This is a genomic window from Geovibrio thiophilus (assembly GCF_004087915.1).
GTDB classification, from domain to species: Bacteria; Chrysiogenota; Deferribacteres; order Deferribacterales; family Geovibrionaceae; genus Geovibrio; species Geovibrio thiophilus.
In genome coordinates, this window is record NZ_CP035108.1 from 2,703,306 (window position 1) to 2,760,976 (window position 57,671).

Genomic DNA, 57,671 nt, shown 5'->3' on the forward strand with positions numbered 1-57,671 from the left:
ACCTGTTATCCCTGTTACCAACGCAGTCTTCATTGATTTCCTCTTACTTCGTTTTCATTTCTTTGTTTCGTGCTGTTCATAATGAAATTAATGACCAAAACCCCAAAAACCATAAATATGAAGCTGCCTATAAAAGCAATTATACATATTCTTAAGCGGTGCGGTCCGACTTTATCTAAAGGATCCGGCAATGAAGGTTCGGATATAATGCTGAAACCGTAATACTCATCCGCATTTGCAAGGACTTTACTCTGAATAAGATTTGCAACCAATTCACTGAGCTTGGTTTTCAGTGCGAGATCAGCGGCTCGGTCAATTTCAAGCTTGTAGTTTTCTATGCGCATATCCAGATTCTCTAACTGTTTTGAACGAAGTACATTGCTTACATCCCGAAGCATAAGTGTAAGAATCTCTTTTGCCAGTTCGGGGCTGCTGTTATTGTATGAAAATGTTATATATTGCGTAGACTTATCCTCAACAAGCTTCAAATCCTCATGAATTAATTTGAATAAGCTGAATTTCTCATTTTTCCTGAACTCAGAAGTATCTGCAACTGACATTTCCTCCAGCAGTTTCGGCAATAACTCGTTTCTTTTGATAAAATCTGCGAGAAATGCTTTGTCGTTGAGAATAACATTCATATCCGCAAAGACAGAACCGCCGGAGTTGATATTTATTCCTGCAAATCCGGCTAAAGTTCCAAGTCCTCCAAGGCTGTTTTGTGTTGAAGTCTGCGCTGTCGGTTTGAGCACTGTTTTAGACTCATAAACATTGTTAAGAGAAAGAGAGTAAATCACTGTCGCTGCGGAAATCAAAAAGACAAATCCTATTATGTATAACTTACGCTTCCATATTACTGCCGCAAGTTCCAGCAGGTTTATCTCATCCTCATATATCTGTCTGTTATACTTATCCATTATTTCTCCTGTTTTTTGATCTGATAATAGTCCCTGTACCAGTCGATGAATCTGCCTATGCCAGTCACCACATCAACAGAAGGCTTGTAGCCCAAATCGGCAGTAAGGTCGCTGACATCTGCATAGGTCGCATGAACATCACCCGCCTGAAGCGGCATCATGTTCTTCTCCGCCTTCCTGCCTAGTTTGCTTTCCAGAGCTTCAATGAAATCCATCAGACGCACAGGTGAGGAATTGCCAATGTTGTATATTTTATATGGCGCTTTCGATGAGCCCGGATCAGGGGTTTTGGCGCTCCACAAATTATTTTCCCGGGCAGGGTTATCTATTACACGTACTACACCATCGATAATATCATCGACATAAGTAAAATCACGCTTCATTTCACCGTAATTGAATACATTTATCGGTCTGCCTTCCAGAATCGCTTTGGTAAAAATAAAAAGTGCCATATCAGGTCTTCCCCACGGACCGTAGACAGTAAAAAATCTAAGCCCTGTAGTCGGCAGATTAAAAATATGGCTGTAGGTGTGAGCCATAAGCTCATTCGATTTCTTGCTGGCGGCATAAAGGCTTACTGGATGGTCAACATTATGGGAAGTGCAGAAAGGCTGTGTTTCATTAAGTCCGTAAACCGAAGAGCTGCTGGCGTAAGAAAGTGCCTTTACACCATGGTGACGGCAGCATTCAAGAATATTTATAAAGCCGACTATATTAGCACTAATATAAGCATCGGGATTTTTGAGGGAATAGCGGACGCCCGCCTGAGCGGCGAGGTGGCAGACATTGTCAAATTTTTCTTCACTGAAAAGCTCTTCCAGTTCATCCCTATCTTCAAGATTTAGGCGAATGAACCTGTAGTTCGGGTATTTTTCCGACTGAATAAGCCTGTTCCATGAAGCGGAATCGTCATTTATTTTTATTCCTGTCTCGGCAAGTCTGTCGAATTTAAGCCTGACATCGTAATAGTCGTTTATGCTGTCGAGCCCGACAACTTCATCACCTCTTTCCAGAAGCTTTCTGACAAGATGAAAACCGATAAAACCGGCGGTACCGGTAACCAGTATTTTGTTTCTGACCATTGCTCACTGCCCCTGAACAGCTATTTTGTGCTCTTAACCGAAAAGCTGAATCTAACCAGCTTTATATATGAAATATGGTAGCATATTATAAAGACAATGATGAAAAGTACAAGCACAGGTGAAGACTTGTAGAACATCACAGTAAGAAGCTGGTACGTAATATAAATAAGAAGGAGAATACCTGAGGCGACCGAGTTTGAAAACTTTGTTCTTTTATAAAGAAGTGAATGCAGGTGGAGCCTGTCTGCACTGAGAGCGTCACCTTTTCTTATTACTTTACGTCTGAAGATAGAAAAGATCACTTCCCATATAGGGAAAATGAGTACTGCCAAAGGAAACCAGACGGACACATTTTCGTTTCTGTTCACAAGCAGTATAGAAAACAGTCCGAGAACAAAGCCCAGAAAATAGGCTCCGCCGTCTCCCAGAAATATTTTACCCCACGGATATACCCATATGAAAAAGCCGCATACGGCAAACGTCATTATTATTATCAGCCTGCCGAGCTGATAATCACCAACACTGTAGGCAACTGTAAAAAGAGCAAACAAAGCCACGATAGACGCACCGGACGCCAAGCCGTGGAGACCGTCAATAATATTTATGGAGTTTGTCACGCCTACAAGCGAGAACAATGTAAAAGCCATAGCGAAATAATACGGTAACTTAATAAAATCTATTTGAGTGATAAGCACATCAAGAGCCATAACAGCAATAACAGCTCCTGCTGTCATGAAAAGAAGCCGGATCTTAGGGGAGACCGCGCCGGATAAATCCTCAAAAAGACCTATAAAGAACACAGGCAGTGATGCCAAAAGAATCATTCGACCCAGCGGATCAACAAGCATAAATAAAGCCGCAGACATAATGCTGATACCGCCTACACGGGGTGTTGCGGTTAAATGAAATCGCTGAGGCTTGCAGCTGTTTTCACAGTCCATCATTATTTTACATTTTTTCGCAATCAGTATTATTACAAAATTTATGAATAGTGAAACGGCAAGGACAGCAAGATAGCTCATAGTATTTCCCAAATTACACCCTTCGGACAGCGACAGACAGGTTTATAAATGTTAATTCAAAACGGGAAGAAGCAGTGCTGTGTATAAGAAATTTTATTCTATTCTTATCAAACAACTTTGTTGACATTTAGCTTCCTCATGACTTTTATCCGTATATACAACTATTTTTTAATCCACGAAAGTAATAATTACCAATTTGTTTCTTTTGATCTCAAAAATATCACTGAGTTCTTTCAGAGAGTAGGTTCACAACAATAATTAAAAATTTGCGACAATCATTTAATCAAAAGATATATTTTAAATCAAATCCCGCAATATAGTTTTCGGTCGAACTGCCTGAAAAATCATAATAAAAAGTTCTTTCATCCAGATCCTTTTTATCCTGCGTGATGTATCGGGCAAAGACATTCAGCTCGTAGCTGCTGCCGAGGAATACTTCAGCACCTGCGGAATACTGCTGTTCCTTCTGTTTCAGCGCGCTGTCCCTTGTGCCTTTTTTGACATAAGACGCTTTAATATAAGGATGCACCGTTTCATTAAGCTCAGTGTATATCTCAAGATAGTAGCCTTCGTTATCCCTGCCAATCTGATGACCTATTATATAATCCTCAACGCTGTAGCCTTCGGGTGCGTAATTGTGGTGCAGGTAAGTTTGTCTGGAGATTCTTGCTGTCTCAAACCTTATATCGGTTTTACCTGTGGTAAGGAGCAAGCCGTATATATATGACTCGCCGAGGAGCTTAAAATCCTTCCCCTTGTCCTCAGTCTGCCACGGAGCGATTATGTCGTTCCAGTTATATTCAACGTAAAGCTTGCCGCCCTTAAATAATCCGCTCTTCTTGAGAAACGGAAGATACACTGACATCTCAGCTCCCAGAAACTGATCAGTGTCGTGCTCAGAACCGCTGTTTTCGTCTTCAGCGGTCAGAATATCCCAGTAATCGGACAAACCGTAGGATGGCATCTCGCTGCCGCCGTAAAAGCTTGTGCGGGACACAGCCAATTCAAGCCAATCCGTGGGTTTGAGGGAAAATCTGATCCCCAGCAGTTGAGGATCTTTATTCTTTCTGTCATCGTCATCAAACCAAAAATTAAAGATGTAATAGCGGAATCTGCCGAGAAAGCCCCAGTTATAGGGGATTTCCGTTTTAATCATCGCAAATGCCTGCGGGCGGATGTTGTCGCTTATTATCAACTGACCGAAATATCCCGGACCTATCTGAAGGTTATCCACGGCACCGATATAGGCGTTGTGTTTTCCCGCAAACTTGAGCTTGGCTCTTTCTACTTCTATTTCGGTTTCATCCGAGTTTCTGTAGATGCCCAGAGTATAATCAACGGCAAGAAAACGTGTCATATAAAGACCGCCGCTGAGGCTTGCCCTGTTGAAGAAGTCATCTCCGGCGTCTTCGCCGAAGTCCCCCGTGATCTGCATATCTTCATCGGATACATATCTGTTTTTCAGGTTTATCTCCCTGAGGGGAACAGCGTCAAAGCCCTCACCGTAAAGATCTTTCTGCCCGTAATATTTCCCTGCCTTCCGAGCGAATTCCTCAGTGTCTGCGTCAGAGCCGAAAAGTTCCTGCACTTCCCTGCTGTTGCCGAAAAGCACTTCTGCCTCACGCACTGCGACGGGCTTAAAGTTATCCGTATAGTATATGCTTGGATTGATAGCCATGCTTCTCTCCGCCAAACGGTAAAAGTATCTGTTGGTGAGCGGTATATCCGAAGTTGCGTACCTTCCGGCACCGTATGACGGGAGTGCGGTAAATATAACTGCTGCCAGCAGAAGCAAGGCTGTCTTTTTCATGTTCACTCCCTAAAACATCAGTTTTGTAACAGCAAATGTTGTCGCTATCTGGTAGAGAATCTGAGTTACGTCTTTTATGTCTCTCATATAGCTCGGGAATTTGAGCCTTCTGGGGACAACCACAACATCGCCGGCGTTCAGCTTCACATCATATATATCCTTCCACCAGAAGTTGCTTTTCACGTATTGGTTGGACACCACGCTTCCGTTAGCTCTTACAACGTACACATTGTTTTTATCGGCGATTTCCGTCATGCCGCCGGAACGGTTGAGCAGGTCGGACACTGTGCTTCTGCTCTTGTCATAGGCAAAGCTTGTAGCCTGAAAGACTTCTCCGACGACAGTAACAGTCGATTTTTTATTGGGTATATATATTTCATCACCGCTTTCCAGTTCAAAGTCATAACTGCTTTTCGCAAGCTCGGCAACGTTTTCAGCGTCTATGACAACTCTGCCCTGCGGCTCAAGTTCATCAAGTTTTTTTACTGTGTTTTCAAGATTTTTCGTAAGACTTTCATTCGCTGCGACATCCTGCGCTGAGAGTGATGAGGCAATCTCCTGCGAAGACATGGCGGTTATCATGCTTTCAAGCCTCATTTTCATAGATTTGAGGTTTTCAGCCTCGATCTCTTTTACAGACTGCCGTATGAATTTTATTCCGCTAAAGTGGGCGTAATCTGTTGTTCCGCCTGCTCTTCTTATTATGTTTGACAGCTTTTCGCCCTTGGCGATTGCATATTCTCCGGGGAAAAGAACTTCGCCGGATACTTTGACAAGCATGCTTTCCCTGAAACCAGTGACCTCTTTTACATATACCTGATCATAGGGCTGGAGCCTGACATTGTACTTATCCTTCATTACCTCATTGAGGTTAACGTCAATTACGCTGTATTTGGTCACTCCGTCAACTATATCCATGCGGACAATTTCAGCGGAATCGTAGTAGGCATTGTCTTTAAGGTTGCCTGCGGAGATTATAAGGTCTTTTATGTTCATTTCAGTTGCGTATATATATTTGCCCGGAACATTCACCGCGCCGTTTATACTGATCGTTTTTTTCGGATTAAATTCAAATACCGAGTGTACAAACAGCTTGTCTCCGTCTCTAAGTATCAGGTTGCTTTCAGTATTTCCGTTCATCGCATCGGCAAGGGAGATTCTGGTCAGAGTGTAATTAAAGCTCTCGTCCTTAATGCGGAAAAGGTGCGCTATGTCTCTGTAGGCTTCCTTTTTGAGTCCGCCTGCTTTTCTGACAAGGTCGCTGACCGTGAGGTTCTCACTCAGAAGGAACGAACCGGAGTTGTTCACCTCACCGTCCACTTCCACGTAGCCCTTGGGAGAATCGGCGTATTTAGAGTGAACAACTACATTGTCGTCCGCATTGAGCTCAAGCTTTCTGGCTGTCTCGGCATCAATGAATCTTGTATAAAATTTACCGCCTATCTTGCGGACAACTTCGATATTTTCCATTGAGGCATCAACGGCAAACCCGCCCGCCTTCATAATAGCGTCCATAACATTCGCGATCTCAGGCATTTTATATTTGCCCGCCGCGTTGACCTCACCGCTGACGTTTACAAAATGCTGCGCCTTAACCTGCTCAGCGGTAAGAATGTTGATTACGTCCATGGGCTGAACTTCAACATTGTTGGTGTGGTTCTGCGGATTCCTGAGTACATCGCCTAGGTTGAAGCCTATTACCTGTTTTGTCTTCCCTTCACCCGTGTAGCGCTCTATGTAGCCGTATTCAAGGGCTGTATTGCGTTTAAGCATGTCTTTATTGCTGAGAATGTCGGACAGCCTCATCCCTTTTTCTATTGAATACATTCCGGTGAAATAGACATTTCCTTTCAGCTCGACTGAATTGGAATCGGGAATGTCGGATTCCATTACGAATACCTTGTCGCCGTCCCTCAGCTTGGCATTCCTGAGATTCGTTCCGTAAATATAAGATTTAGTGACAACCTTGCCGTCATCGGCAAAGCTTCTGAGAAAAATATTTTTCTTGTAGCCGCTCGCCTCTATTCCTCCGGCAAAGCGAATCAGGTCTGACAGCGTCTCGCCGCTTTTCAGGTCGTATATCGCAGGGGTTCTTACTTTTCCTTCCAAGGTAACACGCATACTTGTGCGCGGAACAAAAACCGTATCGCCGGGGCTGAGGAGGAAATCGCCCGAACTGTCGCCGTGTATGATGAGGTTGTAAAAATCTATATTTCCGACAGTATTTCCGCCGTTTTTAATCTGAACGTTTCTTATGTTAGCTCTTTCAGTGAGACCGCCAGCCATTACAATGGCGCTTGAAATGTTATTAAAGCTGCTGACAGTGTAGTAGCCCGGGCGTGTGACCTCACCAAGCACGAGAACCCTGATGCTGCGGACATTCTCCACGAGCACCTCGGCTGACACACCCTCCATGCTTTCGAGAATGCCTTTTATTATGTACTGAACCTCTTCAAAGCGCTTTCCTGATACCTGCACTCGGCCTGTTTCCTGTGAAATAACGGAACCGTCTGCATTGACAGGGAGGCTGAGGGTTTTCGTTATTCGCCCCCAGATATAAACCTGAAGTCTGTCGCCGGGTCCGAGAATGTATTCGGAAAAGTTAATAGCGTTCTGATCAGGGATAAAGTTTTCTGTGCTGTTGAATATATTGTGACCGAAAATTTCAAGCGGTTTGACCTCTTCGGTTATATTGTCCTGTGGTTCCTCATATCTGCCTTCAAGAATCACGGTGTCATTATCCTGAAGCTGATATTGGGACATACGGTAGGTGTTTTTCGGGGTGTATGTGAAGTCTGCTACCTCGGCACCCCTGCGGTACACGGATATTTTCTGGAGCTTCTCAAGCTCAAGGGGACCGCCGGCTTCCGCTACTGAGTCGAGGATGTTAAATCCTTTATCTACCTTGTATTTGTTAGGATATTTAACAAAACCGAAAACGCCTATGGTTTTTGTTTCATTGTCGCTCATATACCTGAGCTGCTTTTTAACAAAGGGGTCAGGAATCGGAGGCTTAGGCGGAAACATTCCTGTCGCATTGTCCTGCAGCGGAAAAACAGTTCCGTTGTCATATCTTTGAAGATTCCGCAGGTGCGGATAGCGCCTGTAGTCTTCTTCTGTAAGGTTATCAAGATTTTTCGGAAGCTGATTATTTTCGATAAGATTATTTTTATCGGAAGCGTTTGTTCTGCCTGTCCTGTTGTCACTCTGAGTTTTTTGGGAATTAAGCTGCTCCTGATATTTTTCAAGCAGGCTGGGATTATTGCGCATGATTTCAAGGGTCTCCGGGCTGACATCAGCTAAATCCAGAGCATAAACCTTTGCAAAACAAACAAAAGCTAAACAAATAAGAACAAATGATTTTATAATTCTGGCAGACATGATCCCTCCGGAAATGAGCAATACCTAATTTTTAGCCCATAAACTACCTTAATACAACTGAAAATGGTGATAAACAGCGATGCGGAAAAGATTTGTCAAATTGCGGAAGAGATCCTCCATCCTGCGGGTTCAGGTTGAAGGTCTGAAGGGTAATTACGAGGAGTGCAGCGACGAAGCGGTCTCACAAGAGACTGCCGTGCTTCCTGCGGAAGCTCGCAGTGACGTAAAAACAGAGTCACTCTGAGCGGAGGCGAAGAGTCTCAAAATAAAAGCAAAATTCAGACCGGACTGCACCTTGAGATTCTTCACTTCTTTCAGGATGAGCATAAAAAAGCCCGCCGGAAAAAATCCGGCGGGCTCGGGTATTTTAGTAAGCTTTTCTTAGTTCAGGTAGATTAGAAACCTACGCTGAGCATGTGAGAAGCATAGTAGATGGGGTCTGCATCGTACTGATCAGCGCCTGCACCGATTTCGTTAACCTGAAGGTAAGCTGCCTTAACTGTGTAGTTAAGAGCCTTGTTGATCTGGTATGAAACATACGCATCAAGTTCATACAGGTTGATGTCAGCATAGTTAGGCTGGTTGTCATCATCGTAGTTAGAGAATGCGTAAGCGAAAGCTGCACCGAGTGTAAGAGCATCAGTGTGAGCGTAGTCAGCATAGAGTTTGAAGGTAGTGAAACCGCCAAGGTCATCGCCGCCTGTTACGCCGCCGAGTTCGTCAACTATGAAAGTAGTGTCGAAATCGTCAGCGTAGTTGAAAGCTTCGCCAGTGTCTTTATCAACTGAACCGTAAAGGAAGATAAGACCAGCAGTTGTTTTACCAAGGTTAGCGAAACCATTAACATATGCACCGAAAAGGTCATAGTCTTCATCGCCTTGTTTATCTGTAGAAACGTTTCTGTAAGCAAGCTCAGACTCAAATCCGAACATGCCGAGGTCGCCGTTAAACATAACGTCAAGACCAGTAGTCTGAACGCCGTCAGTGTCGTTGTCCATTATTGCAGCAGAGTTGTCACCGTATGTAAGGTTAGCACCGTAAGTGAAAGCGCCTGCTTTGCCTACATAGTCAATGCCGTATCCGTCGTTGTCATCTTTTTCAGAATCTTCGACATCATAGCTACCATTCTCAGCATTTTTAGTTGTCTGGAAAGTAAGTTTACCCATAGCAACAGGAACAGCAAGTTTAACTCTGTAGTTACCTTCTACGTTGTTGCCGAAAGCTGTACCCCAGCCGCCTGTAGCCATGAGACCAGCGGAAAGGAGACCTGCTTTACCGAAGTCGTGCTCAAGGAAGGCTCTCTGGATAGTGAAGCCAGCTTCGCCCTCACCGGTTGTTTTGGCTTTCATTTCGGGATCGCCCCAAGTACCATCGTGGAAATCGCCTCTTACTGTGAAGGCTGTGCCTTTGTCAACGATGAATTTAGCCTGAACATTACCGTCCTGCTCCCACCATGAATTCTCACCGAGTGAGTCTTCGTTGATACCGCCGTTTTCAACGTAGATACCCTTTACTTCCATGTAGCCGCTGAGTTTAACATCGGCTGCGAATGCTGTTGCGGCAAAAGCCACAACCATGAGAACTACTAAAAGTTTTCTCATCCTTTTTCCTCCTGTAGGTTTTTACTGTTTAAAAGGTTACCCTTTTTACTTCCACACCATTAACTCAAACTCAAATACTGTTAAAAACTAGCACAGCATTTGAGTAATGTCAACACTAACAAGAACTACCACATACGCTGTTTGTAAGTCAACGTTTTTTTGGTCAGAACACGTTTACAGGGGAGTTTAGCCCAAACTTAAGTCTCCCACAATTCAAATTAATGTGAAGTTGCAGTGTCTATTGTTGAACACAGTGTTAAACCGCTTTGATACACTTCGGCAGGGATATTTGATTCTTTAGAGAAAATATTTACAGAAGATCCTTCACTGCCACGGCTCCACGGATGGAGCCTCGCCGTGACTCTGCAAAGTATCACTCCGAGCAACAGCGGGGAGTATTGAACAAACCCTCCCCGCCCCTCCTTTTATTAAAGGAGGGGGTTTTAGCCTTATTACCAAAAACTTCCCCCTTTAACAAAGGGGGACTGAGGGGGATTTATTAAAAATTGCTACTTTGTTTCGATATACTCTATCTGGCTGGTAGCTTTGCGGAAAACTCCGCCAGCGATGTTTCGGAGCATGAAGAGATATGTTCTTCCGTATTCCTCATACATGTAATAATCCACAATAACGGGCTCTTTCAGGTCTGATTCCCATACTTTTGACATGGTTCTGCCTTCCCAGCCGTAGACCGCGAAAGCGGAGCCCTTGTATGAAAAGGTGTTCGGCAGCATGTTGGACATAGATTGGTTTTTTATAAGATACAGCCGTCCGTCGGTATTTACAAAGATGCGTCCTTTAAGATGCTGCCTCTGCTCCATAACCTCAAAAGCGTCTATATCCTTGATCTTCTGATTGACCTTTCTGTTTTCCTGCTCTTCCTGAAGATTGATGAACTTCGGGGTCTGACTGAACTGCTCAACGCTTTGAAAAACCTCTTCACCGTCCTTCTCCACAACAACCTTATAATCATCATTAATATATACAGGGTTGACACTGCCGTCCCTGTTGACATCAGCATAACCGAAGCCGAAAAGCTTTTTATTCGCCGAATCAGGGATTGACTCGCCCCTCACGTAGCTGCCTTTATACTCAAGCTTCTGAATCTGTCCGACAAATGTTCCGTCGGTAGCGAGTCTCTGCGTGAGGACAACCTTTTTACCTTTGTCGTAGCTCACCCTTGAGAAGAAAGGAAGCTTCTCCGCCTTGAGCGCAAACTTTGCGCCGTCATATTCATAGACATTTGTTTTAGCGAACTTGTCATACTCAAGCCATGATACCAGAACTTCCTCTATGCCGTTGCCGTCCAGATCCGCACTGTCCACTGACACTATAAACCTTATGCCCTCGGGCTTAAGCTCCGCTTTTTTCTCGAATGCCTTTCCGGTAAATTTGTAGAAGTCAACCTGAGCCTTGCTTGAAACAGCGGTGTAGATCTCTTCCTTGTCGATCATATGACCGACAGTCATAGTATCGTATTCAGCCTCAAGAATATCACTCTGGAAAGAATCTCTTGTGAGCTTTCCGGTGTCCTCAGCCTCAATATCAGCGTAGTATGCGCTTGCGATCAGGGTTCCGGTTTTTGTGTCTCTGGCTTCCAGAGAGATGCCGCCCTTATCGTCCTGAGTAAAATTAAGCGCAATGACCGCCGAGTCTTTGAGGATAACGTTGGGAACCTTTGCAACATCCTCCTTCAGCAGAAGTTCTATGCGGGTAGGCACATTAACGGCTTTAAACGCCACCTCAACCGGAGGGTTGAGAACGATTGCGTCGCCCACTCGGGGTTCAGCCTTTTTATCAGAAAGCTCAAGCTCGGAATAACCCTCGAATACATTTTTTACAACCGCATCGCCGATCAGGACTTTTTTTCTGCCCAGCACCTGCTTGGTTATGGGGTGTATTATCTCCTCGCTCTCTTTGTAAACCTTCAGCACAAGCCCCGGATAAACGTTTGACGCTGAGCCGAGATCCGAATAGATCACGCTTCCGTCAACGCTGACCACATACCCGCCCATTCTGCTGAAAAGCGAATTTACATCTGAGGCGACCTTCTCAAACCTTGCCTGAGCGGCTAAAGGTAAGAGAATAAGAATAAGTACCAGTAATTTTTTCATGTGTAATCCTATAAAACGTATTTGCTGAGATCCCTGTCTTCCACGATTCCCCTGAGGTGGCTCTCAACATATGTGTCGTCTATTATTATATTTTTTTCTTCCGTATCCGGCGCTTCGTAGGATATTTCCTCCAGAAGCTTTTCAAGTATGGTGTGGAGCCTTCTGGCGCCTATGTTTTCCAGAGTGCGGTTAACCTCTGTGGCTATTTCCGCTATTTTCATAATACCGGAATCGGCAAACTCAACATTTACCCCGTCCGCTCTGAGAAGCGCTTCGTACTGCCTTGTGAGAGCGTTTTCAGGCTCTTTCAGTATGCGGATGAAGTCCTCCGTCTCCAGAGAATCCATCTCGACCCTTATGGGAAAACGCCCCTGAAGCTCGGGGATCAGATCAGAGGGCTTTGCCATGTGAAAAGCGCCCGCAGCTATGAAAAGCACGTGTGACGTGTTCACCATGCCGTGCTTGGTGTTAACCGTGGAGCCCTCGACAATGGGCAGAAGATCCCTCTGCACCCCCTCACGGGATACATCCCCGCCCTTGTGGGCGGCTCCCTCACGGGCACAGATCTTGTCTATCTCGTCAAGGAAGATGATACCCGTCTGCTCCACACGGCGCAGGGCGTCCTTCTTAACGTCTTCCATATCGATAAGCCTCGCCGCCTCTTCCATTTCGATGACGGTTCTGGCTTCCTTTATCTTCATCTTTCTTTTCTTCTTTCTGTTAGGAAACATGTTTTTCATCATGTCGCCTATGTTCATCCCAAGCTCGTCCATACCCATATTGGTAAGCACTTCCACCTGCGGACCCTGTTCTTCCACATCCGCCTCTATCTCACGCTCTTCCAGCTCTCCTGAGGCAAGCATCCTGCGGAATTTCTCACGGGTGGATGAATCGGAATTTTCCTCGGAGAAGCCGGGCTTCTTCGGCAGAAGAATATCCAGAAGCCTTTCCTCTGCGTTGCGCTTGGCTTTTTCAAGCACGGAATCTTTCTTCTCTGTCTTGACCATGGCGATTGCTATCTCAACAAGATCTCTCACCATGCTCTCAACATCACGCCCCACATAGCCCACTTCGGTAAACTTACTCGCCTCTATCTTCATGAACGGAGCTCCGGCAAGCTTGGCAAGCCTTCTGGCGACCTCTGTCTTGCCCACTCCCGTGGGTCCGATAAGGATTATGTTTTTTGGCGAGATCTCTTCCTGAAGATTTTCGGAAAGCTGGAGCCTGCGCCATCTGTTGCGCAGGGCGACGGCGACCGCTTTTTTGGCGTTTTTCTGCCCGACTACATATTTATCAAGCTCTTCCACAATCTGTTTCGGCGTAAGCGCACCCTGCTCCGCCATCAGACGCTGATCGGTTTTCATATCTATAGTTCCTCGATTATAATGTTCCTGTTGGTATAAATGCAGATGTCCCCTGCTATCTCCAATGCCTTCCTGACTATTTCGGCGGCGGAAAGTTCCGTGTTTTCGCTGAGCGCAATGGCCGCGGACTGGGCAAAGGCACCGCCGGAGCCTATGGCGGCAACGCCCTTATCCGGTTCGACCACATCCCCGTTGCCCGTGATTATGTACACGGCGTCACCGCCCGCCACAACCATCATCGCCTCAAGCCTGCGGAGGTATCTGTCCGTGCGCCAGTCCTTGGCGAGTTCCACGGCAGAACGGAGCAGCTGACCGCCGAACGCCTCCAGCTTCGCCTCGAAACGCTCCATGAGAGTGAAGGCGTCAGCAGTGGAGCCTGCGAAGCCGCACAGCACTTTATCGTTATAAACTCTTCTTACCTTCTTTGCATTGTGTTTCATCACGGTGCTGCCGAAAGTGACCTGACCGTCCGCGCCTATTGCGGTTTTGCCGTTTTTTCTCACGGCGATGACCGTTGTTCCTCTGATTTCCATAATTCATTCCCTGCTGTGTATCAGCTGTTCCTGAGATTTTTGACAAGCCTTTATAAGTTACAAAAAACAGCATCGTATGACAAGCCGTTATATTATGAAAGCTGAAATCCGCTTACGTTCAGAACGTTTCCCAAATATGCGGTTTACTTTAAACATGAAAAAAAGTATATTCAGTGGTTTTAGGATATGCGGTACAAATGCGCTTTTTTACGGTCGGATGATGAAAAATAGACTTTTCCCCTTTGCATTGTGGCTGTTCGGTAAATTCATGACGCTGTACGGAAGCACATTCCGTTACCGTGTAACCGGCAGGGAAAAAATTGATGAGCTTTTTAAAAGCGGAAAAAGCGTCGTGTTCTTCACATGGCACAATCAGATTTTCCCCATCCTCCACTTTCACAGAGGCGTAAACCTAGCCATAATCATATCCAGCAGCAAGGACGGAGACATAATGGCGCATGTGGCTGAATCCTTCGGCTACAGAGCTGTCAGAGGTTCGTCCAGCCGCAACGGCTCAAAGGCGCTCCTTGAGATAAAGAAGCTGATGAACGGCACATGGCACGCCGCCATAGCAGTGGACGGACCCAAGGGACCCAAATATAAAATGAAGCCGGGCGCACTGTTCCTCGCGAAAAACACCCACGGCGTGATGATGCCGGTTATCTTTGACTGCAAAAAATTCAAACGCTTCGCAAGCTGGGACGGGTTCATTCTCCCTTACCCTTTTGCGAAAATAGATGTTCACTACTGTGATCCTGTTTTTGTTTCCGAAGACACGGAACCTGAAACCATGAAAAGTGAGACAGAGCAAATAGAGAAATCCACTATGGAGCAGACGCTTGTTTATTCTCCGAATATTGTATAACCTGCTTATAATTATAATTATCCCCTTCGCTGTTCCCCTCGGTTTCCTCTTTGCCCTGAAGAAAAAGGAGGACGCCGACTATTTTCAGCGCTTCGGCTTCATAACCTTTCCCGAGCCTCCCGCAAAAACAGTCTGGTTTCACTGCGCCAGCGTCGGGGAAGTGCGCAGTCTCAAGCAGCTTATAAACGCCTTCCGCAGACGGTATCCCGATGCGGAATTTATAATAAGCACCACCACAGCAACGGGAAAAGCCATTGCGGAGAAAGAGCTTAAGCCTTATTTCGCTTTTCTGCTCCCCATAGAAAACCCCATCGCTATTCCCTATATTCTGTACTGCATGAATGTCAGGGCAACAGTAATAATAGACACCGAGCTCTGGCCGAATTTTATCACAAGCACATCAAAACATGCGCCGCTTTTCCTTGTGAACGCCCGTATTTCAGATCGAAGCCTCGGCGGGTACATGAGAATACGCCGGATAATTTCACCGCTTCTGCACAAATTCGAGCATATCTTCACCAAAAGCGATGAGGATACAGCCAGATTTGCCGCCATTAAGGGTGACTCGGCTAATATATCCACCCTCGGCAATATTAAATTCAGCGAATTTGAGGGAGAACCGGATCTCTCTGTTATAAAACCAATCACGGACAAACCATTCATAGTCGCAGCCAGCACACACAAAGGCGAAGAAACGGCAGTGATAAACGCGTTTCTTGCAAGCGGCTTTGACGGAAGACTTGTCATAGCGCCCAGACACCTCCACCGGACGGAGGAGTGTCTGTCTCTTCTTAAAAGCGCCGGACTCAACCCATGCGCTCTCACAGGGTTTGATCCCTGCTGTTCCGCAGTTGTGGCTGATGTTTTCGGACAGCTTGAAGCGCTTTACAGAACAGCGGACAGAATCTTTATCGGCGGCTCAATAACAAATATCGGCGGGCATAATATTTTTGAGGCTCTGCGCTTCGGACGCCATGTTGCAGTGGGACCGAACATGCAGAATTTCAGAGAAATTTATGAACTTGCGGCTGAATACAGGCTCGTAACAACAGCTGCAAATGAACACGAGCTTGCCGAATTCTTCTCCTCACCCGAACCTGAAGGTAATTTTGAAGGTTTCAGAGCGGAAGTACAGGCATCCGCAGACGAAAGACTGGGCAGGTTTCTGGAGGCAATGAAAGTTGCACTTATTGATTAAGTTTTTTTACCTCCTTCTGGGCGGAAGGAGCCTCGGTTTTCTCAGACGCACAGGGAGTTTTCTCGGTTTCGTTTTCTGGTATCTGCTCCCCGCCAGACGGAAGATAGCTATAAAAAACGCAGAGATAGTAGGTGCGCCCGACCCCGTAAAATGCGCCCGTGAATCGTTCCGCCATACCTTCATGAGCTATATGGAGGCATTCTACATCGGCAGGGTGGACGAAAAGTTTCTGGAAAAATACATCAAAATAATCTGCCGCTGCGAAAAACCTGATCCGATTACAGGAGAAATCATAGTTTCCGCACACTTCGGATGCTGGGAGCTTGCGGCGCCTTCCCTCGCTGTTATCAGTCCTCTGAGAATCGGTCTGCTGGCGAGAAAAATAAAAGATCCGAAAATTGATGAATTTGTGAAAGGACGCAGAGACTTCTCCGATAAACTCATTTATCTGCATCACAGGGACTGTGCGGAGGAGATCAGCAGGCTTATAGCCTCAAACGCCCACATAGCGGCGCTTCTGGATCACGCATCCACTGAAAAGGATTCGATTTTTATTCCGTTTTTCGGCATCAAAACCACATTCAATAAGGGGCTGCCGCTCATAGCCGTCCGCAGAAACATTCCTATCCGCCCTGCCTTCATGAAAAGAACGGACGAAGGAGCGGAAATGATTTTTCTTGAACAGATTCTGCCGGACCCTAACCTTAAGCCCAAGGATCGGATAAACGACGTCGCCATTAAAATTAATAAAGCGTTTGAAGAGATAATTTCCAAAAACCCGGAGCAGTGGTATCTGCTTCATAAGCGCTTCAAAAAAACAGAGGATGAAAATGGAAAAGTTTCCCGCCGTTTTTATTGACCGTGACGGCACAATGAATATCGAAGCAGGCTATATTGATCATCCCGACAACTTTAATCTTTATCCGTTTGTCCCCCACGCCGTTCGCCTTCTCAATACGCACGGCTTTATTGTCGTCGTCCTCACAAATCAGGCCGGAGTCGGAAGAGGCTATTTCGGAGAGGATAATGTGGAACTGCTTCATTCAAAAATGCGTTCGGAGCTTTCAAAGGGCGGGGCAAAGCTTGACGCTGTATATTACTGCCCTCACCACACATCATCCAAAGACCCGAAATACGCCATAGACTGCGACTGCCGCAAGCCCCGCACAGGCATGGCGGACAGAGCGCTCAGCGAACTGCCCATTGATACGGACAGGATGTTCATCATCGGTGATAAGATGAGCGACATTAAGCTCGGCAAAAAGCTCGGCTGCCGCACATATCTGGTGAAAACCGGTTACGGGCTGAGAGAGGCGGAGAAAAATCCCGAGAGTGCGGACATTATAACCGACAGCCTACTCACCGCGGTTTTGGACATTCTGCAAATCAGTCGGCAAGCACAGCCGGATCAAACCCCAGCCTGAACGCTCCCCAATGCTTCCCGTTGATCATAACGGGAAGAGAGAGATCGTTCACCACCTCGCCTGTATCGCGGACATAAGCCTGAAGCAGGAATCTTTTGGTGTTTTTCGCTGCCCGCAGCCCCGTATGATCATTGAAGATCCTTTTATCCCTGCTGGTCAGAACATCCGTTTCATGGTTCCCCGTGAGCGGTCTGGCAAATTTGCTGTTGTGGGTGGGAGCGTATCCGTTGCTGTCCACGCACAGGGCGAATATGCACCCTTTCACGTCCCTTAGAGCCTCATCGTATATTTTCTGAAACTCAGCCTCTATGCGCTTGTCATAATCGGTTGAATACTTCTGCGGATCTGTTCCCTTGACGGGGCGGTAGTTTCTGTCAAAAATATTTACACCCTGAGAGGCATAGGCAGAGAGCTTGGATTCAAGGATATTTTTGTATCCGTCCGCCTTAAGAATTATCTGTTCAAAGGTGCCTTTGCCTATTTTGAAGCGGGAAACAAGTTCCTGAATTATCTCAATCTTGCCGTTAAGATCGTCCGTGGAGTGTTTCGATTCCTCCATCCTTCCGGTTACCTCGTTTGCTATGCGGTGAATGTCCGAAACATTATCGTTTATCCGGTCGTTGACCTTGGTGAGATCGTCCAGCGAGCCCGAAATATTCTGCAATCCCGCGGATGTCTGCTCAAAGTCCGTCACCATGGACATGAACTTCACAGATGTCCGCTCCACAACGTCCTTTGTGAGCCCCATATGCTCGTTTATTGTTTCGGTCTGCGTTGCCGTGTTCTGCACCTGACCGACTATATTGTCTATGTTTTTGGATATTTCTTCCGTTGCCGTCTTCACTCTTTCCGCCAGCTTGCGCACCTCATCCGCCACGACTGCGAAGCCTCTTCCCGCTTCCCCCGCTCTTGCAGCCTCTATCGCCGCGTTCAGTGCGAGAAGATTTGTCTGGTCGGAAATGTCTTCGATGAGGGAAACAACAGTTCTGATATGTCTTGAGTTCTCCGCAAGACCGTTCACGGTGGTAAGGAAGGAGCCTATCATTGTGCTCACCTCCTGTATCTTTTCCGTGACATGCTCAAGCTCCCCGTAGGATTCCCGCGCGTGAGCAAGGTTGTTCATCGTCGTGGTGCTTATCTGCACGGAGTTTGCCGCAACTGTCTCTATGGCATCAGTAACTTTTCCGCTTGCCTCGAAAACTGTGTTGGCAAGTCCGTCCTGAGTTTTTGCGTCTTTAGAGGCAGCATCGACATTCTTGACTACCTTTGCTGATTCAACGCCTATATTGACGCCCAAAACACGGACATTCCTGATAATGTCGCGGAGCTTTTCCATAAATTTGTTGAAGTTTCCGGCAAGCTCGCTCATTTCGTCATATGTGAGCTGAGGCATATCCAGAGAGAGATCCCCCTCCCCTTCACTGACTTCTTCAAGAAGCGCCGAAAGCCGCTTCACAGGCTTAACAATCAGCATCCGCATAAAAATTGCCGTGAGAACGGCGGCGACAACCGAAAAAACGGCGAAGAAAAGTATATGGTAAATACTCTGGCTGACTATGGCTCCGCCTATACTTTCCGCCAGCGCAGGATCCTTCGCGGTGATCAGCCCGCATATACTGCTGCGCTGATACAGAGTGAACACTACCATCAGAATGATCTGGAAACAGACAATGCCCAGAATATTCCCGAAGATTTTCTTTGTGAGGCTGTTGAAAATATGTTTCTCCAGCCATTTGTATATATTGTAGAAAATAGCCATAGTTCACCATAACACTTTTATAAAATAACCATTGTGTAAAATAAAATCTTTTATAAATTTTTGCAAGCCAATTAAATTCTTTTATAAATTACGGTAAAACAGAATTTTTTTCAGGTAAGATCCTGTATCAATAATAAAACATCGGGTAATTTTTGTCCGTAAATAGTTTCAGGCGCTTCGCGTATGCAGTCTTTTTCTGCTTTCCGGAAAATTAAGTTCTGGACAAATAATTGATATTTCCCATAATTACCCGAAACATCATGAGGTTCATCAATGACATTATTTCAGAAAACCAATATCGGAACACTTGCGCTCAGTAACAGAGCTGTCAGATCCGCCACATGGGAAGGCGGAGCGGATGCGGACGGAATACCGTCCGAGAGGCAGATTAATCTATATAAAGAGTTGGCGGAAGGCGGAACCGGACTGATTATCACAGGATATATCGTCCCCTGCGCGGACGGCAGACAAACCCCCGGGCAAATGATGCTGAAGGATCAGGCTGCACTTGAAGTGTACAGAACGCTTACCGGTGCCGTGCATACAGAAGGAGCCAAGATAGCCGGACAGCTTGTTCACTGCGGCGGTCAGTCCACGGAGCGCATGGCAGGAAGAAAACCCCTCGCCCCTTCCGCCGTGGAAGCGCCCCAATACTCTTCGGTTCCGGAGGAGATGAGCACGGAGGAAATCGAAAGAATAAAATCCGCATTCGCATACACGGCAGGGCTCTGTAAAGAAGCGGGATTTGATGCCGTGCAGCTTCACGCCGCCCACGGGTATCTTATTAATCAGTTTCTGTCGCCTGCGCTCAACAAACGCACAGACGAATACGGCGGAAATATCGAAAACAGGGCACGCTTTCTTCTGGAAGTTCTCGCGGAAGTTAAAAAAACCGCAGGAGCGGACTTTCCGGTGATGGTGAAGCTGAACGGCTCGGACAATCTGGAGGGCGGGCTTGATATTGAAGACTCAGTACAGGTTGCGGCTATGCTTGGAAAAGCCGGAGCAGACGCAATCGAGGTGAGTGCGGGAACCCCTGCCTCCGGCAAAGAAGGCGCTCCGGTACGAACCGGAATTAAGTGCGGGATAAACGAAGGCTATAACCTTGGATATGCCAAAAGAATACGCTCCGCCGTGTCGCTGCCTGTTATCACCGTGGGCGGGTACAGAAGCTATGAGGAATGCCGGAAAGCTTTTGAGGCGGGCATGGACTTTGTTTCATTTTCAAGACCGCTGATAAAAGAGCCTGCGATCATAAAAAGATGGGAAAGAGGCGACACCGCGCCGTCCGGCTGTATATCATGCAACGGATGCTTTAAGCCCGGGCTGAAGGAAGGGCTGATAAGATGCGTAATAAATAAATAGACACACGCCCCGCCGGAATGCGGGGCTTCGTTTTTTTCAGAGGTGGTACTTAAGCCCGTCGATGCGACTGATCATTTCATAAAAGCTTCTCAGCTCATTATAATTGCCCACTTCCACAGTGACGGATATAGACACGTACTTTCCGCTGCTGCTTTTTCTTTCCTGAATGTCAATAACCTCTTTCAGTACAAACACCGCCTTTACGCTGTCCCTGAAAGAATCCGTATCATCCCCCATCATCTTGTATGTGAATCTGGCGGGGTAGTCCATTTCCGTAAAACTATTCTGCTCGCTCAACTTTTATCACCATCCCCTTAATTTCCGCAATTTTTACTTTATCGTTTTTCTCAAAGGATGAGCCTGATTCAGCGTTCCATATCTCGCCGTGGACAAACACCTTGCCTGAGCTTCCGTTCCAAGACATGACAGTTCCCGCTTCGCCTATCATCCCTTCCGCTCCGGTAGCAGGCTTGGACAGAAAATCCTTAACAATGAGCCTGCCCAGAAGCCCCACAACAAGAAGAACCGCAGCCAGAACGCCTGCTATCATTCCCAATGAAACACTTATGCCCACGTTCCCCTCCCTGCTGAAAAGCAGATACATTCCGAACCCAAGCGCCACCACTGCCCCCAGTGTCAGGAGCCCGAAGCTCGGGATAAAAACCTCCGCAACCATCAAAGCAAAGCCTGCGAAGATCAAGAGAAGCCCCAGCCAGTTTACGGGTATTATATTGATGCCCATGAGGAAAAGCAGTATGGCGCATATTCCGATCCCTGCGAAAACGAACGTTCCGGGCATCTTGAACTCAAGGAAAACAGCCCCTATCCCTATGAAAAGCATAAGCATCAGCACATTCGGGTCGCTGAGAAAAAACGCCACCTTTTGCAGGACAGTGGGCTCAAGGTATGTTCTCGCCGTCTGTTCGCCGTATTTTTCGGACAGAAGAGCCACGAGCCCGTCATCACTGTTCACCACAGTGTCTATAATATCAGCCTCAAGAGCTTCCTGTGAGGTGAGGCTGAGGGAATTTGTCACCATCTGCACAGATATATCAAGGTTTCTGCCCCTTTTCTCCGCAATGGAGCGCATGAAGGCGACCGTGTCGTTCTCAATCTTTTTGCCCAGCTCACCCTCAATATTCTGTCCGGTTATGTTCACCGGATGAGCGGCGCCTATATTGCTTCCCTCAGCCATGGCTGCGTAGTGGGAAGCGAGGGTTATGAATGTGCCCGCCGAGCCCGCTCTTGCCCCCTGCGGGGAAACAAACGTCACCACAGGGGTCTCGCTTTCGAGGATAAGCTGAACGATTTTTCTTGTGGAATCCAGAATGCCTCCCGGAGTATCAAGCTTTAACACCAGCACACCTTCTGCGGAGGAGGCTTTCTTCAGAGATTCTTCTATATATTTTTCGGTGTATCCGCTGATTACGCCGTTTATCTCAACGAAGAAATACTCCTTCGCGCCGGCGACGGAAAAGGCAAAAAGCATCAGGAAGGCAAGAAAAAATCTCATCAGTTCCTCCGGAGGAATTACTGTTTTATCATTCTGAAGAAGTATACGCCCAGTTCCGGCGAAAACTTGCGGTAATATTTTGTTTCGTGGTAGTCCACAAGCTCGTTTATAAATACAGTATCGTACGCGCTCTTCAAATTTTCCACAGGTTTCAGGTTTTCCGCTATCTCTTCGGCATAGTCCGCCTGATCTGTCGCCATGTACAGACTGCCGCCCGTCTTAAGCTTGGATGTGAGAATCTCGATGAAGGATGTCTTCAGCAGCCTGCGCTTATTGTGCTTTTTCTTCGGCCACGGGTCGGGGAAATTCACGAAAAAGTTATCCACACAACCGTCCTCAAGGAGGCTTACGAAGAATGTGGCGTCGAAGTGAATTATCTTCGCGTTTTTCACTCCGGCAGTGCGCACCTTTCGGATTGCCCTGTCAAATATACGCTTCATTACCTCAAACCCGAGGTAGTTCTGCTCCGGATGCCTTCCGGCAAAGGCACTTATAAACTCGCCGTTGCCGATGCCTATCTCCACATTGAACGGGGCTCCGTTCGGGAAAAAATCTTCGGGAACGAATTTATCGTATCCTTCAAATTCGCCGCCGTGGGAAAATTTCTGAAATCTTTCGACCTGCGGACGCAGATCCTTGGCATATATGTATATATCTTCCTGAAAATTAAGGTCTACTCTTTTAATAACAAGCCTCCCTGACGTAAATAATATTTATTCAGCACAAACACCCCCGTTTAAGGGGGTGCGGCATTTCAGTCTGTATTATTTTTTTAAGTAATTGCGCTGATCAGGCTTTGCAGTCCGCCACAAATTTTCTCAGCTCTGCCAGAACCTCATCGGGATCAAGACCGTGCATGCGTGAACCCTTTTCGATGCTCTCATTGGCAACACCCATGCAGCTCATGCAGCCCATGTTAAATTTATCAAAAACTTCCGCTGAAGAGGGACAGGCTTTCAATACATCCGCAATTATTGTTTTCGCTGTTATTTCCATAATATTTAACCTCATTGCTGATTTAAAATAAATACTGTTGTAAGCTCACGGCGCAGGGAATTATCCGGTTATATACCCGTCATGCTGAACGCAGTGAAGCATCCCTGACAGCGTTAATAAATCCCCCTCTGTCCCCCTTTAATAAAGGGGGAAGCCAACTCCCCCTCCTTTGGCAAAGGAGGGTTGGGGAGGATTTGTCTGAGACTCTTCGCCTGAGGCTCAGAGTGACGTCAGTCAGTAAGTCCCGGCGCGCTCCCTTCCGTGGGAGCGTTTACTGCTTCCACGAAAAAAAGCTTGTCGGAGAGCTTTTATTCAAAAAAACTCTTGAACCGACTTACAAGGAGAACAACCACTTCCTGTGTTGTTCTCCTACACGCTCGCGGGCGGATGAACCGCCCTTCGCTTCGCACGGCGCGCTCCCTTCCGTGGGAGCGTTTACTGCTTCCACGAAAAAAAGCTTGTCGGAGAGCTTTTATTCAAAAAAACTCTTGATCGGTTATATAGGTTATGTTAGCATTTCAAGCTCTTTAGATCAAGACTATTGAACAGTGTAAAGGTTTAGAATTATCATACATTCGGAGGATTAACATGGCCAGAAGATGTGAGGTTTGCGGTAAAGGACCGATGTTCGGTCACAACATAAGCCACGCTCACAACGTTACAAGAAGGGTTTTCCTTCCTAACGTGCACAAGATGAGAGTTGTTGAAGACGGACAGGTTGTCAGAAAGAAAGTCTGCACAAAATGCCTTAAAGCAGGCAAAGTTCAGAAAGCCTAATCACAGACATTGAACCATGCCTGCGGCTTTTTAGTCCGCAGGCGGTTTTGTCCCTTTCTTCATCTAAAAAACTCCAAACTTTCAAAAAGATGTTTTCCTGAAGCTCTTTCAGCAGATATTTCTGCGCCTATGCGTTCAAAGATTCTTCACTTCGTTCAGAATGACGCAGGCAACTCAACTCCCACGGATGGGAGTTGCGCCGTGCGAAGCGAAGGCGGGTTTACCCCGCCGCGAGCGTGTGAGGAAACGGACAGGACGTGCCGTTTCCGAACTATCATAAAATGAGAGATTGCTTCACCCTTTCAGGGTTCGCAATGACGCAGGCGACCCAACTCCCACAGATTTGCTGCGCCGTGCGAAGCGTGTACATCAAACTGACAGAATTTACGGTTTGATGTTATCATGTCAGGCATCAATTTGTCCGTACTTCCTGAACTCCGTCAATATTGCGAAGCTTATTAATTACTGTTTTCAGCTCTTTCTTGTCCTGAACCTCGATTGTGAAGTCCTGCTTGGAGAGTCCGTCCGGCGCCTTGCCGGAGGAAAGGTTTGAGATATTTATCCCCATCTCCTTCATGATGTTAGCTATATCAAAAAGTACGCCCGGGCGGTCAATAACAACCGTCTTGATGGCAACAGGCATTCTGAATACCTTTTTATCGCTCCATTGCACAGGGGTTAGTCTTTCCTCGTTTATGCTTCCGTTAAGAATATTTTCGCAGTCCTTTTTATGGATAACTATGCCTCTGCCTCGGGATATGTAGCCTACAATATCATCTCCGGGAAGCGGCATGCAGCATTTGGCGACCTTAACGAGAACATCGTCTATGCCGTCGATGACAAACGGCTCCTCACTCTTCTTCGGAGCGGGCGCCTCCATACTCTCGGCTGCGTCTCTCTTCTTCTCCTTGACTTCCACGAAATTATGGACTATCTGCCTCGGCGAAACCCTGCCGAAGCCCACGGCGACATAAATATCCTCAAGATCCTTAAGCTTGTACTGAGAGGCAATCTTCCGTACGTTGATGTCCTTATTGAATATCTCACGGTAGTCCAGAAAATACTGCTTGAATTCCCTGTCCAGAAAATCGATACCCTGCGCCAGCGCACGGTCACGCTCCTCCTTCCTTATGAAGTTGCGTATCCTGACCTTCGCCCTGCTTGTTTTCACAAAGCCTATCCAGTCACGGCTGGGTTTGTGGTTGGGTGAGGTAAGAACCGTTACCCTGTCGCCGTTGCGCAGGCGGTATTTCAGCGGAACCATACGTCCGTCAACCTTCGCTCCGGTGCACATGTTGCCTATGTCGGTGTGGATGGAATAGGCAAAGTCTATGGGTGTTGAACCCACAGGCAGCTCCACTACGTCACCCTTAGGAGTGAAAACATAGATCTGCGTGGGGAGAATATCTTCCTTCAGAGCCTCCACAAGGTCTATGGGGCGCTTGAGATCATGCTGCTCCAAAAGCCCTCTGAGCCAGCGGAAGGTTTTATCTTCCTGCGGGTCAAAAACCTTGCCCTCTTTATATTTCCAGTGGGCGGCGATACCTTCTTCCGCCACCTTGTGCATTTCGTGGGTTCTTATCTGAAACTCAACAGCCATGCCCTTGGGTCCTACCACAGTCGTATGGAGAGACTGGTAAAGGTTGGACTTCTGCATGGCGATATAGTCCTTAAACCTTGACTGGATAGGCTTCCAGAGATTGTGGATTATGCCCATAACGGCGTAGCACTGGGGTACATTGCCCACCATGATGCGGAGCGCCAGAAGATCGTAGATCTCCTCAAAGCTTGCGCCTTTCTTCACCATCTTATTGTAAATGCTGTAGAAGTGCTTCGGTCTGCCCTGAATCTCGGCTTTAATGCCGTTGAGCTCAAGCTCCTTCATCACCTTCTGCATTACTTCAAGAAGGTACTGCTCACGCTCGCCGCGTTTGTACTTAACCTTTTCGTAGATTTCGTAATACATCTTGGGGTTCAGGATGCGGAAGCAACGGTCCTCAAGCTCCCACTTGATCCACGCTATACCCAGCCTGTGGGCAAGGGGAGCGTAAATATCCATGGTTTCCTGAGCAATACGCTCCTGCTTTTCCTGTCTCAGGGAATCGAGAGTGCTTATATTGTGGAGCCTGTCGGCGAGCTTAATAAGGATAACACGGACATCTTTAGACATTGAGATCAGCATTTTGCGGAAGTTTTCCGCCTGCTTCTCTTCCTTGGACTTGAACTCTATCTGCCCTATCTTGGAGACGCCGTTGACGATAAACGCCACATCCTCCCCGAACAGCGAGGCAACCTCTTCATAGGTAGCGTCCGTATCCTCAAGAGTATCGTGGAGAAGACCGCCTATCACCGTATCCACATCCATATTCATTTCGGCGAGGATATAGGCGACATTCAGCGGGTGGGAAAGATAAGGCTCTCCGCTGTGGCGGAGCTGCCCCCTGTGCTTCTGCGCAGCGTAAACATACGCCTTGTGCACTTTTTCGAGACCGGCGGTGACGCCGTTTTTTATCATTTTGTCCTGAATATCCATCAGGCGAATAATTTTCTTGTGTGTCATATATTTTCATCCGCAGAGCGAATATCCTTGAGATTAAGCTGAATATATTTGCCGCCGTACCATCCGTTGAGAACAGGGGTGAAGACTATGTCAAAGGACGCCGAAGAAGTCAGCATATCCTCAAAATCCTTCATGTTGTAGCCTATACAGTCAAATACTCTGCCGTCTTTCTCCAGATAAATCTTAAGATGCGTTTTTTCCTTGCCGACATAGGTGAAAGGCTGAGACTTCCTCAAATTTCTCATGCAGAAGACAGGCTCCTTGTTGCCTGCCCCGAAGGGCTGCATCCTGTCCAGCCAGTCAAGAAGTTCCTTGCTCACATCGTCCGGTTCCAGAAACGCATCAATAACCAGCTCAGGTATATAATCATTCTCGCAAAGCAAAGTGTCAACAGCTTCGTTGAATTTTTCTCTCAATTCGGAAATATTATCCATCTGAACTTTGAGTCCGGCGGCGTATTTATGTCCGCCGAAGGTAATGAGCAGGCTCTCAACCTTTTTGAGCCCTTCATAGAGGTGAAACGCAGGAATACTGCGGGCAGAGCCCTTGCCCACACCGTTTTCGGAGGTGATGATTATCGTGGGCTTGTGGAATTTTTCCACCACCCTTGAGGCTACAATGCCTATTACCCCCTGATGCCAGCTCTCGGAATATAGCACAAGCCCCTTGTACCTTTCGTTGAGCCCCTCATCCTCTATCATCTGATAGGACTCTATTATGATCTCTTTTTCTATCGCCTGACGGTATTTGTTCTCCTGATCAAGCTCACGGGCGAGGTAGCGCGCCTCATCCCTGCTGTCGGTAATGAGGAGACGAAGCCCCTTGTCGCTGCTGCCCATTCTGCCCACGGCATTTATGCGGGGCGCAAGAGCGAAGCCCACCTGAGACGTGCCCACCCTTGAGCCGTCCAGTCCGGTAATCTTCTTAAGCTCGCTCACGCCCGGTCTTGTGGATTTCTGAGAAAGAAGCTCAAGCCCGTGGCGCACGAAGATTCTGTTTTCCCCGACTATGGGCACCACATCCGCCACAGTGCCGAGAGTTACAAGATCCAGATACTTCTTGATATTAGGCGCTCCCTTGCCGAAGCAGCCTTGCTCACGCAGGTAATAGCGAAGCCCCATGACAAGCTTGAAAGCGACGCCGACTCCGGCAAGCTCCTTAAACTCATAACTATCTCCGGGCTGGAGCGGATTGATTATACAGAGTGCCGCCTCAGGCATAACCTCAGCAGGCTGGTGATGGTCGGTGATGATAACATCCATGCCGAGAGAGGCGGCATAAGCCACTTCACCCACGGCGTTTATTCCGCAGTCTACAGTGATGATAAGCTTAGTGCCCCGTGAGGCTATTTCGTCCATCGCCTCACGGTTGAGCCCGTAGCCCTCTTCAAGCCTGTTGGGTATATAATAGTCCGCATTGGCGCCTATCTCGCTGAGGAAAAGATACATAAGCGAAACGGAGGTAACTCCGTCCACATCGTAATCACCGTAAATACAGATCCGCTCCCCCGCTTTCAGGGCTATGCGTATCCTTTCCACAGCTGTTTTCATTCCTTTGAGATTAAACGGGCTGTAAAGCTCCCTCAGAGGTGTTTCGAGGAAGCATTCTATGATCAGTTCATCAGTAAGCTTTTTTTTGACAAAGACTTCGGATAGACACTCAGGAACGCCGATTTTACGCAGAATCTCAAGGTACGGAGCAACCTCCGCCCTGTTGTAGATCCATTTGAATTTAGAACTCATGTAGGTTTCAAAACTGTTCGGGTTCAAAAGCATCTCCGTTTCAGACGTTTTATCAACGCGCCTGCCACTCCTGCCTCAAGCGCAGGTTAAAAACACTTTCCGAACAGAAGAACGTGCCTAAAGGAAGCTCACCGGCTTTATCGGCTTGTATGACTTGGTGACTGGAAGACTTTCAGGTGTCTGAAGCCTGTATTTGTCAACTATTCTGGTTTCGATAACTTTTCCCTCATTGTCATACAGGGTCAGCTCATACTGACTGACCGCCGTGCTGTTCACAAGGGAAGCCACAAGCCATGCCATACTGATTATAAATGCGACGTACCAGTACTTCATGCTGGCTCCGCCGAAAATATCCCTTAATTCAGGCATTATTCCACCGCCGAAATTTAATACATTATTTATACTTCAATGAAAGTAAAAATACAAGCACGGTTCAGGTGTTTAATCCCGAAGGGGGGTGAGACCCGCCTTTGTGCCTTAATTATTTCACCGCTAAACCATCATTGTGTTTATTCCGCAAATCGGGTTATATATTCCTATGAGCGAAATATTCTTTCTCGTGCTGCCGGTTTTCATAGTCCTTGCGCTGGGAAACCTGCTTAAAAGAATGAAAATTGTTGATGACAGGTTCATAGCTTCGTCCAATACCCTTATCTTCAAGGTCACCCTGCCCGCACTGCTGTTTCTCAGCATCTCCCGTTCTAACCTCAAGGCAGTGTTCGACTGGCGTCTGGTGGCAATAATTTTCGCTTCAGTGTTCATTGTAGCAGTACTGAGCTTCATCACGGCAAAATTACTCCGCCTCAGCCCCGATATAACCGGAACATTCGCCATGAATAATTTCCGGGGAAACTACGCCAATATGGGACTGCCCGTGTTCTTTTATGTCTTCGGGCAGGAAGGACTTATGTACGCCAGCGTCCTCATGGCGTTCATCGTGCCCTACGTCAGCATGCTTGCCATAATCGGGCTGAGCATCACTTCCGGCGACAGAACCAAGATTGCCCCCATGATGAAGAACGCAGTGCTGAACCCCCTCGCCATTGCCTGCATGGGCGGGCTGCTCTATTCATACATAGGAATACCCATGCCCGCGTTCATCAGCAAATCAATTTCCATCGTCAGCGATGTAACTCTCCCGCTGGCGCTTTTCTGCGTGGGTTCAACCATAACTCTGGAATCTATGAAAAACGATCTCTTTCTCAGTTCGGTCAGTTCCTTATTTAAGATGATAATAGGTCCCGCAATTGCCTTCTTCATGCTCAAGGCGTGGGGAATAGAAATGTCAATCGGCGCGAAAGCCCTTGTGGTTCTGCTCTCCTCTCCCTCCGGCACAGTAAACTATGTATTCGCAGCGGCAATGGGGGGCAACACCCGCCTCACGGCAAGTACGATAGTCACCACACACAGCTTCTCGATCCTCACATTCATCATGTGGATCATGATCGTCGGCGTATAGCCTCCAGAATCTCGCTTTCGCTGAGTTCCGCATCTATCTCAAGGGTCTTATGCCGTGAAAGCCCGCCTGCGCATATCCTCACCGCCGACTTCGGCAGTTTCAGCGTTTTTGCGAAAAACCGAACCACAGCATCATTAGCAGCACCCTCCACAGGCGGCGCCGCTACCTTTATCTTCGCCTTTCCGTCAAACTCTCCGGCATAACCGCTTTTTTTCGCGCCGGGCTGGATATAAACATGAAATTTCATAAACATATAATACATCATCATCCCTTGCGGATAAAACAGCTATCTTTACATTTAATATAACGGGTGCTAATATCCTGCACTGACAAGCCTTCGGAGGTATATCTTGAGAATCGGAATTATCGGAGCCACCGGGTTTACCGGATTTGAACTGGTGAAAATTCTTGTAAAACATCCTGAATTTAAAATAGCGGCACTTACCAGTACCTCGCTTGCGGGTACGCCCTATTCCGCCGTTTATCCCCAGCTCCGCGGCATTGTCGATAACCTGATAGAAAGCGACGACTATGACAAATGCGCCGAAAAGGTGGACGCAGTATTCCTCTGCCTTCCTCACACCGCAAGTCAGGAGGCGGCTGCCTTCTTCCTTTCCAAAGGGAAAAAAGTCGCTGACCTCAGCGCTGATTTCCGGCTGGGAAGCAAAGAACTCTACGAATTCGTATACAAAGTTCCACACAAAAAAGAGGAACTCTTCGCAGAAGCAGTCTACGGCATGCCCGAAATCTTCGGTGAACAGCTTAAAACCGCCAGACTGGCAGCCATTCCCGGCTGCTATCCGACATCCGTGATTATGCCCCTGTTTCCCCTTTTAAAGGAAGGGCTTATAGACGGCGATTTCATAGTTGCGGACAGCAAATCCGGCATCACAGGCGCAGGCAAGACCCCGTCAGAGAAAACACATTTCTGCAATGTGCAGGAAAACTTTCAGGCATACGGCGTCCTCAGCCACAGACATAACCCCGAAATAAACTATATTCTCGGCAAAGCGGGGAAACACGTGGACGTGATATTCACCCCCCACCTCGCACCCATAAATAAAGGAATCGAAAGCACAATTTACGCACGGTCACATACTGATATATTCCAGCTGGCTGAGTGCCTCAAGACATTCTACAAAGGCAGGAGATTCGTCCGAATACTCGACTTCGGGAATGCCGCCGCCACCGCAAATGTGCGTGATACCAACTTCATAGACATCGCACTGTTTAAAAAAGCAGATAAACTCGTCATAACCTCCGCCATAGATAATCTCGTAAAAGGCGCAAGCGGAGCCGCAGTCCAAACCATGAACATCATGTGCGGACTGGATGAAACAACAGGACTGATATAGAGTATAGATTTATCTAGGAAAACTTTTTGAAAAAAGCTTTTCCTAGAACCTTTCAAAAACTTTTACCTGCTTCGCAAAGATATGGTTTCTTTGGGAAGGAGCATGAGGAAACACTTTCTTTCCCATTAAAGAAAGGGTTTCTTCATTTAAAGCTTAATAAATACAGGAGATAAATATCATGGAACATATAAAAGGCGCAGGCGTATGCGGCTCTTGCTTTACAGGCTCGGATTTCACATCCGTGTAATTCCTCGCCACACGCTCGCGGGCGGGTAAACCGCCCTTCGCTTCGCACGGCGTGTTTCCATCCATGGAAACTTAAAAGGTGCGCATTAGAAATTACAGATTAAGGAGAATTTATCATGGAACATATAAAAGGCGCAGGCGTATGCGCACCTTTGGGATTTTCGGCATCGAGTGCGGTTGCGGATGTTAAGGGGAACGGCAAGGGGAAGAGGGACATGGCTCTTCTTTATTCTGAGGTTCCGTTTAATGCGGCGGCTGTTTTCACATCCAACAAGTTTTGTGCTGCACCGGTTATTCACGGGCGGGAGCTTATCGGTAAGAAGGGCAAGTTCAGCGCCATAGTTGTAAACAGCGGCAACGCCAATGCCTGCACAGGTGAGAAGGGGCTTGCGGCCTGCGGTGAGATAACTAAGGCTTTCGCTGCGGAGCTTGATGTGGATGAGAAAGCTGTGCTGATTTCCTCCACAGGTGTAATAGGTGTTCAGCTTCCTGTGGGGAAAATGACCGCTAAGGCGGGCGAGCTGATTGACGAGCTTGACTCCGGCAATTCACATGAATTTGCCGAAGCGATCATGACTACTGACGCTGTGAAGAAGGAATATGCCGTGCTGGTGGAGACACAAAACGGAGCCTATGTGGTTGCTGGCGCTGCGAAGGGAGCGGGTATGATCGCCCCGTCCATGGCGACGATGCTTGCTTTCATCACGACAGACGCTGCCGTGAAGACAGACGCATTGCAGGAAGCGCTGAGTCATGCTATGACAGACAGCTTCAACAGCGTCACCGTTGACGGTGACATGAGCACTAATGATACTGTATTTCTTTTCGCAAACGGTATGAGCGGCATTATCCCGAACAGGGAGGAGTTTTTCGAGGCGGTGAAGACCGTGTGCGTTGAACTTGCGAAGATGATAGTGAGAGACGGTGAAGGGGCGACAAAGTTCTGCACATTCAAGGTCGTGAACGCCGCAACGGACGAGGACGCGAAGAAATGCGCCTTTGCCGTTGCCAATTCCCCTCTGGTGAAAACAATGCTCCATGGGGAAGACCCCAACTGGGGAAGGATTTTCGCCACAGTGGGCGCATGCGGAATACAGTGCAGGCAGGACAATGTGGATCTGTATTTTGAAAATCTGAAATACGCCGAAAACGGCATAATCATTGATTACGCTCTTGAGCCGCAGGCTGCGGCGATAATGAAGAAAAAAGATATAGAGATCACTGTGGATCTGAAAGAGGGCTCAGCTTCAAAGACAGTGTACACCTGCGATTTCACAAAGGAGTACATCTCTATCAACGCTGATTACAGAAGCTAGGAAGCTTCCGGGATTCTTCCCCCTCACGGGTTCAGAACAGCTGTCAATATTCATTAAAATAAAAAAAGGCGGTGGTTAAACCACCGCCTTTCTGCTTTATAATTATACGTTTTCTTAACCGAGAAGTGAAAGAGCCATCTGCGGAAGGCTGTTCGCCTGAGCAAGCATGGAGATGTTCGACTGAGCCAGAATCTGGTTCTTAGTGAATTTTGCCATCTCGTCTGCTATGTCAAGGTCACGAATCCTTGATTCAGCGGCAGTCAGGTTCTCTCTTGTGGTGTCGAGACCTGTCATAGTGTACTCAAGTCTGTTGATCTGAGCACCTATTGTAGCTCTCACGCCTGATACAGTTTCAAGAGCCTTGTCAAGCTTGGTGATTGATTCCTGAGCGAGCTCCTGATCAACCATGAGAATGTCATCGATTCCAAGTGAGGTAGTGTCAACCTGCGGTATGTTTGCGAGGATTGTCTGACCTTCGTTGGCGCCTATCTGCATTTCCATGGCGTTGTCAACAAGGTGAAGCTTGATGTCTTCGCTTTCGCCTGTTGCGGAGAATTCCATTGTTTTCTTAGTGGAATTCCAGCTTATGCTGACTCCCACATCACTGTCTATCTTAACGTCAACACCCTGAATTACTCCTCTGAGGGTTGAATCGTTAACGGAGTCGGAACCTATAAACTTGCCTGTGTGAGCGTCAGTAACTTTTATTGTCGTCTCACTGTTCTCCCCTTCCTGAATAGTAGCAAGAGAGAGGGCGTTGATAAGGTTCTGGTCGCCGATGAAGGACAGCTTGCTGTCGTCGCCGAGGCGCGCGGTCTGGATTACGAAAGTTCCTGCGAGGGCTTCGTTTGAGCTGTCAGTAACATCACCTGTTGAAACATAGTTAACAAGGTTGCTGTTTACTGTTGCTGCCTCATCGCTGGTTCCGGCTGTAGCGCCCATACCGAGTTCGAGTATTGCGCTGGAAAGCTTGGTTTCAAATTCAGAAACCGTATCATCTCCTTCGAGATAGATAGTTGCTGAGCTTCCGTTGCCGAAGATTGTCAGTTCCTGAGGACCGGCTGCGAAAATGTTTACGCCGTCGTCAGTTGTGAATCTGGAAATATCTTTCAGTTTTGTTGTGCTGGTCGCAGCTTCGCCGCCGCCTGCCACAAGAAGGTCAAAAGAACCGCCGGTTGTTGAACCGTAAGCAGTGTCAGTGCCTGTGTCTTCTCTGAAGTTGAATGTCAGGTTGCCCACGTCAAGGTTGCCTGTTTCAACATTAAGAGCAGCATGGTAAACAGTTACGCTGTTGTAATCGATAGTGGTATCGCCGTTGTCAACTTTAGTCAGTTCGTTGTTGCCATAGGAAATAATTGCACCGGTTGTTCCTGCGGGACCGCCGGAGATAGCAATTGTACCGCCGCCTGAGGTTGCTGAGGTATCAACAGCTTCAGTTGTGCTGAGCAGTATTTTATCTCCTGACTGCATGTTGGCATCTGTTCCTATAGCGATTGAAACTTCGCCTGAGAAACCTGCACCCGTCATGTCTGCAAGATCAAAAACAAGGTTGCCGGCACCGTCATCTCCGCCCTCGATTTCATAAGTTGACTTCTCGCCTGTTTTGGCGTCAACAAAGGTGGCTTTGAAAGTGTAGTTCGCTGTAGTACCTGCTGACACGGTGAAATTTTCCTGAGCTTCAATCAGAAGATAACCGGAATCGGCAACTGTACCGCCTGTTGTCCATGTGGCAACAGAACCGAAGTTAGAACCTGCCTGTCTGTAAACGCTCATGGTTGCTACGGAAGAAAGAGTATCCGCACCGGCAGTCACGTCTACAGTGTAGTAAGCAGTGCCTGTGGAAGCGAGAGTGTTGGGGTCTGTTACGAAGCCGACGTTGGTTTCGTTTACATCTCCGCCTGCGGTGACAATTTCAGCGCCGATAGCGTCTTCGTTGAGGGTCATAACGTCTGATTTGTAGACAAAGTTTTTACCGGGGTCTACAGTAACGTTAAGATTGTAGTTGCCTTCAGCAACAGCGCTTTTGATAACAACGTCAAGGTCGGAACTGTCGGAAGACCAAAGAGCGGTGGAATCTCCGTTAAGAAGCTTCTTAGTGTTGAACTCAGTTGAGGAAGCTATTCTGTTGATCTCTTCCTTAAGCTGATCAACCTCTTTCTGGATCTCAGCCCTGTCGTTTGTGGTATAAACACCGTTGCCCGCCTGAACAGCAAGCTCTCTCATTCTCTGAAGCATGTCCTGAATGTTCTGCAGTCCGCCTTCAGCAGTCTGAAGGAGTGAGATACCGTCCTGGGCGTTGAGTGAAGCTCTTTTAAGACCGCTTATCTGGCCTCTTAATTTCTCGGAAATTGCAAGACCGGATGCGTCGTCCGATGCCGAGTTGATTCTAAGACCGCTTGAAAGTCTCTCAAGGGACTTAGATACCGCGTTGTTTGTCTCTCCCAGATACCTCTGAGCTGTCAGAGAAGGGACGTTCGTGTTGATATACATTGCCATTTTAATACCTCCGTGTTTTCATGGCCGGCATCCTTGCCGTGTTTACTCTTGGTTTTTGCCGAAATCTTCACCCGCCCCATAAAAGCAGGGGTTCCGTGAAAACCGATAAAAAGGATCTGAAATTTTTTCAAAAAAAAAGACCGATGACAGGATTAAACCTGACATCGGCCCGAGTATTTCAGTACCAATTCTTATTAAGTTTTATTTCGGCGTTTATAGGAAGATGAGGCTCATATGCTATGTCGCCTTTGGTGTCTTCCTCTTGTTGAATACAGTATCGAAAATAGAATAGAGATCTTTAGAGGAAAATTTAAAAAAGATCGAAAAATGACGCTAGTTCATTGAGGGAAAAGGATTATAAAAATTATATCCCTTTTTAAAAATCTGCCCGATTAAGGATGGAGGGCAGGCTTACCTGCCCTCCGCTTTATTCTGTTCCTGCTGATGTTCTTTACAAAGAAGTTTCCCTAAAACTTTTCATCCAGCATAAGCCCCACCATCTCCTTGATGTTCCGGGAGAGCCGAAGAGCCTCTTCGGAGGGGATCTGCTTGATTACACTGCCGTGGTCTTTGTCGATCAGCTTTACGATTACCGCGTTAAGCTGTTTTTCAACACTGAACTCACGCCTCACATCCATTGTTCTGAGGCTTTCGTTAAGCTTTTCGACTGCGGCCTGTACTTCCTCGGGTTTAACTTTTTTATTTTCCTTCTCAGTGTCCACCTTTTCGGCAGCGTTGCCGAAGAGTTTTTCATTAACCAGTTTTATTGACTGCGAAACACTCTGAGTTGCCTGTGCTTTTGCTCCGCTGCCCGCATCGGGTGCACCTGTTTGAACGTTCTTTACAGATTCAATCATGATTACACCTTATCCATTATCAGGGGAGGCGGTTTTCACCGTCTCCCCTGAAGTAGCTTTATTACCCTATAAGCGAAAGAGCCATCTGCGGAAGAGCATTAGCCTGCGAAAGCATGGCGATGTTCGACTGAGCCAGAATCTGGTTCTTAGTGAATTTTGCCATCTCGTCTGCTATGTCAAGGTCACGAATCCTTGATTCAGCGGCAGTCAGGTTCTCTCTTGTGGTGTCGAGACCTGTCATAGTGTACTCAAGCCTGTTGATCTGAGCACCTATTGTAGCTCTCACGCCGGACACAGTTTCCAGCGCTTTGTCGAGCTTAGTAATAGAACTCTGGGCAAGATCCTGATCAACCATGAGAATGTCATCAATACCGAGCGAAGTGGTATTTATCTGCGGTATGTTCGCAAGGATAGTCTGACCTTCGTTAGCGCCGATCTGCATTTTCATGGCGTTGTCAACAAGGTGAAGCTTGATGTCTTCACTTTCGCCGTTAGCCGTGAAGTTAAGCTCTTTAGTGGAAGAATCCCAGCTTATATCCACACCGACATCACTGTCTATTTTGACATCAACACCCTGAATAACTCCTCTGAGGGTTCCGTCATTAACCTTGTCGGAACCGATGAATTTGCCTGAGTGAGCATCAGTGACCTTAATTGTCATTTCGCTGTTTTCACCTTCCTGAATAGTGGCAAGGGAAAGAGCGTTGATGAAGTTCTGGTCGCCGATGAAGGAAAGCCTGCTCTCTTCTCCGAGACGTGCGGACTGGATCACGAAAGTGCCTGCAAGAGCTTCATTGGTATTGTCAGTATCATCACCTGTTGAAACATAGTTTACGAGGTTGTTGTTCACGGTGGTGGCTTCGTCGCTGGTGTTTGATGTTGCGCCCATGCCGAGACCGCTTACCATTGCCTCAGAAAGTTTTGTCTCAAAATCGGAGATCGTGTCGTCACCTTCGATATAGATGGTAGCGGATTTTCCGTTACCGTAGATCGTAAGCTCCTGAGGACCTGCGGCAAAAATATTAACACCGTCATCGGTTGTGAATCTGGCTATATCTTTGAGTTTTGTTGTGCTCGCCGCTGCCTCTCCGCCGCCTAGAATCTGAAGATCGAAAGTGCCGGCATCAGTTGAGCCGTAAGCAGTGTCGGTGCCGGTGTTCTCTCTGAAATTGAATGTCAGGTTGCCTATGTCAAGGTTGCCTGTCTCATCATTAAGAACCGCATGGTAAACAGTTACGCTGTTGTAGTCTATTGTGGTGTCGCCGTTGTCGACCTTGGTCAGCTCATTATTGCCGTAAGACAGAGTCGGTCCTGTTGTGCCGGAAACTCCGCCGGAGAGCTGGATTGTACCCCCGCCGGAAGTAGTTGATGTATCAACAGCTTCTGTTGCGCTGAGGAGTATTTTGTCTCCGGACTGCACATTGGCGTCTGTTCCGATGGCAAATGAAACTTCACCGCTGATACCTGCGCCTGTAATATCTGCAAGATCAAACACAAGATTGCCGGCACCGTCATCTCCGCCTTCAATTTCAACCGAAGTTTCCACACCGGTTTTAGCATTTATGAAGGTGGCTTTGAAGGTGTAGTTCGCTGTTGTACCTGCTGACACGGCAAAGTCTTCCTGAGCCTCAAGCAGAATATAACCGGAATCGCCAATGGTACCGCCTGTTGTCCACGTGGTTGCTGTGCTGAAGTTAGAGCCTGCCTGCCTGTAGGCGCTCAGTGTAACAAGAGCGGAATCGGTATCCGCACCTGCGCCCACTGTTACTGTGTAGTAAGACGTGCCTGTGGAAGCAAGAGTGTTGGGATCTGTTACGAAGCCGACGTTGGTTTCGTTTACATCTCCGCCTGCGGTGACAATTTCAGCGCCGATAGCGCCTTCGTTGAGGGTCATAACGTCTGATTTGTAGACATAGTTTTTACCGGGGTCTACTGTAACGTTAAGGTTGTAGTTGCCTTCAGCGACTGCGCTTTTGATTATGGCATCCAGAGAGGAATTATCTGAAGACCAGAGAGCTGTGGAATCTCCGTTAAGAAGCTTCTTGGTGTTGAACTCTGTGGAAGAGGATATTCTGTTGATCTCTTCCTTAAGCTGGTCAACCTCTTTCTGGATCTCAGCCCTGTCGTTTGTGGTGTAAGTTCCGTTGCCCGCCTGAACAGCGAGCTCTCTCATTCTCTGAAGCATGTCCTGAATGTTCTGCAGCCCGCCTTCTGCGGTCTGAAGAAGTGAAATACCGTCCTGGGCGTTCAGCGAGGCTCTTTTGAGTCCGCTTATCTGTCCCCTTAATTTCTCAGAAATGGCAAGACCGGATGCGTCGTCCGATGCCGAGTTGATTCTAAGACCGCTTGAGAGTCTTTCAAGAGATTTTGAGATGTCGTTGTTTGTCTGTCCCAGATACCTCTGCGCGGTGAGAGACGGAACATTAGTATTGATATACATTGCCATACTGTCCTCCTTGTTGGCATCCCTCAGGCTTCCCTGCCCGGGGCTTGGTACTGAAAGCCTTTTTCCTGCGTCGAAAGGGGCTTTCTTGTCTGCGTCGAAAGTGTTTTGTTATCTTCCTTTTGCGTCGAAAGATTTTAAAAATTACTCAAAACAGTCTCTCAGCCACCTCCTTAAAATAAAAAGACCGACGGTATCATGACTGATTCCGTCGGCCCGATTATTTCAGTACCGATTTATTTATTCGTATCCTAACTTTCTGTCTTCCGGATTCAAATTATAATCCGCTGATTTCTTTATCGGAAAAAAATTGCCGCACTTTAATTTTTTTTCTGATCTTTTTTCAGAAAATTGCCCGCCGCGCTTCTCTGAATAATTTTAGGCTTATTTACAAATAAGTTATGCGGCGAGATAAAACAAAATAAATAAACAGAACACCCGTGTCATATTTCCTGTTCTTTGTGATCGGCATCAGTAATTTATGGAAACTTATCGTTTATGAGCTGTTTTTTTCATCGTTCAGACGGCTCAGGAGCGCCCATGCTTCGTTGACTCAAAGGTTCTTTTTAGGTAGAATCATTTAACACACACAGGGGTGAACTTAATGATAAAACAAAAAAATATGCAGGCGCTCAAAGAACGCCGCCCCGAGCTCCACAGCATGGTGATGAACACTGCACGGTCGACAAAATACAGACTCATGCACTCAGAACATCCGAAGAGATACCCTAATCTGGTGAACAACTCAAACGGTATGCTTTTTTACGATAACAGAGACCCCTTGGCAGCCTCAAGAAAACTCATAACAGATAAGAAGATAAACGTGCCTACCCTTTCCGTGTTTCTGGGCATGGGGCTTCTTTATAACCTGATGAATTACATGGATATGTTCAGGCTGACGGACGCCAGCTTCATTGTAATAGAGAACGATCCGGAGCTTTTTGCTCTTGTTGTCGAATATATAGATATTGAAAAATACATAAGAGACGAACGGGTTTATTTTGTGATAGGCAAAAAACCGGAGGAACTCTACCCCATAATGAATTCGCTGATGAACCTCCGGAGCAATAAGTTTTTCGCGAAAGCGATAAACTATATAGAGGAGCCGGCAGCGTTTGTATCCGCCAAGGACTACTATCTCGGCGCTGTGCGCACAATGAACGACGCAGTGAAGGAAGTTATGCTGTTTTACGGCAACGACCCCTTGGATTCGCTCATCGGCATAGACCACACCTTCGTTAATATCAAAGAAATAATAGAGTACCCGGGCATATCAGACCTGAAAGACAAATTCAGCGGCAGACCGGGTATAGTTGTCGCCACGGGACCTTCATTGAACAAGAATATTCATCTGCTGGAAGGGCTTTACGACAAGGCTGTTATCTGCGCGGTAGATGCCTCTGTCAGGGTTATGAAAAGGCACGGCTTCAAGCCGCACCTCACCACATCCCTTGAAAGGGTTGAGGCGACAAGCAAGCTCTTTGAAGGCTTAGACGAAGAGGATGTAAAGGACATTTTCCTAGCCGCCTGCCCTGTCGTACACCCGCTCACCTATGAAAACTTCAAGGGTGAAAGGATAGTTGTTTACAGAAACTTCTCGACTTTTGAATGGCTGGATATACCCAAAGGCACGCTGAACATAGGTCCCTCCTCCGCGAACATGGCTTTTAAGGTTCTGGAGTACATAGGGTGCAGCCCCATAATCCTCATAGGACAGGATCTCGCCTTCGGTACAGACGACATAACCCACGCAACAGGCAGCACATACGGCGAAAAGGAGCAGCAGTATCTTACGCATCGCAAAAACCTCATGGTTGAGGGAAACTATGTTCCTCAGATAAAAACAACGAATGTGTGGAACACCTTCCGCAAGTTTTACATGAAGGACGTAGCGGAGTTTAAGGGCAAGGTGATAAACGCCACGGAAGGGGGCGCAAAGATCCACGGCGCCGAACTGATGACCTTTGCAGAGGCGATTGAGAAACATATACGGAATATTGCCCCTGCGGACATACCTCAGCAGATTAAAAGCTTTCTCCACAAACCGGATAAAACCGAGGTTCTCGATTATTATGAAAAAACCCTCTCAAAGGTTCAGGAGAGCATAAGCTACTGCGAAAGCACAATGAAAAAGTTTTACGACGGCTATCTGAAGTGTATGGAATATAAGGAAAAGGTCGCAGATCCTTACAAGGAAAACGGGGTTTACAACCACGAAACAGGTGCTTCCCTGATTAAGCAGACGGAATCACTCATGCCGATCTTCTCGGAAAAAACATTTTTCTACATCCTCATGCACTATGTTCAGGCTTACTACATCAGAGCTATGGTGGAGATTCAGGGAATACGGGCGGGGCACGACAAAACGGAGGACAAGAACAACGCCATAATGGTTACCATGAAGGACATGCTTGCCGTTATGGTGGAATTGATCAAGAAGATGCTTAAACTGCTTCACATACTCAGAACTGTTCTTGAAATCAACCTGAAAAAAATGAAAAAAGAGAACGGGGAGGATTAGCCTCCCTTTATCAGTCCACTGCTCCGATCTTAGCAGTCCATTCCCTTAGCTCCTCCACGGAGAGAAAGTGCGTATTGGTGTCCGATTTATAGAAAAATTCCGGAGATACCTTTGTTCCGCCCTCCGTGAAGTGTTTTCCCAAAGACCACCATGAATAGTTCGGATATATGATGAAATAATTTCCGTATTCGTAAGTCATGGGCGCGTCCTCAACGGTTATCATCTCCTCGTGCATCTTCTCGCCTTCACGGATACCTATCTCTTTAAGCTGAGCATCCTGAAGCATAGCCTTGGCAAGATCGGTAACATTAAAGGAAGGAATCTTGGCAACGTAAACCTCACCGCCCTTTGCCTCGCCAATGCCGCGCATAACCATCTGCACACCCTCTTCAAGGGTTATCCAGAAGCGGGTCATGCGGAAGTCGGTGATGGGGAGGGTCTTTTCTCCGTTTTCAATAAGCCTTCTGAAAAACGGTATAACCGAGCCGCGGCTGCCGGCGACGTTTCCGTAACGGACAACGCTGAACTTTGTCTTTTTTGAGCCCGCGTAAGCGTTCGCGGAAGTAAAAAGCTTGTCGGAAACGAGCTTTGTCGCTCCATAAAGGTTAACAGGATGCACCGCCTTGTCTGTGGAGAGGGCAATAACCTTTTCCACTCCCCTGTCTATGGCGGCGTCAATGACATTTTCCGCTCCGGTAATATTGGTCTTTATTGCTTCCATCGGGTTGTACTCAGCAGCGGGAACCTGTTTGAGGGCTGCGGCGTGGACGACAATATCCACACCGTCAAAGGCACGGTACATCCTTTCCCTGTCACGGACATCGCCTATGAAAAAGCGCATTTTGGACAGGTGGGCAGCGAAATCACCCTGCATCACATACTGCTTATATTCGTCTCTGGAGTAGACTATGACCTTCTTGGGATTAAAGTTTTCAAGAATATACCTTATAAATTTCTTGCCGAAGGAGCCTGTTCCTCCGGTTACAAGAACCGTTTTGCCGTCTATGTTCATCAATATCTCCGATAAGAAAAATTTACCTTTCGCTTATAATTTAGCAAATAATATTCCACGCTCAGTCGGCAAAAAGCTCTAACGAAGCGGGGGTGCCTTTCCTGAGATCCTTTGCCGCTTTTTTTCCCAGAAGATCCTTGTAATGCTTGGTGTGCAGACCGTTTGAGGGTCTCACGGAGCGCAGGTTGCGGGGAGTTATTACCTCACCCTTTTTCACATCCTCAGCTATGAAGAGCGAGCGGGAGAATATGCGGTTTTTTTCCGCCTTCTCAGTGAGAAGGTAATCCGCTTTGCCAAGGGAAGCCTCAGCGGAGCGGACATCCTGCACCATCCTCTTAAACTCAGCGGGCTCCATTGAGAAGGCTGCGTCCGGTCCCCCGAGTTTTCTGTCGAGTATGAAGTGCTTTTCTATCACCTTTGCCCCGAGGCTCACAGATACCACCGGCACAAGGGAACCTTCCGTATGGTCGCTGACTCCGGTGAGCACACCGAAGCGGGAAGCCATGTCCGGCATGGTGAGCAGGTTTGCCTCTTCGGGTCTGGCGGGATATGCGCTGGTGCATTTAAGCATTATTATCTGTTCGTTGCCGGCTTTACGTATGGTTTCGACAGCAAGCTCTATGTCGTCAAGATGCGCAATACCTGTGGAGATTATAACGGGCTTGCCTTTTGAGGCGACATATTCCAGAAGGGGAATATCATTTATCTCAAAGGACGCTATTTTATACGCCGGAACATCCATCTTCTCAAGAAAATCCACCGCTGTGAAATCAAACGGGCTTGAAAAGCACACCATCCCCAGATCGTCAGCAAGCTTTTTCAGCTTGGGCTGCCATTCCCAAGGGGTGTACGCTTCGCCGTAGAGCTCGTAAAAGGTCTTTGAATCCCATAGTGTTCCGTGAGATATTCGGAAAATATCATCCGAGCACTTAAGCGTGATGGTATCCGGCGTGTAGGTCTGAAGCTTAACGGCGTCCGCTCCGGATTCTTTCATGGCGATGATAGTTTTTTCCGCAAGCGCGTAGTTCTGGAGATGGTTGCAGGAAAGCTCCGCCATTATGAACGCCGGGCTTTTCTCCGATATTATATGTCCGCCTATGTTTATGATTTTGCTCATTTTATCTCCGCGCAGAGTCTTTTAAACTCCTTCACAGGAATGCCGTACCCTTTCTCAGATATAATATGCCTGTACTTATCAAGATCGGCGGACTTATGCGCAGAGCCTCCCTTTTTTTGTCTGGCGGGGATTATTCTCTTTTCACGCAGGTATTTCCAGTTCGCCTTAAACATATCAAGCATAGCTTCGTGGAGTTTGGCGTATGAGCTTGCCAGAGTCTCCTCCGCTTCATTGAAAACGAGCTCTTCCTGAACCAGAATTTCACCTGTATCAAGCCCTTCGTCAATTTTGTGGATTGTAATCCCTTTCGGGGTATTCTCCAGAAAGCTCCATATATTCGGGTCGGCGCCTTTGTTCCACGGCAGATACGATATGTGCAGATTTATTATGCCGTCATTCATGGCTTTTATAATATCTTCCTTAATTATGTATTTGTAGCAGTAACTTACCAGCAGATCCGGCTTTATTCTCTCAAGCGAGAGAAGGTCGATCTTCTCGCTTACAGTTTCAACATTTTCACCGGATTCCTTCAGCCAGTCGATCAGGGGTTTTGAAATCTCATTATTTGTAAGAACGGCAACCTTCACTCCGCCACCTCCGTAATCATACTGACCGCCCTGCGCACTCCCTGCCCATCCACATAAAGAGGACCTAAAGCCGACATGGAACGGTTTTTATCTTTGTCTTGTATATCGGTGAGTGCCTGTTTCATAATATTATCAAAATTTTCAGCTCCGTAAAAGCCCGCTGACAGGGAAAAGCCTGTTTTTTTCCAGTTTTCCAGATTTACTCTCTGGTTTTCGGCAAAACCGAAAAGCACAGAAGGAACCGCAGTTCTCGCAAGCTCGTAGGAGGTCTGCCCTGCGGCGGACACAGCGAAAAACCTCTTCGACATCAGATCCGCCATATCAGAAGCGCTGAGTCCGAAAAACGCATGGACACGGGCTGAGTCTACCGGCTTATGCCCGCTTATAATAAATATGTCCCCGTCCGTATTATCAAGAAGCATTCTGCATATATGCGCAGAAATTTCCTCCGCACCGGATCCGCCGGCACTGAGGAATATTCCGTCCCTCTCCTCCGCGTAGTCGTCAAAATCCCAGAATGGTCTGCGGAGCATTGCATATTTGCTGCCCGCCAGAAGCATCTGCGACGGTTTGCCTCTGTAGGGAAGCTTTTCGGCATAAACCGAACCGTTCAGGACTATCCCCTCGGGGTAGTCAAGCCTCATGTAATCATCCACAAATACGCAGAGCGAACCGAAGGCAGCGATCTTCAAAAGCTGTTCCTCAGCAGTGAGATACGAATCCAATACGCATACATCATAACCTCTGCACAGGTTTATGTCGCTTATCCAGTCGGTTATTACGGAATCCACACCAACAATTCTCCGCTCGCACTCTCCCTGAATAAACAGAGCGGCATCAATGCCCTGTTCAAGAAAGCCTTCCTTAAGGGCACGGCATCTGCCGTAGTGTCCGTAACCTATGCCTTTTCCGGCGGAAGTAAAAATTCCGACCTTCATTAAATCTCTCTTTTAAGCACAGCAGCCGCCCTGTGCATATCCTGCTTTTCAAGGAGCCTCACAGCGGCTTCGATCTCTTCCGCCATGTCTGCGAAGACAGCCTTCTGCACGATCGGTTTCGTTATATACGAGAGCCATTTTTTCTGTTCAAAAAGCTCTTCAAGCTCCTTCAGCCCGAAATCATCGCCGAGAAACTCAAAAACAGCCGTGAGCAGGGCGTAGTCCTCCGGCGTATCCAGAGTGACTCTTATGCCGGATGTATTTTCCTCCTGAATAAGCTGAACAGTTTTAAACAGACCGGTTCTATAAAGATAAGGAGTGACATGCTCCCTGAACTGTTTGTTGTCGGTTTCTTTGTATGCCCTTTCCAGAGCGGCGAAGGTGAACACTTCAGCATCCAGACCATGCGGGTATGTGCGGGTGACTGTGTTGGATACATAATCCGCCCTGCTTCCCGTGAATTTTCTCACCATATCACCCAAAACCTCGGGGTCATGGCAGGGGCAGTCGGAGGTTATGCGCATCACCGCATCAAGCTCTGCTTCCTTAGCCGCCAGATAGTAGCGCTCAAGAACATCGTCCTCACTGCCTCTGAATGAACGGACGCCGAGTCTCGCCGCCTCGTTCACCACAATGAGATCTGCTTCCTCTGTTGTTGTGGCGACTATTACCTCAGCCGCCTCCTTAACCATAAGACAGCGGCGCACCACATGCTCAAGAGCTGTTCTGCCCCCGTTTTCGGGGAGCTTTCTGAGAATCTTTCCGGGCAGCCTGCTGGAGCCCATGCGTGCCTGAATTATTATCCCGAGACGCATTGCATCGCCTCCGTCACACATTTTATGACATATTCCTGCTCTTCATCCGTAAGTGATGGAAACATTGGAATGCTGAGTTCCGATTTATAGTATTTCTCCGCCTCCGGCAGAGTGAAGCTCTCAAATCCGTTTGCCCTGTAATAAGGGTGCATGTAAACAGGGAGGTAGTGAACCTGAGCATACACTCCCTTTTCTCTGAGCAGATCATAAACCTCTCTGCGCCCGTTTTCGATGCGCAGCGGATAAAGATGGTAGGCATTCAGTCTTTCTTCCCTGTGCGGAGGGGTTTTCAAGCCTTTTATTTCGTTGAAGGCGGCATCGTATCTTGCGGCAATCTGCCTGCGCCTGTTAATTGAGTTTTCCGCTCTCGAAAGCTGGCTTATGCCCAGCGCGCACTGAATATCAGTTATGCGGTAGTTGTAGCCCAGCTCCTGCATCTCGTGATACCAGCCGCCGTGAGGCTCGTTCACTAAACTTTCCCTCGTTATGCCGTGGCTGCGGAAGCGCATGAGTATGCCACGCAGATTTTCATCATTGGTGAGCACAGCGCCCCCCTCTCCTGTGGCGACATGCTTTACCGGATGGAAACTGAAAACAGTCATGTCGGAATATGCGCAGTTCCCTATTCTCTCACCTTTATATACGGCTCCCAGAGCGTGGCACGCATCCTCCACCACCATAAGCCCGTTTTCATCGGCTATGGCGCGCACCCTCTCCATGTCCGCAGGCATGCCGGAATAGTGGACGGGGGCTATGAGTCTCACTGATTTATCTATGAGTGCGGGGATTCCGTCAGTGTCTATGTTGCCAGTGTCCGGCTCTACATCGCAGAAACGGGGTGACGCTCCGAGATAGAGTCCGGCGTTTGATGTGGCGGCGAACGTCATGGGAGTTGTTATGAAGCTGTCACCTTTTTCAAGTCCGGCGGCGTAGTATGCGCCGTGGAGGGCGGCTGTTCCGTTTGCGAAAGCCACTGCGTATTCTGCTCCGCAGTATGAGGCGAGCTTAGCCTCAAATTCAGCGACTTTCGGTCCCTGAGTGAGGTAATCGGAGCGGAGAGCTTCCGCAACGGCTTTGATGTCTTCTTCTGTGATTTCCTGTCTTCCGTACGGAATGATTCTTTTACCGGACACTGCTTTCACCTGAAGTTACTTATATGATCTGTATAACTTTAAGCTGAATAAAAGTCCAGATGTTGTGAAAAAATTTCCGGACAGTATCTGCCGGCAACGGTAATGAAAACTCGCTGAAGATCTTAACCTGCTGAGAAGCTTAAAATAAAAAAAGGGGAGCGCATCCTGCGTCTCCCCGCTGTTAATTTACTATATTTTTAATGACTGAGTCTTTTTAACTATAGTGACTTTTCCGCCTTCAAACTTAACTTCCACCGATCCGTAAAAGTTGCTCTGGAACATCTCCCTCAAGAGTTCCTGAAGCTGATTAAGCTGAGAATTTTCACCTTTTGTTTTCTGAACACTCACTGCAGCCATAGCACACCTCCATGTTTTAGGAAACTACATCCATGTTTTCAATGACTAACCCTGAAGAAGCGAAAGAGCCATCTGGGGTATCTGATTAGCCTGCGCCAGCATTGCTACGCCTGATTGGCTGAGTATCTGATACCTTGTGAACGTCGCCATTTCATCCGCAACATCAAGGTCGCGTATGCGTGATTCGGCGGCGGTCATATTCTCTCTTGCCGTATCAAGGTTTGTGATGGTGTATTCGAGCCTGTTGATCTGCGCACCGATAGTCGCCCTCACGGTTACAACCTTGTTCAGAGCGGCATCAATATCGGGGATGGCCCTTTGAGCAAGTGTCTGTGAAACAAGGGTAACATTCTCAATTCCGAGCCCCTCAACATCAAGCTGAGGAATGGACACTGAGAGAGACTGCCCCTGATTCGCTCCGATCTGGAGATCTGTGGAGTTATCAACAACATGGAGGAAATGTTCTTTCGCGGCGGAGCTGGTGTCTGTCGCAAATTCTATTGACTGAGTAACAGAGTTCCATGTTTCGGTAACGCCGGCGCGGGAGTCTATAACTATTTCCACACCGTCGATTATACCGTAAACCCTGTCATCACTTGTTTCGTCCACACCGACAAGCTGACCAGTGTGAGCGTCTTTTACAGTTACCTTAGTGGTGTTGTTCACTGATTCCTGAATCTCAGCGAGAGAAAAAGCGTCTATAAGAGCCTGATCGCCGCTGAAAGAAATCTCTCCCTGCTCTCCTGTAAGAGCTGTCTGGATTATGAAAGTACCCTTAACGCTTCTTTCACCGCTGTTGGAGGGCATTGAAACGTAATCCACGAGATGGCTGTTTACGCTGGCGGAATCAGAACCCATGCCGAGTTCGGCAATAGCTTCCTCAAGCTTCTGTTCAAGGTCTGCTATGGTGTCGTCGCCCTGAAGGTATATGGTAATGTTAGAGCCGTTACCCCATATTGTGAGTTCCTGTTTGTTGCTGAAAATATTATTCCCGTCAGCATCAGTAAACACCGATATATCCTTCAGTTTGGTCGTTGTAGTTGCCGCTTCGCCCGCTCCGGTGATTTCAAGATCAAAGGCATCTGTCATAGTGCGCCCGTTCGGGGTGGGCTGATCGTTTGACAGCTCCTTGAAATTCAGCGTCAGGTTACCGAGGTCAAGGTTTCCTGTCTGGGTATTGAGCTGAGCATAGTAAACCTGAACCTGATTGTAGTCGGTTATAGTGTCTCCGTTGTCGGGAGGAGTGAGTGAATTCTGGGCTGTGAAGTAGATCGTGGGACCGTTCTGTCCTACGGGACCGCCTGTAAGCTGGATAGAACCGCCGCCTGATCCCGCGTAGTTGCCGTTTGCCGCGACACCGCCTGAGAGCGAGAAGAGAACCTTGTCACCGCTCTGCACAGAGCCGCTGGCTGAAAGCGTAAAGCTGAAGTCTATGTCTATGGTGTTGCCGGCGGAGTTCTGAAGACCCGCTGCGGCTGTGTCCACAGTATATGTTGAAGATGAAAGCGCAGTGTAGGCTGCCGTAACCTTAACCCACTGGCTTACCGTGCCCGTAAGGGCGTCTATGAATCTTACATTAAGGGTTACATTCGCAGTGTCGCCGGCGTTGGCATCGTCAGCGAATTCGACTTCGATATAACCGCTTCTGCCGCCTGTCGCGGCTGCTGTTGCATTGCTCACAAGGAAGGAAGAGCCGGGTTGTCCGTAGTATGCCAGAGTCTGGACTGTGCTTGATGAGCTTGCTATGACTCCGTTGCCGCTTATTACAACACTGAAGTACGCAGTGCCTGTAGACGGCATTGTTTCGGGATCGCTGACAAAAGATACGTTTGTCAGGTTTCCGCTGGATGAGCCTGAGGTTACTATCTCAGCGCCGATTATACCATCCTTAAGGGTCATGATGTCGGTTTTAAAAACCTGATTCTGACCGGCCTGAGTATTGAGCTCAATTTTGTAGTTCCCTTCGGCCACGTCGTCTCTGATTATTGCGCTGATCGCGTCACTGCTTGCAGACCAGAGAGCTGTTCCGTCACCGTTGAGAAGCTTTTTGGTGTTGAATTCGGTAGAGGTGGAGATCCTGTCGATCTCGTCTTTGAGCTGGTCGACTTCCTTCTGGATTTCGATCCTGTCGTTTGAGGTATAGGTACCGTTCGCCGCCTGAACTGCGAGTTCTCTCATACGCTGAAGCATGGAGCTTACTTCGCCGAGGGCGCCTTCTGCGGTCTGGAGCATGGATATACCGTCCTGAGCGTTCATTGACGCTCTTTTAAGACCGGTTATCTGCCCTCTGAGTTTTTCGGATATCGCCAGGCCGGAAGCATCGTCTGCTGCGTGGTTGATACGCAGACCTGATGAGAGTCTCTCAAGAGACTTACTGAGTTGGTTCTGAGTTTGTCCGAGGTATCTCTGCGTATTCAGAGACATCACGTTCTGATAAATTGTGAGTGCCATGTCATCCTCCTTGATTCTTTCAATAGAGGCATCTCGCGCTTCCTTGCGCATATTCACAATCGTACAGACTCGATCAAATCTTTAGAAAAAAAATTTAAGAAAAACGATCTTTTTTATAAGTAACTGATTTATAAGATGATTTAAGAAAACAAAAAAGGCGGGGAAGAAACCCCGCCTCAATATTTCATGCTGAGCTTAGCTCTTTCAGCTTTTGATTATCCTGATTATATCATTGTAAAAAGCGAAGAACATAAGACCGAAGATGAACATCATCCCCGCCATGTTCGCATATTCCCTTATTTTTATGCTGACCGGTCTTCTGGTGACGGCTTCAACCGCGTAAAAAAGAAGATGTCCGCCGTCCAGCACGGGAATGGGCAGAAGATTCAGTATGGCAAGGTTCACGCTGATAGCCGCCATAAGCCCCAGAAGCATCAGCACTCCCTCATCCGCCGAGCTTTTCGCCATCTGGAGGATCATTATCGGTCCGCCTATGGAGTCAGCGGGAACCGACTTCTGGAAGATTTTAACAACTCCGGTGATGATCAGCCCTGTCACTTCCGCTGTTTTCTCCACACCCATCTTAACAGAGGGGAAGAAGCCGTAATTTACTCTTACATACTGATCCGAAACCTTAACACCAACCAGACCGACCTTCACATCCTCGCCGAAAACGTTTTTCTGAACGCTTTCTCTGGGCGTTACCACTATTTCCATGCGGCTGTCGTCTCGCTGAATCTCAAAGACTATCTCTCTGCCCGGGCGTTCTATGATATATGAGCTCATTTCATCCCAGAAGGTTACCTGCTTTCCGTCCACGGAAATCACCTTATCCCCTTCAAGAAGCCCTGCCTCAACTGCGGGCATGTCGGGCATGAGTTCGCCTATAACAGCCGTCGCGCGGGGCACACCCGCCATGAAGATAACTGCGTAAACTATGGCAGCCAGAAGGAAGTTGGCAAATGGACCGGCAAAAACTATCAGCGAGCGGGCATACAGCGGCTTGTTATTGAAAGCCCTCTCTTTCATCTCCGGCGGAGTTTCCGTGTCGCCTTCGGGGTTGTAATCAGCCCCGTCACCGTACATTTTCACATAGCCGCCCAGAGGAATCGCCGAAAGCATGTATTCCGTCTCGCCTCTTTTCCATGAAAAAAGCTTCGGTCCGAAACCTATGGAAAACTTCTCCACATACACCTTAAAGTATTTCGCAACCAGAAAGTGACCCAGCTCATGAAAGAAGATGAGCAGTCCTAAGAGTATTATCGCCTGAATCATTTTATAATTATCTCCGAGCCTGTATTAAATCACTGCACCAGCGTCTGGCGGCTCCGTCCAGCTCAAGTATTTCATCTATCCCCTCGGCGGTACAATCGCCGAAGGCATCCAGCACATTTTCTATCACCGGAGCGATGTCTATGAAACTGATTGATTTGCGCATAAAATGTTCAACGGCAATTTCATTCGCCGCATTCATTATAATCATAGGACCGTTCATATCCTTTTTCAATACCTGAAAAGCGATCCTCAGACACCCGTATTTGTTAAGATCCGGCTTAAAGAAATCAAGCCTCGAAATTTCGCAGAGATCAAGTTGTCTCACGCCGCTCTCTATCCTCTCCGGCAGACCGAGCGCAAAGGAGATAGGCACACGCATATCCGGATAACCCATCTGGGCAAGCATACTGCCGTCCGTATAGCTGACGGCGGAATGGACTATGCTCTGCGGATGTATGACAACATCCAGCCTGTCCGGCTCTATGTCAAAAAGATAACGGGCTTCGATAAGCTCAAGCCCCTTATTCATCATGGTTGCGGAATCCACTGTTATCTTGCTGCCCATGTTCCAGTTAGGGTGCTTAAGCGCCTCTTTCACACCCATAAACTCCAGCGCGTCATTGGGGGTTTTGCGGAAGGCGCCGCCGGAGGCTGTGAGAATTATCTTCGCCACATGCTCCTTCTTATGACCCATAAGACACTGATAAACAGCAGAATGCTCACTGTCAACGGGTATAACCCTTGCTCCGCTCTTCTTAGCGGCGTCCAGAATAAGCCTGCCTGCGGCGACTATGGATTCCTTGTTGGCGAGGGCAATATCAGTCCCCTTCTTCACAGTTTCGTAGGCAGGAAGTATCCCTGCCGCCCCCACTGCGGCTATGAGAACAAGATCCGCCTCTGTTTCGTCAAGCAGAGAAATAAGGCATTCGCTGCTGCCGTGAGTGAGGCATGATTTTTTCGTGCCGAACTCGGCGCACTGTTCCTCAAGAAGCTCTCTGTTGGAGTTCGCCGAGAGGAGAACCACATCAAAAAGCTCCCTGTTGAGCCGGATAACATCCAGAGCCTGTCTGCCGACAGACCCTGTGGAACCTATTATGGCAATTTTTTTCACACTACACCGCCAGCATCACATAGAAATACAGCACAGGAGCGGCAAACGCAATGGAATCTGTCCTGTCCAGTATTCCGCCGTGCCCGGGGAAAACCGTGCCGCTGTCCTTTATCCCGCTCTTGCGCTTGAACATGGATTCCACAAGGTCACCCACAACACCCGCTCCTGTAAGAAGCACGGAAGAGATAAGCACATGGACAAGGGAGATCTCCATAAAAAAATGAGCATAAAGAAAAGCGCCGGTTATGCCGCCGATGAAGCCGCCCGCAAGCCCTTCCATGCTCTTTTTCGGGCTGATAAGCTCATACATTTTTCTTTTGCCGAACATGACTCCGATGAAATAGGCGAATGAATCGCTGAACCAGATGATTGCACAGAGATAAAAAAGCCAGTGAAAATCTATCTCCCTGAGAGGGATGAAAAAAGACATGAAAAACGGATAATACATTATAGCTATCATAGAGACTGAAAGGTGCTCATAGGTGTCGTCCAAGGGGGCTTTGCCGAACAGCTTGATGACAAACACCATCGCCGAGGCTATATAAAGCCCGAAAAGAGCCCCGGATGTTCCGCCGAGAAAAAAGCCCGCGGGTATGAGCACTGCTCCGGTCATGACAGGAAAGGCGAGAAGCGGCTTTCCGTCCGCCGTGAGAAACCTGTAAAATTCCCATGTTCCGCCCAGTATAAGGAGAAGCAGGACGAGAAAAAACATTATATCGTTAAGCCATATTATGCCCGCTATCACCGGGGGCATAGCGGCTATTGCCGTTAAAATACGTGTCAGTCTGTTGCTCACTAAAACCTGCCTTGTTTTAAAATAAAGGATTGTTGTTTATTGATAGCGTTAAGCCGAACATCATGAAGATGTTATGTATCAATCTGCTCGTCGGTTTTACCGAATCGGCGGGTACGGCCGGCGAAGTCTTCAAGGGCTTCGTCTATATCATCTTCGGTTATATCCGGCCAGAGCTTGTCCGTGAAGTAGAGCTCGCTGTAGGCTATGCGCCAGAGCATGAAATTGCTTATGCGCAGTTCGCCGCTGGTGCGGATAAGCAAATCCACATCGGGAATCTCAGGATGATACATAAACTCAAGGAAGTTATCCTCTGTTATGTCTTCCGGCTTAAGCCTGCCCGCCGCTGCGAGTTCGGCTATCCTTCTGCCTGCGTCTGCTATTTCTGCCCTGCCGCCGTAGCTGAGGGCAAGGTTAAGAACCATGCCTGTATTAGCGGCAGATCTGTCCGCGGCATCCAGAAGTTTTTTCCGTGTGCCTTCGGGGATGAGCTCCGTCTGACCTGTCACGGTGAAGCGGATATTCTCCTTCAGGATAGTAGTAAGCTCTTTTTCGATATATTCATCAAGAAGGCGCATGAGAAAACCAACCTCGTCGCCGGGACGTTTCCAGTTTTCCATACTGAAGGCAAACAGGGAGAGGTATTTTATACCGAGCCTTGAGGAGTGGCGCACAACCTTATTGACAACATCCACCCCTTTCTTATGCCCCATTATGCGGGGCATTTTCCGCTGTTTAGCCCATCTGCCGTTTCCGTCCATGATTATCGCCAGATGAACGGGCAGTATATCGGGCATCAGATCTCCATTATTTCCTTTTCTTTATGCTCAATGGCGGAATCAATCTTTTTCACGAAATCGTTTGTGACTTCCTGAACTTTGTCCTGTCCTTTCTTGCAGTCGTCTTCGGAAATAGTTTTATCTTTTTCGAGTTTTTTCAGTTCGTCGTTGGCGTCACGGCGGATATTGCGCACGGCAACCTTTGTTTCCTCGCCCATTTTCTTAACCAGCTTCACGAACTCTTTTCTGCGCTCTTCGGTAAGCTGAGGAATTGGGATGCGGACAACCTTGCCGTCGTTCTGCGGATTGTAGCCTAAGTTGCTGGACATTATCGCTTTTTCTATGGCGGGGATGAGGCTTGTGTCCCACGGCTGAATGACGATGAGTCTGGGTTCCGGCGCGCTTAAGGTAGCCACACCGCTGAGTGGCGTGGGTGTTCCGTAATAGTCAACCCTTACATTGTCAAAAACGGAAATGGAGGCTCTGCCTGTTCTTACCGCCTTAAATTCATCCTTAAGGTGGTTAAGAGCCTTCTCCATTTTAGATGATGCTTCATTGAGCACTGTATTAAGCATTATCAACCTCCACTATTGTTCCTATCTTTTCGCCTGTTATTATTTTTTTCATGTTTCCTTTGCCGTATATGTTAAAAACTATTATGGGCATGGCGTTGTCCATGCACATGGAAATAGCAGTGGAATCCATAACCTTGAGTCCTTCGTTGAGCACCTGAAGATAGTTTATACTTTCGTATTTTACCGCACAGGGGTTTTTCTTGGGGTCACTGTCGTATATGCCGTCAACCTTGGTCGCCTTCAGCACAACTTCGGCATTCATCTCGGATGAGCGGAGTGTCGCCGCTGTGTCCGTGGTGAAATAAGGGTTGCCTGTTCCGGCGGCGAAGATCACCACCCTGTCTTTCTCAAGATGCCTCATCGCCCGACGGCGGATGAAGGGTTCGGCTATCTGCCTCATTTCGATGGAGGTCTGCACACGGGTTGCGCAGCCGTGATTCTCAAGAGCGTCCTGCAACGCAAGAGCGTTTATAACCGTGGCAAGCATGCCCATATAGTCCGCCGTTACTCTGTCCATTGATTTGGAGGCTTCGGAAACGCCTCTGAAAATGTTTCCGCCGCCCACAACTATGCCGACTTTAACGCCTAGTTCCTGAACCTCTTTTATTTCCCGGGCAATAAAATTTACCGTGTCCACGTCTATGCCGTACCCGCTCTCGCCCATGAGCGCTTCGCCGCTCAGCTTGAGCAGCACCCGTTTGTATTTAAGCTCCATCATTCAGCCTCGATATTTTTATAACCTTCAATAGTATAGGTAAATTTAAGCGTTTTAAAGGGAAGCTCGGCCTCAGCGTCGTACGTGACAGAAAACTTTCGCTTGTCCACGTATTCCTCTATGATCACATCCTCTTCGGTAACCGGTATGCCTACATCCTCTGCGGCCTTAGCGATATTCACCGGAATATTCTCCAGATTGGAGGAATCCACGGCGTTTTCAAAAGCGTTTTCAAACATTTTGTATTTGATCCAAGGCAAAGCCGCCATCGCCCCAAGATAAAGCACGATGATAAAAATAATAACCCTTACGAAAGTTCCCATATCTTCACCGCCTCACGCACGATTCAGGCGCAAAGCCCCCTTGTGCGGGAGCTTTCCATCCTAATGATTATTGCATGAAACATACTCAAATTCAATGAATGAGTTTAAAGACCCTGTCGAAGCGATCGTACTTGGGATTGAGAAATCTCAGCGCGCGCAGAGGCATTTTCGACCACGGGGAGTCATACTCCGGCGTCTCCAGCGACCAGTAGATCAGAAGCGCCCTGCCCTTGATCATATCCTTTGAGATGAAGCCCCAGAAGCGCCCGTCATAGCTGGCGTCCCTGTTGTCGCCCATCATGAAGTACTTTCCCTCGGGCACTGTAAATTCCTCTATGTTATCCCTGCTGGTGAGCTCTGCGGGGAAGTAGGCATCGTCCTTAATCTGCTTGTAGTCCTCTTTATACGGTTCACCGTTTATGAAAAGCTGCTTGTTCCTTATACTTATCTTATCGCCCGGCGTGCCTATCACTCTTTTGATGAAGCTCTTTGCGGGCTCAAGGGGGTACTCGAACACCATGACATCCCCTCTTTCCGGATCGCCGAACTTATAGGCAAGTCTGTTCACGATGATATAGTCGCCTATGAGCAGAGTGTCCAACATGGAGCCGGATGGAATCGTATATGTCTGTATCAGAAAAGTTTTTATGAACAGAGCTATGACCACAGCCACAACGAGGGAGTCAAAGAACCCGTCCTTCTTTTTTTTCGGTTTCTCTGCTTCGGTATTTTCCGGTGTGATCTTCATGTTCTCTTTTTCAGCCATCTTAATCCTGTCCTATCCTAAGCACTGCAAGGAAGGCTTCCTGCGGAATCTCCACATTGCCCACCTGCTTCATGCGTTTCTTACCCGCTTTCTGCTTTTCAAGAAGCTTGCGCTTACGACTTATGTCCCCGCCGTAGCATTTTGCGATAACGTTTTTCCTGAACGCCTTAACTGTCGAACGGGAAAGAATTTTATTACCGATTGCCGCCTGAATCGCTATGTCGAACATCTGTCTGTGGATAACTTCCTTCAGCTTCTCCACAAGATCCCGCCCCTTATAAAAAGAGTGGTCTCTGTGAACTATTATGCTGAGGGCGTCCACGGCTTCGCCGTTTATAAGTATATCAAGCTTAACAAGATTCGCCTGCCTGTAGCCCGCGAATTCATAATCGAAGGAGGCATAGCCCCTTGATATGGACTTAAGCTTGTCGTAAAAATCCATGACAACTTCGCCGAGAGGGAGTTCATACTCCAGAATAACCCTGCCCTGCGTGAGGTAGCGCATGTTCTTCTGTGTGCCGCGTTTTGCAACCATAAGCTGGATTATTCCGCCCACATAGGTCTCAGGCAGGATCACGGTCGCGGCTATTATAGGTTCCTCGATGAAGTCTATCTCCGAAGGCTCGGGAAGATCAGCGGGGTTATCCACCTCTATCATCTCTCCGTTTGTCTTCATCACCTTGAACACAACCGTGGGGGCTGTGGTAACCAGATCAAGGTCAAACTCACGCTCAAGCCTCTCCTGAATTATCTCCATATGGAGCAGACCAAGGAAGCCGCAGCGGAACCCAAACCCCAGAGCAACGGAGCTTTCCGCTTCGTATGTTATGGAGCTGTCGTTAAGCCTAAGCTTGTCCAGAGCGTCACGCACATCCTCGAAATCGGCGGAATCCACAGGGTAGAGACCGCAGAATACCACGGGCTTAACTGTCTTGAACCCGGGAAACGCTTCCTTTGCCGGATTGGACGCGAGCGTCACTGTATCGCCTATATTAACATCGGTTATATCTTTAATAGCAGCGGTGAAGAAACCCACCTCGCCCACGGAAAGATCATTCACCGTCAGCGGCTTAGGAGTAAAAACCCCTACCTTGTCCAACAGATACTGCTGGTTGGTGGACATGAACTTGATCTTGTCTCCCGCTTTAACAGTTCCGTCAATTACCCTGATCAGAACTACAACGCCCTGATAGCTGTCGTACCATGAGTCGAATATCATAGCCTTAAGCGGAGCGTTCTCGTCACCCTTCGGTACAGGGATGCGCCTGACCACAGACTCAAGAATCTCCTTGATCCCCACACCGTCCTTTGCGCTGGCGAGTACTGCGTCGCTGGCGTCAATCCCCACTATATCCTCAATCTCTTTCCTGACCCTGTCCGGATCGGCGCTGGGGAGGTCAATCTTATTGAGAACAGGAATAAGCTCCAGATCCTGATCTATCGCCATATAGGCGTTGGCGATTGTCTGTGCCTCCACGCCCTGAGCGGCGTCCACCACAAGCAGACCGCCGTCGCACGCGGCAAGGCTTCTGGAAACTTCATAGGTGAAATCCACATGCCCGGGAGTATCGATAAGGTTGAGCTGGTAGGTATTGCCGTCATCGGCTTTATAGAAAAGGCGCACAGTCTGCGCTTTGATTGTAATTCCGCGCTCACGCTCAATATCCATGCTGTCCAGAACCTGTTCCTTCATGTTCCTTTTGTCCAGACCGCCGGTAAACTCAATGAGACGGTCGGCAATGGTGGACTTGCCGTGGTCAATATGCGCTACAATGCTGAAATTGCGAATAAGCTCTTGTTTCATTTAAACCTTTCAAGTCGGTATTTTTAATTTTTTCTTATATATAAGAAACCTTTTCTGAAAAAATCGGCATGCCTGCTGACTATTTTCTCAAAACTTGGTCTCCAAAGTTTTTCAATGTTAAGTTCTTTATAATTTTAAACCTTTCCGTGGAGCTTTTTGCTGAAAAAATTCCTCCGCGGAAAACAGAAATTCAGGCACACCTTCACTCAAACGAATATGTTCATACTACAAAACCGTGCAAATGTAAAAATTTATCTGACGAGAGTATTGAGCGAGAACAGCGGATCCATGATGGAAATCACTATGAAGCCGATGATTATTCCGATGAACATTATAAACAGCGGCTCAATAATAGAAACAAACCTTGTGGTCAGCTCCTCGGACTTTTTGCCGAAGAATGAGCT

51 protein-coding genes (2 of these 51 cut by a window edge) are annotated in these 57,671 nt (G+C 47.7%); 11 read left to right on the forward strand and 40 right to left on the reverse strand.

The genetic code is table 11. The annotated features are described in order from the left end of the window. The 10 genes from gmd to hslV form a co-directional block, all read right to left on the reverse strand. Nucleotides 1–33, reverse strand: the 5' portion of a protein-coding gene (gene gmd / locus EP073_RS12505) for a GDP-mannose 4,6-dehydratase (RefSeq protein ID WP_128467500.1). 1,080 nt of this gene lie to the left of the window's left edge; 33 of the gene's 1,113 nt are visible here — the first part of the coding sequence; the start codon lies at nt 31–33; its stop codon lies beyond the left edge, outside the window. Next, a complete protein-coding gene (locus EP073_RS12510) occupies nt 30–917 on the reverse strand; it encodes a Wzz/FepE/Etk N-terminal domain-containing protein (RefSeq protein ID WP_128467501.1) in 888 nt (295 codons plus the stop codon). The genes gmd and EP073_RS12510 overlap by 4 nt, the downstream gene beginning before the upstream one ends. Then, nucleotides 917–1,999, reverse strand: coding sequence for an NAD-dependent epimerase (locus EP073_RS12515; protein ID WP_128467502.1), 1,083 nt, complete (start codon nt 1,997–1,999; stop codon nt 917–919). Before EP073_RS12515 ends, EP073_RS12510 begins: the two co-directional genes overlap by 1 nt. Nucleotides 2,000–2,019: 20 nt before the next feature. Beyond that, nucleotides 2,020–2,823, reverse strand: coding sequence for an MraY family glycosyltransferase (locus EP073_RS12520; protein WP_164885373.1), 804 nt, complete (start codon nt 2,821–2,823; stop codon nt 2,020–2,022). Between the two features lie 481 nt (nt 2,824–3,304). Next, the gene (locus EP073_RS12525) at nt 3,305–4,831 is read right to left on the reverse strand and encodes a capsule assembly Wzi family protein (RefSeq protein WP_128467504.1); all 1,527 of its coding nucleotides are present in this window, start codon (nt 4,829–4,831) and stop codon (nt 3,305–3,307) included. A 9-nt stretch (nt 4,832–4,840) separates the two neighbouring features. Then, nucleotides 4,841–8,212: an SLBB domain-containing protein gene (locus EP073_RS12530; protein WP_128467505.1), complete on the reverse strand. Its 3,372-nt coding sequence runs from the start codon at nt 8,210–8,212 to the stop codon at nt 4,841–4,843. Between the two features lie 395 nt (nt 8,213–8,607). Continuing rightward, on the reverse strand, nt 8,608–9,813 hold the full coding sequence (locus EP073_RS12535; protein ID WP_128467506.1) for a hypothetical protein: 1,206 nt from the start codon (nt 9,811–9,813) through the stop codon (nt 8,608–8,610). A gap of 509 nt (nt 9,814–10,322) precedes the next feature. Further along, nucleotides 10,323–11,927, reverse strand: a complete 1,605-nt coding sequence (locus tag EP073_RS12540) for a hypothetical protein (RefSeq protein ID WP_128467507.1) — start codon at nt 11,925–11,927, stop codon at nt 10,323–10,325. A gap of 8 nt (nt 11,928–11,935) precedes the next feature. After that, nucleotides 11,936–13,291, reverse strand: coding sequence for an ATP-dependent protease ATPase subunit HslU (hslU, locus tag EP073_RS12545; RefSeq protein WP_241654003.1), 1,356 nt, complete (start codon nt 13,289–13,291; stop codon nt 11,936–11,938). 2 nt (nt 13,292–13,293) lie between these two features. Further along, nucleotides 13,294–13,824 carry an ATP-dependent protease subunit HslV gene (gene hslV, locus EP073_RS12550; RefSeq protein ID WP_128467508.1) on the reverse strand — a complete coding sequence of 177 codons (531 nt, stop codon included), beginning with the start codon at nt 13,822–13,824 and terminating at the stop codon, nt 13,294–13,296. 217 nt (nt 13,825–14,041) lie between these two features. Between hslV and EP073_RS12555 the strand changes: the two genes are divergently transcribed. The 4 genes from EP073_RS12555 to EP073_RS12570 are packed head-to-tail and all read left to right on the forward strand — an operon-like array spanning nt 14,042 to nt 17,311. Then, on the forward strand, nt 14,042–14,689 hold the full coding sequence (locus EP073_RS12555; RefSeq protein ID WP_164885374.1) for a lysophospholipid acyltransferase family protein: 648 nt from the start codon (nt 14,042–14,044) through the stop codon (nt 14,687–14,689). After that, entirely contained in the window at nt 14,664–15,887 is a 1,224-nt protein-coding gene (locus EP073_RS12560; RefSeq protein WP_128467510.1) for a 3-deoxy-D-manno-octulosonic acid transferase, read from the forward strand. The genes EP073_RS12555 and EP073_RS12560 overlap by 26 nt, the downstream gene beginning before the upstream one ends. Beyond that, nucleotides 15,880–16,746, forward strand: a complete 867-nt coding sequence (locus EP073_RS12565) for a lysophospholipid acyltransferase family protein (protein ID WP_164885375.1) — start codon at nt 15,880–15,882, stop codon at nt 16,744–16,746. The genes EP073_RS12560 and EP073_RS12565 overlap by 8 nt, the downstream gene beginning before the upstream one ends. Continuing rightward, nucleotides 16,718–17,311, forward strand: coding sequence for a D-glycero-alpha-D-manno-heptose-1,7-bisphosphate 7-phosphatase (locus EP073_RS12570; protein ID WP_128467512.1), 594 nt, complete (start codon nt 16,718–16,720; stop codon nt 17,309–17,311). Before EP073_RS12565 ends, EP073_RS12570 begins: the two co-directional genes overlap by 29 nt. On the opposite strand, the gene EP073_RS12575 is transcribed toward EP073_RS12570, so the two are convergent. Beyond that, on the reverse strand, nt 17,274–19,070 hold the full coding sequence (locus EP073_RS12575) for a methyl-accepting chemotaxis protein (protein ID WP_128467513.1): 1,797 nt from the start codon (nt 19,068–19,070) through the stop codon (nt 17,274–17,276). The genes EP073_RS12570 and EP073_RS12575 overlap by 38 nt on opposite strands. A 273-nt stretch (nt 19,071–19,343) precedes the next feature. Here EP073_RS12575 and EP073_RS12580 point away from each other — a divergent pair, with 273 nt between their 5' ends. Next, nucleotides 19,344–20,435, forward strand: a complete 1,092-nt coding sequence (locus tag EP073_RS12580) for an oxidoreductase (RefSeq protein ID WP_128467514.1) — start codon at nt 19,344–19,346, stop codon at nt 20,433–20,435. Between the two features lie 36 nt (nt 20,436–20,471). On the opposite strand, the gene EP073_RS12585 is transcribed toward EP073_RS12580, so the two are convergent. From EP073_RS12585 to trmB, 3 genes are read right to left on the reverse strand one after another with little or no spacing between them, the layout of a single operon-like run. Then, nucleotides 20,472–20,732 (reverse strand): HP0495 family protein, encoded by a 261-nt coding sequence (locus tag EP073_RS12585; RefSeq protein WP_128467515.1) that lies wholly within the window; start codon nt 20,730–20,732, stop codon nt 20,472–20,474. Continuing rightward, nucleotides 20,716–21,948 (reverse strand): NfeD family protein, encoded by a 1,233-nt coding sequence (locus EP073_RS12590; protein ID WP_128467516.1) that lies wholly within the window; start codon nt 21,946–21,948, stop codon nt 20,716–20,718. The genes EP073_RS12585 and EP073_RS12590 overlap by 17 nt, the downstream gene beginning before the upstream one ends. A 17-nt stretch (nt 21,949–21,965) precedes the next feature. Next, entirely contained in the window at nt 21,966–22,472 is a 507-nt protein-coding gene (gene trmB / locus EP073_RS12595; protein WP_241654004.1) for a tRNA (guanosine(46)-N7)-methyltransferase TrmB, read from the reverse strand. On the opposite strand from trmB, the gene EP073_RS14025 reads away from it, so the two are divergent. After that, the gene (locus EP073_RS14025; RefSeq protein ID WP_241654089.1) at nt 22,419–22,649 is read left to right on the forward strand and encodes a hypothetical protein; all 231 of its coding nucleotides are present in this window, start codon (nt 22,419–22,421) and stop codon (nt 22,647–22,649) included. The genes trmB and EP073_RS14025 overlap by 54 nt on opposite strands. A gap of 88 nt (nt 22,650–22,737) precedes the next feature. Here EP073_RS14025 and EP073_RS12600 read toward each other — a convergent pair whose 3' ends face one another. After that, nucleotides 22,738–22,944, reverse strand: coding sequence for a DUF1858 domain-containing protein (locus EP073_RS12600; protein ID WP_128467518.1), 207 nt, complete (start codon nt 22,942–22,944; stop codon nt 22,738–22,740). 588 nt (nt 22,945–23,532) lie between these two features. On the opposite strand from EP073_RS12600, the gene rpmB reads away from it, so the two are divergent. Continuing rightward, nucleotides 23,533–23,721, forward strand: coding sequence for a 50S ribosomal protein L28 (rpmB, locus tag EP073_RS12605; RefSeq protein WP_128467519.1), 189 nt, complete (start codon nt 23,533–23,535; stop codon nt 23,719–23,721). 412 nt (nt 23,722–24,133) lie between these two features. Here rpmB and EP073_RS12610 read toward each other — a convergent pair whose 3' ends face one another. From EP073_RS12610 to EP073_RS12620, 3 genes are all read right to left on the reverse strand, one after another. Continuing rightward, nucleotides 24,134–26,281, reverse strand: coding sequence for a RelA/SpoT family protein (locus EP073_RS12610; RefSeq protein ID WP_128467520.1), 2,148 nt, complete (start codon nt 26,279–26,281; stop codon nt 24,134–24,136). Beyond that, nucleotides 26,278–28,050 (reverse strand): single-stranded-DNA-specific exonuclease RecJ, encoded by a 1,773-nt coding sequence (gene recJ, locus EP073_RS12615; RefSeq protein ID WP_241654005.1) that lies wholly within the window; start codon nt 28,048–28,050, stop codon nt 26,278–26,280. The genes EP073_RS12610 and recJ overlap by 4 nt, the downstream gene beginning before the upstream one ends. A 90-nt stretch (nt 28,051–28,140) precedes the next feature. Next, nucleotides 28,141–28,392 (reverse strand): hypothetical protein, encoded by a 252-nt coding sequence (locus EP073_RS12620; RefSeq protein WP_128467522.1) that lies wholly within the window; start codon nt 28,390–28,392, stop codon nt 28,141–28,143. 169 nt (nt 28,393–28,561) lie between these two features. Between EP073_RS12620 and EP073_RS12625 the strand changes: the two genes are divergently transcribed. Continuing rightward, nucleotides 28,562–29,482, forward strand: coding sequence for an AEC family transporter (locus EP073_RS12625; RefSeq protein WP_128467523.1), 921 nt, complete (start codon nt 28,562–28,564; stop codon nt 29,480–29,482). Here the strand turns inward: EP073_RS12625 and EP073_RS12630 are convergent. Continuing rightward, nucleotides 29,463–29,729, reverse strand: coding sequence for a DUF167 domain-containing protein (locus tag EP073_RS12630; protein ID WP_128467524.1), 267 nt, complete (start codon nt 29,727–29,729; stop codon nt 29,463–29,465). The genes EP073_RS12625 and EP073_RS12630 overlap by 20 nt on opposite strands. A gap of 103 nt (nt 29,730–29,832) precedes the next feature. Here EP073_RS12630 and argC point away from each other — a divergent pair, with 103 nt between their 5' ends. Both argC and argJ read left to right on the forward strand, forming a co-directional pair. Beyond that, nucleotides 29,833–30,837 (forward strand): N-acetyl-gamma-glutamyl-phosphate reductase, encoded by a 1,005-nt coding sequence (gene argC / locus EP073_RS12635; protein WP_128467525.1) that lies wholly within the window; start codon nt 29,833–29,835, stop codon nt 30,835–30,837. A 362-nt stretch (nt 30,838–31,199) separates the two neighbouring features. Continuing rightward, nucleotides 31,200–32,399 carry a bifunctional glutamate N-acetyltransferase/amino-acid acetyltransferase ArgJ gene (gene argJ / locus EP073_RS12640; RefSeq protein WP_128467526.1) on the forward strand — a complete coding sequence of 400 codons (1,200 nt, stop codon included), beginning with the start codon at nt 31,200–31,202 and terminating at the stop codon, nt 32,397–32,399. Between the two features lie 114 nt (nt 32,400–32,513). Here the strand turns inward: argJ and EP073_RS12645 are convergent, their stop codons facing one another. The 3 genes from EP073_RS12645 to EP073_RS14115 form a co-directional block, all read right to left on the reverse strand. Further along, complete coding sequence (locus EP073_RS12645) at nt 32,514–34,895, reverse strand: flagellin N-terminal helical domain-containing protein (RefSeq protein WP_128467527.1); 2,382 nt, start codon at nt 34,893–34,895, stop codon at nt 32,514–32,516. Nucleotides 34,896–35,362: 467 nt separating this feature from the next. Next, entirely contained in the window at nt 35,363–35,752 is a 390-nt protein-coding gene (locus tag EP073_RS12650) for a flagellar protein FlaG (RefSeq protein ID WP_128467528.1), read from the reverse strand. A 61-nt stretch (nt 35,753–35,813) separates the two neighbouring features. Beyond that, nucleotides 35,814–38,198 (reverse strand): flagellin N-terminal helical domain-containing protein, encoded by a 2,385-nt coding sequence (locus EP073_RS14115; RefSeq protein WP_128467529.1) that lies wholly within the window; start codon nt 38,196–38,198, stop codon nt 35,814–35,816. A 601-nt stretch (nt 38,199–38,799) separates the two neighbouring features. On the opposite strand from EP073_RS14115, the gene EP073_RS12660 reads away from it, so the two are divergent. Beyond that, nucleotides 38,800–40,716, forward strand: coding sequence for a motility associated factor glycosyltransferase family protein (locus EP073_RS12660; protein ID WP_128467530.1), 1,917 nt, complete (start codon nt 38,800–38,802; stop codon nt 40,714–40,716). A gap of 10 nt (nt 40,717–40,726) precedes the next feature. On the opposite strand, the gene pseB is transcribed toward EP073_RS12660, so the two are convergent. The 18 genes from pseB to EP073_RS12745 all read right to left on the reverse strand — a co-directional run. Next, nucleotides 40,727–41,728, reverse strand: a complete 1,002-nt coding sequence (gene pseB, locus EP073_RS12665) for a UDP-N-acetylglucosamine 4,6-dehydratase (inverting) (RefSeq protein WP_128467531.1) — start codon at nt 41,726–41,728, stop codon at nt 40,727–40,729. Between the two features lie 61 nt (nt 41,729–41,789). After that, entirely contained in the window at nt 41,790–42,845 is a 1,056-nt protein-coding gene (gene pseI / locus EP073_RS12670) for a pseudaminic acid synthase (protein WP_128467532.1), read from the reverse strand. Next, nucleotides 42,842–43,432, reverse strand: a complete 591-nt coding sequence (locus EP073_RS12675) for a formyltransferase family protein (RefSeq protein ID WP_128467533.1) — start codon at nt 43,430–43,432, stop codon at nt 42,842–42,844. Before EP073_RS12675 ends, pseI begins: the two co-directional genes overlap by 4 nt. Then, a complete protein-coding gene (locus EP073_RS12680) occupies nt 43,429–44,370 on the reverse strand; it encodes a PseG/SpsG family protein (RefSeq protein ID WP_128467534.1) in 942 nt (313 codons plus the stop codon). The genes EP073_RS12675 and EP073_RS12680 overlap by 4 nt, the downstream gene beginning before the upstream one ends. After that, a complete protein-coding gene (locus EP073_RS12685) occupies nt 44,370–45,185 on the reverse strand; it encodes a cytidylyltransferase domain-containing protein (protein WP_128467535.1) in 816 nt (271 codons plus the stop codon). Before EP073_RS12685 ends, EP073_RS12680 begins: the two co-directional genes overlap by 1 nt. Next, nucleotides 45,170–46,318, reverse strand: a complete 1,149-nt coding sequence (gene pseC, locus EP073_RS12690) for a UDP-4-amino-4,6-dideoxy-N-acetyl-beta-L-altrosamine transaminase (RefSeq protein ID WP_206617470.1) — start codon at nt 46,316–46,318, stop codon at nt 45,170–45,172. Before pseC ends, EP073_RS12685 begins: the two co-directional genes overlap by 16 nt. A gap of 189 nt (nt 46,319–46,507) precedes the next feature. Next, the gene (locus tag EP073_RS13845) at nt 46,508–46,675 is read right to left on the reverse strand and encodes a hypothetical protein (protein WP_164885376.1); all 168 of its coding nucleotides are present in this window, start codon (nt 46,673–46,675) and stop codon (nt 46,508–46,510) included. A 45-nt stretch (nt 46,676–46,720) separates the two neighbouring features. Further along, nucleotides 46,721–49,126, reverse strand: a complete 2,406-nt coding sequence (locus tag EP073_RS14120; RefSeq protein ID WP_128467536.1) for a flagellin N-terminal helical domain-containing protein — start codon at nt 49,124–49,126, stop codon at nt 46,721–46,723. Between the two features lie 204 nt (nt 49,127–49,330). Then, nucleotides 49,331–50,401 carry an RIP metalloprotease RseP gene (gene rseP / locus EP073_RS12700; protein WP_128467537.1) on the reverse strand — a complete coding sequence of 357 codons (1,071 nt, stop codon included), beginning with the start codon at nt 50,399–50,401 and terminating at the stop codon, nt 49,331–49,333. Between the two features lie 7 nt (nt 50,402–50,408). Beyond that, entirely contained in the window at nt 50,409–51,512 is a 1,104-nt protein-coding gene (gene dxr, locus EP073_RS12705) for a 1-deoxy-D-xylulose-5-phosphate reductoisomerase (protein ID WP_128467538.1), read from the reverse strand. Between the two features lies 1 nt (nt 51,513). After that, entirely contained in the window at nt 51,514–52,308 is a 795-nt protein-coding gene (locus EP073_RS12710; protein WP_128467539.1) for a phosphatidate cytidylyltransferase, read from the reverse strand. A gap of 71 nt (nt 52,309–52,379) precedes the next feature. Then, the gene (gene uppS, locus EP073_RS12715; RefSeq protein WP_128467540.1) at nt 52,380–53,102 is read right to left on the reverse strand and encodes an undecaprenyl pyrophosphate synthase; all 723 of its coding nucleotides are present in this window, start codon (nt 53,100–53,102) and stop codon (nt 52,380–52,382) included. Continuing rightward, entirely contained in the window at nt 53,102–53,659 is a 558-nt protein-coding gene (gene frr / locus EP073_RS12720; protein ID WP_128467541.1) for a ribosome recycling factor, read from the reverse strand. The genes uppS and frr overlap by 1 nt, the downstream gene beginning before the upstream one ends. Next, nucleotides 53,652–54,374: a UMP kinase gene (gene pyrH / locus EP073_RS12725; protein WP_128467824.1), complete on the reverse strand. Its 723-nt coding sequence runs from the start codon at nt 54,372–54,374 to the stop codon at nt 53,652–53,654. The genes frr and pyrH overlap by 8 nt, the downstream gene beginning before the upstream one ends. Further along, nucleotides 54,374–54,697 carry a hypothetical protein gene (locus EP073_RS12730; protein WP_128467542.1) on the reverse strand — a complete coding sequence of 108 codons (324 nt, stop codon included), beginning with the start codon at nt 54,695–54,697 and terminating at the stop codon, nt 54,374–54,376. The genes pyrH and EP073_RS12730 overlap by 1 nt, the downstream gene beginning before the upstream one ends. A gap of 91 nt (nt 54,698–54,788) precedes the next feature. Beyond that, a complete protein-coding gene (lepB, locus tag EP073_RS12735; protein ID WP_128467543.1) occupies nt 54,789–55,463 on the reverse strand; it encodes a signal peptidase I in 675 nt (224 codons plus the stop codon). A gap of 1 nt (nt 55,464) precedes the next feature. After that, entirely contained in the window at nt 55,465–57,267 is a 1,803-nt protein-coding gene (gene lepA, locus EP073_RS12740; RefSeq protein ID WP_128467544.1) for a translation elongation factor 4, read from the reverse strand. A 251-nt stretch (nt 57,268–57,518) separates the two neighbouring features. Beyond that, on the reverse strand, nt 57,519–57,671 hold the final stretch of the coding sequence (locus EP073_RS12745) for a type II secretion system F family protein (RefSeq protein WP_128467545.1). Its footprint extends 1,044 nt past the window's final position; only the last 153 of its 1,197 coding nucleotides appear in the window; the start codon falls outside the window, past its right edge — the gene reads right to left on this strand; the stop codon is at nt 57,519–57,521.

Excerpts from the sequence above, each read along its gene's own strand:
- EP073_RS12510 (WP_128467501.1), bottom strand. The coding sequence starts at position 917 with ATGGATAAGTATAACAGACAGATATATGAGGATGAGATAAACCTGCTG.
- EP073_RS12515 (WP_128467502.1), bottom strand. The coding sequence starts at position 1,999 with ATGGTCAGAAACAAAATACTGGTTACCGGTACCGCCGGTTTTATCGGT.
- EP073_RS12520 (WP_164885373.1), bottom strand. The coding sequence starts at position 2,823 with ATGATTCTTTTGGCATCACTGCCTGTGTTCTTTATAGGTCTTTTTGAG.
- EP073_RS12525 (WP_128467504.1), bottom strand. The coding sequence starts at position 4,831 with ATGAAAAAGACAGCCTTGCTTCTGCTGGCAGCAGTTATATTTACCGCA.
- EP073_RS12530 (WP_128467505.1), bottom strand. The coding sequence starts at position 8,212 with ATGTCTGCCAGAATTATAAAATCATTTGTTCTTATTTGTTTAGCTTTT.
- EP073_RS12535 (WP_128467506.1), bottom strand. The coding sequence starts at position 9,813 with ATGAGAAAACTTTTAGTAGTTCTCATGGTTGTGGCTTTTGCCGCAACA.
- EP073_RS12540 (WP_128467507.1), bottom strand. The coding sequence starts at position 11,927 with ATGAAAAAATTACTGGTACTTATTCTTATTCTCTTACCTTTAGCCGCT.
- hslU (WP_241654003.1), bottom strand. The coding sequence starts at position 13,291 with ATGAAAACCGATCAGCGTCTGATGGCGGAGCAGGGTGCGCTTACGCCG.
- hslV (WP_128467508.1), bottom strand. The coding sequence starts at position 13,824 with ATGGAAATCAGAGGAACAACGGTCATCGCCGTGAGAAAAAACGGCAAA.
- EP073_RS12555 (WP_164885374.1), top strand. The coding sequence starts at position 14,042 with ATGATGAAAAATAGACTTTTCCCCTTTGCATTGTGGCTGTTCGGTAAA.
- EP073_RS12570 (WP_128467512.1), top strand. The coding sequence starts at position 16,718 with ATGGAAAAGTTTCCCGCCGTTTTTATTGACCGTGACGGCACAATGAAT.
- EP073_RS12575 (WP_128467513.1), bottom strand. The coding sequence starts at position 19,070 with ATGGCTATTTTCTACAATATATACAAATGGCTGGAGAAACATATTTTC.
- EP073_RS12580 (WP_128467514.1), top strand. The coding sequence starts at position 19,344 with ATGACATTATTTCAGAAAACCAATATCGGAACACTTGCGCTCAGTAAC.
- EP073_RS12590 (WP_128467516.1), bottom strand. The coding sequence starts at position 21,948 with ATGAGATTTTTTCTTGCCTTCCTGATGCTTTTTGCCTTTTCCGTCGCC.
- EP073_RS14025 (WP_241654089.1), top strand. The coding sequence starts at position 22,419 with ATGCCTTCCGGCAAAGGCACTTATAAACTCGCCGTTGCCGATGCCTAT.
- EP073_RS12600 (WP_128467518.1), bottom strand. The coding sequence starts at position 22,944 with ATGGAAATAACAGCGAAAACAATAATTGCGGATGTATTGAAAGCCTGT.
- rpmB (WP_128467519.1), top strand. The coding sequence starts at position 23,533 with ATGGCCAGAAGATGTGAGGTTTGCGGTAAAGGACCGATGTTCGGTCAC.
- EP073_RS12610 (WP_128467520.1), bottom strand. The coding sequence starts at position 26,281 with ATGACACACAAGAAAATTATTCGCCTGATGGATATTCAGGACAAAATG.
- EP073_RS12620 (WP_128467522.1), bottom strand. The coding sequence starts at position 28,392 with ATGCCTGAATTAAGGGATATTTTCGGCGGAGCCAGCATGAAGTACTGG.
- EP073_RS12625 (WP_128467523.1), top strand. The coding sequence starts at position 28,562 with ATGAGCGAAATATTCTTTCTCGTGCTGCCGGTTTTCATAGTCCTTGCG.
- EP073_RS12630 (WP_128467524.1), bottom strand. The coding sequence starts at position 29,729 with ATGAAATTTCATGTTTATATCCAGCCCGGCGCGAAAAAAAGCGGTTAT.
- argJ (WP_128467526.1), top strand. The coding sequence starts at position 31,200 with ATGGAACATATAAAAGGCGCAGGCGTATGCGCACCTTTGGGATTTTCG.
- EP073_RS12645 (WP_128467527.1), bottom strand. The coding sequence starts at position 34,895 with ATGGCAATGTATATCAACACGAACGTCCCTTCTCTGACAGCTCAGAGG.
- EP073_RS12650 (WP_128467528.1), bottom strand. The coding sequence starts at position 35,752 with ATGATTGAATCTGTAAAGAACGTTCAAACAGGTGCACCCGATGCGGGC.
- EP073_RS14115 (WP_128467529.1), bottom strand. The coding sequence starts at position 38,198 with ATGGCAATGTATATCAATACTAATGTTCCGTCTCTCACCGCGCAGAGG.
- EP073_RS12660 (WP_128467530.1), top strand. The coding sequence starts at position 38,800 with ATGATAAAACAAAAAAATATGCAGGCGCTCAAAGAACGCCGCCCCGAG.
- pseB (WP_128467531.1), bottom strand. The coding sequence starts at position 41,728 with ATGAACATAGACGGCAAAACGGTTCTTGTAACCGGAGGAACAGGCTCC.
- pseI (WP_128467532.1), bottom strand. The coding sequence starts at position 42,845 with ATGAGCAAAATCATAAACATAGGCGGACATATAATATCGGAGAAAAGC.
- EP073_RS12680 (WP_128467534.1), bottom strand. The coding sequence starts at position 44,370 with ATGAAGGTCGGAATTTTTACTTCCGCCGGAAAAGGCATAGGTTACGGA.
- EP073_RS12685 (WP_128467535.1), bottom strand. The coding sequence starts at position 45,185 with ATGCGTCTCGGGATAATAATTCAGGCACGCATGGGCTCCAGCAGGCTG.
- EP073_RS13845 (WP_164885376.1), bottom strand. The coding sequence starts at position 46,675 with ATGGCTGCAGTGAGTGTTCAGAAAACAAAAGGTGAAAATTCTCAGCTT.
- EP073_RS14120 (WP_128467536.1), bottom strand. The coding sequence starts at position 49,126 with ATGGCACTCACAATTTATCAGAACGTGATGTCTCTGAATACGCAGAGA.
- rseP (WP_128467537.1), bottom strand. The coding sequence starts at position 50,401 with ATGATTCAGGCGATAATACTCTTAGGACTGCTCATCTTCTTTCATGAG.
- uppS (WP_128467540.1), bottom strand. The coding sequence starts at position 53,102 with ATGCCCGATATACTGCCCGTTCATCTGGCGATAATCATGGACGGAAAC.
- frr (WP_128467541.1), bottom strand. The coding sequence starts at position 53,659 with ATGCTTAATACAGTGCTCAATGAAGCATCATCTAAAATGGAGAAGGCT.
- pyrH (WP_128467824.1), bottom strand. The coding sequence starts at position 54,374 with ATGGAGCTTAAATACAAACGGGTGCTGCTCAAGCTGAGCGGCGAAGCG.
- EP073_RS12730 (WP_128467542.1), bottom strand. The coding sequence starts at position 54,697 with ATGGGAACTTTCGTAAGGGTTATTATTTTTATCATCGTGCTTTATCTT.
- lepB (WP_128467543.1), bottom strand. The coding sequence starts at position 55,463 with ATGGCTGAAAAAGAGAACATGAAGATCACACCGGAAAATACCGAAGCA.
- lepA (WP_128467544.1), bottom strand. The coding sequence starts at position 57,267 with ATGAAACAAGAGCTTATTCGCAATTTCAGCATTGTAGCGCATATTGAC.